This window comes from Marinicella meishanensis (assembly GCF_019931145.1).
Classification (GTDB): domain Bacteria; phylum Pseudomonadota; class Gammaproteobacteria; order Xanthomonadales; family Marinicellaceae; genus Marinicella; species Marinicella meishanensis.
Genome location: NZ_JAIOUV010000009.1, coordinates 115344 through 172772 on the forward strand (window position 1 = coordinate 115344; position 57429 = coordinate 172772).

60 protein-coding genes (1 of these 60 cut by a window edge) are annotated in these 57429 nt (G+C 50.7%); 28 read left to right on the forward strand and 32 right to left on the reverse strand.

Annotation, left to right across the window (positions count from 1 at the left end; all coding sequences use genetic code 11):
• Positions 1-206: 206 nt before the first annotated feature.
• The 5 genes from K7G70_RS15055 to K7G70_RS15075 form a co-directional block, all read right to left on the reverse strand.
• Complete coding sequence (locus K7G70_RS15055) at positions 207-1001, reverse strand: helix-turn-helix domain-containing protein (protein WP_223789474.1); 795 nt, start codon at positions 999-1001, stop codon at positions 207-209.
• A gap of 147 nt (positions 1002-1148) precedes the next feature.
• Positions 1149-1844, reverse strand: a complete 696-nt coding sequence (locus K7G70_RS15060) for a hypothetical protein (protein ID WP_223789475.1) — start codon at positions 1842-1844, stop codon at positions 1149-1151.
• 275 nt (positions 1845-2119) lie between these two features.
• A complete protein-coding gene (locus K7G70_RS15065) occupies positions 2120-3466 on the reverse strand; it encodes a hypothetical protein (RefSeq protein ID WP_223789476.1) in 1347 nt (448 codons plus the stop codon).
• Positions 3463-4215, reverse strand: coding sequence for an outer membrane lipoprotein-sorting protein (locus K7G70_RS15070; protein ID WP_223789477.1), 753 nt, complete (start codon positions 4213-4215; stop codon positions 3463-3465). Before K7G70_RS15070 ends, K7G70_RS15065 begins: the two co-directional genes overlap by 4 nt.
• A gap of 29 nt (positions 4216-4244) precedes the next feature.
• Positions 4245-6761: an efflux RND transporter permease subunit gene (locus K7G70_RS15075; protein ID WP_223789478.1), complete on the reverse strand. Its 2517-nt coding sequence runs from the start codon at positions 6759-6761 to the stop codon at positions 4245-4247.
• A gap of 140 nt (positions 6762-6901) precedes the next feature.
• On the opposite strand from K7G70_RS15075, the gene K7G70_RS15080 reads away from it, so the two are divergent.
• Together K7G70_RS15080 and K7G70_RS15085 are read left to right on the forward strand one after the other, a co-directional pair.
• Positions 6902-7225 carry an ArsR/SmtB family transcription factor gene (locus tag K7G70_RS15080; protein WP_223789479.1) on the forward strand — a complete coding sequence of 108 codons (324 nt, stop codon included), beginning with the start codon at positions 6902-6904 and terminating at the stop codon, positions 7223-7225.
• Between the two features lie 389 nt (positions 7226-7614).
• Entirely contained in the window at positions 7615-9819 is a 2205-nt protein-coding gene (locus K7G70_RS15085; RefSeq protein ID WP_223789480.1) for a carbohydrate binding family 9 domain-containing protein, read from the forward strand.
• 226 nt (positions 9820-10045) lie between these two features.
• On the opposite strand, the gene K7G70_RS15090 is transcribed toward K7G70_RS15085, so the two are convergent.
• The 4 genes from K7G70_RS15090 to K7G70_RS15105 all read right to left on the reverse strand — a co-directional run bounded on the left by K7G70_RS15090 (position 10046) and on the right by K7G70_RS15105 (position 12729).
• The gene (locus K7G70_RS15090; protein ID WP_223789481.1) at positions 10046-10516 is read right to left on the reverse strand and encodes a T6SS immunity protein Tdi1 domain-containing protein; all 471 of its coding nucleotides are present in this window, start codon (positions 10514-10516) and stop codon (positions 10046-10048) included.
• Between the two features lie 85 nt (positions 10517-10601).
• Positions 10602-11009, reverse strand: coding sequence for an NUDIX hydrolase (locus tag K7G70_RS15095; RefSeq protein WP_223789482.1), 408 nt, complete (start codon positions 11007-11009; stop codon positions 10602-10604).
• 126 nt (positions 11010-11135) lie between these two features.
• Positions 11136-12503 carry a DNA repair protein RadA gene (gene radA, locus K7G70_RS15100; protein ID WP_223789483.1) on the reverse strand — a complete coding sequence of 456 codons (1368 nt, stop codon included), beginning with the start codon at positions 12501-12503 and terminating at the stop codon, positions 11136-11138.
• On the reverse strand, positions 12496-12729 hold the full coding sequence (locus K7G70_RS15105) for a glutaredoxin family protein (protein WP_223789484.1): 234 nt from the start codon (positions 12727-12729) through the stop codon (positions 12496-12498). The genes radA and K7G70_RS15105 overlap by 8 nt, the downstream gene beginning before the upstream one ends.
• Before the next feature lie 14 nt (positions 12730-12743).
• Between K7G70_RS15105 and K7G70_RS15110 the strand changes: the two genes are divergently transcribed.
• Entirely contained in the window at positions 12744-14123 is a 1380-nt protein-coding gene (locus tag K7G70_RS15110; protein ID WP_223789485.1) for an L-serine ammonia-lyase, read from the forward strand.
• 82 nt (positions 14124-14205) lie between these two features.
• On the opposite strand, the gene K7G70_RS15115 is transcribed toward K7G70_RS15110, so the two are convergent.
• From K7G70_RS15115 to K7G70_RS15150, 8 genes are all read right to left on the reverse strand, one after another.
• On the reverse strand, positions 14206-14910 hold the full coding sequence (locus tag K7G70_RS15115) for an SIMPL domain-containing protein (RefSeq protein ID WP_223789486.1): 705 nt from the start codon (positions 14908-14910) through the stop codon (positions 14206-14208).
• Between the two features lie 176 nt (positions 14911-15086).
• A complete protein-coding gene (locus K7G70_RS15120; RefSeq protein ID WP_223789487.1) occupies positions 15087-16394 on the reverse strand; it encodes an ATP-binding protein in 1308 nt (435 codons plus the stop codon).
• Complete coding sequence (locus K7G70_RS15125; protein ID WP_223789488.1) at positions 16394-17098, reverse strand: response regulator; 705 nt, start codon at positions 17096-17098, stop codon at positions 16394-16396. The genes K7G70_RS15120 and K7G70_RS15125 overlap by 1 nt, the downstream gene beginning before the upstream one ends.
• Positions 17095-17544: a DUF3019 domain-containing protein gene (locus K7G70_RS15130; protein ID WP_223789489.1), complete on the reverse strand. Its 450-nt coding sequence runs from the start codon at positions 17542-17544 to the stop codon at positions 17095-17097. The genes K7G70_RS15125 and K7G70_RS15130 overlap by 4 nt, the downstream gene beginning before the upstream one ends.
• Before the next feature lie 7 nt (positions 17545-17551).
• Complete coding sequence (locus K7G70_RS15135) at positions 17552-18445, reverse strand: MipA/OmpV family protein (RefSeq protein WP_223789490.1); 894 nt, start codon at positions 18443-18445, stop codon at positions 17552-17554.
• A gap of 65 nt (positions 18446-18510) precedes the next feature.
• A complete protein-coding gene (locus K7G70_RS15140) occupies positions 18511-19446 on the reverse strand; it encodes a hypothetical protein (RefSeq protein ID WP_223789491.1) in 936 nt (311 codons plus the stop codon).
• Positions 19443-19775, reverse strand: coding sequence for a hypothetical protein (locus K7G70_RS15145; RefSeq protein ID WP_223789492.1), 333 nt, complete (start codon positions 19773-19775; stop codon positions 19443-19445). The genes K7G70_RS15140 and K7G70_RS15145 overlap by 4 nt, the downstream gene beginning before the upstream one ends.
• A 74-nt stretch (positions 19776-19849) precedes the next feature.
• Positions 19850-20113: a TfoX/Sxy family DNA transformation protein gene (locus tag K7G70_RS15150; protein WP_223789493.1), complete on the reverse strand. Its 264-nt coding sequence runs from the start codon at positions 20111-20113 to the stop codon at positions 19850-19852.
• 137 nt (positions 20114-20250) lie between these two features.
• Between K7G70_RS15150 and K7G70_RS15155 the strand changes: the two genes are divergently transcribed.
• The 6 genes from K7G70_RS15155 to K7G70_RS15180 all read left to right on the forward strand — a co-directional run bounded on the left by K7G70_RS15155 (position 20251) and on the right by K7G70_RS15180 (position 26758).
• Positions 20251-21465: an alginate export family protein gene (locus tag K7G70_RS15155; protein WP_223789494.1), complete on the forward strand. Its 1215-nt coding sequence runs from the start codon at positions 20251-20253 to the stop codon at positions 21463-21465.
• A gap of 245 nt (positions 21466-21710) precedes the next feature.
• Entirely contained in the window at positions 21711-22145 is a 435-nt protein-coding gene (locus tag K7G70_RS15160) for a c-type cytochrome (protein WP_223789495.1), read from the forward strand.
• 12 nt (positions 22146-22157) lie between these two features.
• Positions 22158-23591 carry a cbb3-type cytochrome c oxidase subunit I gene (locus tag K7G70_RS15165; RefSeq protein ID WP_223789496.1) on the forward strand — a complete coding sequence of 478 codons (1434 nt, stop codon included), beginning with the start codon at positions 22158-22160 and terminating at the stop codon, positions 23589-23591.
• 61 nt (positions 23592-23652) lie between these two features.
• Positions 23653-24471: a CbbQ/NirQ/NorQ/GpvN family protein gene (locus tag K7G70_RS15170; RefSeq protein ID WP_305067300.1), complete on the forward strand. Its 819-nt coding sequence runs from the start codon at positions 23653-23655 to the stop codon at positions 24469-24471.
• Positions 24472-24474: 3 nt separating this feature from the next.
• Positions 24475-24912 (forward strand): hypothetical protein, encoded by a 438-nt coding sequence (locus tag K7G70_RS15175; protein WP_223789497.1) that lies wholly within the window; start codon positions 24475-24477, stop codon positions 24910-24912.
• A gap of 4 nt (positions 24913-24916) precedes the next feature.
• The gene (locus K7G70_RS15180) at positions 24917-26758 is read left to right on the forward strand and encodes a nitric oxide reductase activation protein NorD (RefSeq protein ID WP_223789498.1); all 1842 of its coding nucleotides are present in this window, start codon (positions 24917-24919) and stop codon (positions 26756-26758) included.
• 28 nt (positions 26759-26786) lie between these two features.
• Here K7G70_RS15180 and K7G70_RS15185 read toward each other — a convergent pair whose 3' ends face one another.
• Positions 26787-27527 (reverse strand): tetratricopeptide repeat protein, encoded by a 741-nt coding sequence (locus K7G70_RS15185; RefSeq protein WP_223789499.1) that lies wholly within the window; start codon positions 27525-27527, stop codon positions 26787-26789.
• A 191-nt stretch (positions 27528-27718) separates the two neighbouring features.
• Here K7G70_RS15185 and K7G70_RS15190 point away from each other — a divergent pair, with 191 nt between their 5' ends.
• Positions 27719-29899: a TonB-dependent hemoglobin/transferrin/lactoferrin family receptor gene (locus K7G70_RS15190; protein ID WP_223789500.1), complete on the forward strand. Its 2181-nt coding sequence runs from the start codon at positions 27719-27721 to the stop codon at positions 29897-29899.
• Positions 29900-30057: 158 nt separating this feature from the next.
• Positions 30058-32187, forward strand: coding sequence for a cytochrome D1 domain-containing protein (locus K7G70_RS15195; RefSeq protein WP_305067301.1), 2130 nt, complete (start codon positions 30058-30060; stop codon positions 32185-32187).
• Between the two features lie 127 nt (positions 32188-32314).
• Here K7G70_RS15195 and K7G70_RS15200 read toward each other — a convergent pair whose 3' ends face one another.
• Entirely contained in the window at positions 32315-33046 is a 732-nt protein-coding gene (locus K7G70_RS15200) for a Crp/Fnr family transcriptional regulator (RefSeq protein ID WP_223789501.1), read from the reverse strand.
• A 50-nt stretch (positions 33047-33096) separates the two neighbouring features.
• Entirely contained in the window at positions 33097-33417 is a 321-nt protein-coding gene (locus K7G70_RS15205; protein ID WP_223789502.1) for a hypothetical protein, read from the reverse strand.
• Between the two features lie 142 nt (positions 33418-33559).
• Here K7G70_RS15205 and K7G70_RS15210 point away from each other — a divergent pair, with 142 nt between their 5' ends.
• A complete protein-coding gene (locus K7G70_RS15210; protein WP_223789503.1) occupies positions 33560-33877 on the forward strand; it encodes a hypothetical protein in 318 nt (105 codons plus the stop codon).
• A 57-nt stretch (positions 33878-33934) separates the two neighbouring features.
• On the opposite strand, the gene K7G70_RS15215 is transcribed toward K7G70_RS15210, so the two are convergent.
• From K7G70_RS15215 to K7G70_RS15245, 7 genes are all read right to left on the reverse strand, one after another.
• The gene (locus K7G70_RS15215) at positions 33935-37141 is read right to left on the reverse strand and encodes a CHAT domain-containing protein (RefSeq protein WP_223789504.1); all 3207 of its coding nucleotides are present in this window, start codon (positions 37139-37141) and stop codon (positions 33935-33937) included.
• Positions 37142-37145: 4 nt separating this feature from the next.
• Positions 37146-37703 (reverse strand): hypothetical protein, encoded by a 558-nt coding sequence (locus K7G70_RS15220; protein WP_223789505.1) that lies wholly within the window; start codon positions 37701-37703, stop codon positions 37146-37148.
• A gap of 17 nt (positions 37704-37720) precedes the next feature.
• Positions 37721-39109: a peroxidase family protein gene (locus K7G70_RS15225; RefSeq protein ID WP_223789506.1), complete on the reverse strand. Its 1389-nt coding sequence runs from the start codon at positions 39107-39109 to the stop codon at positions 37721-37723.
• 106 nt (positions 39110-39215) lie between these two features.
• Positions 39216-39809 carry a hypothetical protein gene (locus tag K7G70_RS15230; RefSeq protein ID WP_223789507.1) on the reverse strand — a complete coding sequence of 198 codons (594 nt, stop codon included), beginning with the start codon at positions 39807-39809 and terminating at the stop codon, positions 39216-39218.
• Positions 39806-40534, reverse strand: a complete 729-nt coding sequence (locus K7G70_RS15235; RefSeq protein ID WP_223789508.1) for an RNA polymerase sigma factor — start codon at positions 40532-40534, stop codon at positions 39806-39808. Before K7G70_RS15235 ends, K7G70_RS15230 begins: the two co-directional genes overlap by 4 nt.
• A 206-nt stretch (positions 40535-40740) precedes the next feature.
• On the reverse strand, positions 40741-41436 hold the full coding sequence (gene cobB, locus K7G70_RS15240; protein ID WP_223789509.1) for a Sir2 family NAD+-dependent deacetylase: 696 nt from the start codon (positions 41434-41436) through the stop codon (positions 40741-40743).
• Positions 41437-41572: 136 nt separating this feature from the next.
• Positions 41573-41779 carry a hypothetical protein gene (locus K7G70_RS15245; protein WP_223789510.1) on the reverse strand — a complete coding sequence of 69 codons (207 nt, stop codon included), beginning with the start codon at positions 41777-41779 and terminating at the stop codon, positions 41573-41575.
• 420 nt (positions 41780-42199) lie between these two features.
• Here K7G70_RS15245 and ccmA point away from each other — a divergent pair, with 420 nt between their 5' ends.
• The 11 genes from ccmA to K7G70_RS15300 all read left to right on the forward strand — a co-directional run bounded on the left by ccmA (position 42200) and on the right by K7G70_RS15300 (position 50501).
• Entirely contained in the window at positions 42200-42823 is a 624-nt protein-coding gene (gene ccmA / locus K7G70_RS15250; RefSeq protein WP_223789511.1) for a heme ABC exporter ATP-binding protein CcmA, read from the forward strand.
• Between the two features lie 13 nt (positions 42824-42836).
• Entirely contained in the window at positions 42837-43499 is a 663-nt protein-coding gene (gene ccmB, locus K7G70_RS15255) for a heme exporter protein CcmB (protein WP_223789512.1), read from the forward strand.
• A 9-nt stretch (positions 43500-43508) separates the two neighbouring features.
• A complete protein-coding gene (gene ccmC / locus K7G70_RS15260) occupies positions 43509-44285 on the forward strand; it encodes a heme ABC transporter permease CcmC (protein WP_223789513.1) in 777 nt (258 codons plus the stop codon).
• Entirely contained in the window at positions 44282-44488 is a 207-nt protein-coding gene (ccmD, locus tag K7G70_RS15265; RefSeq protein WP_223789514.1) for a heme exporter protein CcmD, read from the forward strand. Before ccmC ends, ccmD begins: the two co-directional genes overlap by 4 nt.
• Complete coding sequence (gene ccmE, locus K7G70_RS15270) at positions 44485-44931, forward strand: cytochrome c maturation protein CcmE (protein ID WP_223789515.1); 447 nt, start codon at positions 44485-44487, stop codon at positions 44929-44931. Before ccmD ends, ccmE begins: the two co-directional genes overlap by 4 nt.
• Before the next feature lie 2 nt (positions 44932-44933).
• A complete protein-coding gene (locus K7G70_RS15275) occupies positions 44934-46877 on the forward strand; it encodes a heme lyase CcmF/NrfE family subunit (protein WP_223789516.1) in 1944 nt (647 codons plus the stop codon).
• Entirely contained in the window at positions 46874-47404 is a 531-nt protein-coding gene (locus tag K7G70_RS15280) for a DsbE family thiol:disulfide interchange protein (protein WP_223789517.1), read from the forward strand. The genes K7G70_RS15275 and K7G70_RS15280 overlap by 4 nt, the downstream gene beginning before the upstream one ends.
• Positions 47401-47841, forward strand: a complete 441-nt coding sequence (locus tag K7G70_RS15285; RefSeq protein WP_223789518.1) for a cytochrome c-type biogenesis protein — start codon at positions 47401-47403, stop codon at positions 47839-47841. Before K7G70_RS15280 ends, K7G70_RS15285 begins: the two co-directional genes overlap by 4 nt.
• A complete protein-coding gene (locus K7G70_RS15290; protein ID WP_223789519.1) occupies positions 47834-48952 on the forward strand; it encodes a tetratricopeptide repeat protein in 1119 nt (372 codons plus the stop codon). The genes K7G70_RS15285 and K7G70_RS15290 overlap by 8 nt, the downstream gene beginning before the upstream one ends.
• 24 nt (positions 48953-48976) lie before the next feature.
• Positions 48977-49933 carry an isopenicillin N synthase family dioxygenase gene (locus tag K7G70_RS15295; protein WP_223789520.1) on the forward strand — a complete coding sequence of 319 codons (957 nt, stop codon included), beginning with the start codon at positions 48977-48979 and terminating at the stop codon, positions 49931-49933.
• A 205-nt stretch (positions 49934-50138) separates the two neighbouring features.
• Positions 50139-50501, forward strand: coding sequence for a response regulator (locus tag K7G70_RS15300; protein ID WP_223789521.1), 363 nt, complete (start codon positions 50139-50141; stop codon positions 50499-50501).
• 22 nt (positions 50502-50523) lie between these two features.
• Here K7G70_RS15300 and orn read toward each other — a convergent pair whose 3' ends face one another.
• On the reverse strand, positions 50524-51105 hold the full coding sequence (gene orn, locus K7G70_RS15305; RefSeq protein ID WP_223789522.1) for an oligoribonuclease: 582 nt from the start codon (positions 51103-51105) through the stop codon (positions 50524-50526).
• Positions 51106-51213: 108 nt separating this feature from the next.
• Here orn and rsgA point away from each other — a divergent pair, with 108 nt between their 5' ends.
• From rsgA to K7G70_RS15330, 5 genes are read left to right on the forward strand one after another with little or no spacing between them, the layout of a single operon-like run.
• Positions 51214-52092 carry a ribosome small subunit-dependent GTPase A gene (gene rsgA / locus K7G70_RS15310; protein WP_223789523.1) on the forward strand — a complete coding sequence of 293 codons (879 nt, stop codon included), beginning with the start codon at positions 51214-51216 and terminating at the stop codon, positions 52090-52092.
• Between the two features lie 42 nt (positions 52093-52134).
• The gene (locus tag K7G70_RS15315) at positions 52135-52710 is read left to right on the forward strand and encodes an NUDIX hydrolase (RefSeq protein ID WP_223789524.1); all 576 of its coding nucleotides are present in this window, start codon (positions 52135-52137) and stop codon (positions 52708-52710) included.
• A complete protein-coding gene (locus K7G70_RS15320; protein ID WP_223789525.1) occupies positions 52707-53570 on the forward strand; it encodes an MBL fold metallo-hydrolase in 864 nt (287 codons plus the stop codon). The genes K7G70_RS15315 and K7G70_RS15320 overlap by 4 nt, the downstream gene beginning before the upstream one ends.
• A gap of 25 nt (positions 53571-53595) precedes the next feature.
• Complete coding sequence (locus tag K7G70_RS15325) at positions 53596-53811, forward strand: RNA-binding S4 domain-containing protein (RefSeq protein ID WP_223789526.1); 216 nt, start codon at positions 53596-53598, stop codon at positions 53809-53811.
• A 14-nt stretch (positions 53812-53825) separates the two neighbouring features.
• Positions 53826-54734 (forward strand): histone deacetylase family protein, encoded by a 909-nt coding sequence (locus tag K7G70_RS15330; RefSeq protein WP_223789527.1) that lies wholly within the window; start codon positions 53826-53828, stop codon positions 54732-54734.
• A gap of 27 nt (positions 54735-54761) precedes the next feature.
• Here the strand turns inward: K7G70_RS15330 and K7G70_RS15335 are convergent, their stop codons facing one another.
• From K7G70_RS15335 to prpF, 4 genes are all read right to left on the reverse strand, one after another.
• Positions 54762-55955: a zinc metalloprotease gene (locus K7G70_RS15335; protein ID WP_223789528.1), complete on the reverse strand. Its 1194-nt coding sequence runs from the start codon at positions 55953-55955 to the stop codon at positions 54762-54764.
• 71 nt (positions 55956-56026) lie between these two features.
• A complete protein-coding gene (locus K7G70_RS15340; protein ID WP_223789529.1) occupies positions 56027-56800 on the reverse strand; it encodes a sulfite exporter TauE/SafE family protein in 774 nt (257 codons plus the stop codon).
• 33 nt (positions 56801-56833) lie between these two features.
• Positions 56834-57094, reverse strand: a complete 261-nt coding sequence (locus K7G70_RS15345; protein ID WP_223789530.1) for a hypothetical protein — start codon at positions 57092-57094, stop codon at positions 56834-56836.
• A 3-nt stretch (positions 57095-57097) separates the two neighbouring features.
• A protein-coding gene (gene prpF, locus K7G70_RS15350) for a 2-methylaconitate cis-trans isomerase PrpF (RefSeq protein ID WP_223789531.1) crosses the window boundary here: on the reverse strand, positions 57098-57429 show its 3' portion. It continues 853 nt past the right edge of the window; the window shows 332 of its 1185 coding nt (coding positions 854-1185); its start codon lies beyond the right edge, outside the window — the gene reads right to left on this strand; the stop codon is at positions 57098-57100.

Sequence of the window (57429 nt, forward strand, 5' to 3'; positions counted from 1 at the left end):
AGTCGCTAGTCGCCATTAAATAACAATGAATGGGCCCTTGATAGTAAATTTCGATTATCCATTTGAGCGCATCGACAAACCAGATAATGATCCATAAATCACTGATTTAGATGGTTTTTAATTCAACCCAATGAGTTAAAAAATGGCCCCGGTTAGGTCCACTTAGGGGCATGCGGATTGAAGCCGAAGGATGGGCCCTTAGGTGCTCAGGCCGAGAGGTATTTGGATGGGGTTTTGCCAACCACCGATTTAAAATCTTTGATGAAATGGGATTGGTCAAAGTAGCCAAAATCATACACAATATCAGTCAGTTTCTGATGTCCTTGGGCGCGTTCCATGGCCGACAAGATGGCGTTAACTTTGATCACTTTGGCATACTTTTTCGGTGACAAACCCACCTCTTCGCGAAAGCGTTTTCTGAATTGGGCGGTGCTCAAGGCCGACTGCCGTTCCAATGACACCATGTCCACCATGCCCTGACAGGACAATATGGCTTGCACCGATTGATCGATGACTGAGTGTTGTCGGACATGCACTTTGGGTTCCAAAAAATCGGCAATGGTGTGCAACTTGCTGAGCGGATCGGCGCATTGTTTCAGTTTGTTTTGTAAACGCACACCGGCCCGTGACCACAACTCACTGATCGGCACTTTTTGATTCATGAAGTCATTCAAACGGCCGGAAAACACATATTTGAAGGCACCGTGCTTGAACCGCACCGACATGATCTCGGTGTCAGGTGGCAGTTTCAGCTGGTAACCTTGCTGGTGTAAGCCACCAAGGAAAGCTTCGTCCCGCCGTCGCCACACGCCATCACAACGGTCTTTTTGCCACACCGAATTGTCACTTTGAAAGATCAACTCGAACACCCCTTCTGGACAGCCCTCAAACAGCAAGGACTGACTGTCCTGGTGGTGTTCATTGCGGTAAAAGCTGACCGAATCCACGTATTGCCTGAGTGCAGGCAATTGGTAAGATTGGGTGGCACAGAGTTTTTTCATGGTGAATCAGGGTGTTGCATCTACGAAATTTATTGTACACCAATTGTTGGTGATGTCTTGTAAAAAACGATTATCCCCATTCGACTGGTCCCTGTCATGGACCAGTGGTCATTCAAACAATGGCATTGTTGGCCAAGATTTGAACCATCAGTTTTGTTTTGGTGACAACAGCTGTCCCCAACGCACTTTCAATTCGTGTTCCAGCATGGGTAAAAATTCTTGATACAACCCCAGCAATTGATCATATGCGAGGATCCGTTCTTTGGTAATTAAACTGATTGCCGATACCGATCTAACCACCAATTGGTCCTGACACATTTCATTGATGTCGAAGATGATCGCTGCACTGGCACTGGATACATTGCTTAAAGATTGACTCAAATCATATTCGATGTACCTATCCACCAAGAGTCGATGTTGCTCCACTGCGCGCATGACCGAATCAGTTACTCCATGCCTGAATTCAACTTCAGCAATCATGTGGGTCAGGTGGCTTCTGATTTCGATGTTTTTCAACACATCGTATCCACCCGTTGCCGTAATTTCATTGATGGTTCTGCGTAAAAACCTGGGTGGATTGATGTAGCCCAATTGGTTGATGCCACGTTGAAACAACATGAAATCATTTTCTGCCACTTCACAGTGATGTAATGACTTGATTATGACGGCTTGATCAGACAGTTGTTGTTGGTGAAAGCTGTTGTCATCAGACAAGCCTTTGACATTGGCCAAAAAGTCTTGGTGCAACCTGATCAGCAGTGACTTTTCTCGCTCTTTCTCCTTGCGACTTTCATTCCAATTGGCCACTTGGATACCGATAAAAACACCCACGACCACAATCATGAAATCAATGAAAACAGCGGTCCAGTTTTGTTTTTCAATGTGTTTTGCAATGCGCCGAAATAACACGATTCTCATCTATAAATTGGGGCGTCAAAGACGCAGGATCTGTGGAGTCATTCATTTTCTCAGTATAAGACAATGTGAATCACAGTTCGAGAAATGGGTTTGATCAATCAATAGTTAATTGCCATCTGCTTGTGCCATCAATGGGAATTGGCGCCATTAATCATGATGACATCAGCAAAAAACCAAACCGATGCTTTCATCTGCCAGACTCAGTATTGAAACCGCAAGCGGGCAAACCAATTGCTGGCGTCTTCAAATTGACCAAAGAAGGTGTGCTCATCAGCACCTGTGAAGAGGTTGCCACCGACACTGAACAACCACCGGTCACTGTGGCGGTATTGCACCGTTGGGCGCCAATAACTGTCTTCATCTGTGGGTGAGTAATACATGAACAAGGACCAGGTCAACTTGTCTTGCATGGCCCGATAAGTCAGGCGGTTGGTGATCACATGGCGGTTTTTCTCAGGCTCGAACTCTGGGGACAGGGAATTGGCCAGCAAGCGTTCATGATCCTGGGTGTGTTCCAGGTAGTATTGCACCCCCCAATTCAGCTGGCTAATCAACTCCCGCTCATAACCGAGCAAAACCCGCCATTGCGAATTGGGCACCCAAGGGTTGTTGCCCTGGCGGTCCTCCAGGGCTTGGTGCTGACCCACTTCGGCATGGTACAAACCTTTACCCACGATACCTTGGACACTGGCACCCCAGACATTTTTCGCCGGAAAATAGGGACGTTGCTGGTCATTCACTCCCAGCGGTGATTTGCTTATGCCGTGGTAGCCATACAAGGCCCATTGCAGCCCTTGGTGGTTGCCAAACACCCGCATGGCATACTCTGGATCGCTGGGATCTTGGGGGTTGATCACTTCAAAACCACCCAGCCGGCCTGCGGCAGACGGCACAAACAAAGCAAAGCGCTCGCCATTGATGAAGCGATCGGGGGCTGCCGTTGGGGTGATCACCCAATCCACATTGAAGGGTTTGAAATAGCGTGTGATTCGAATGGCGTCGGCTGGGGCTTTGAGGTAATTGTCATCGCGGCCGCTGAAGAATGACAGCCAATCTTTGGGAAACTGGTCGTTGATGAACAGCAGGTCACCGGTGCCCCAGGTGGTGATTTGGCGCCCCAGCACCACATCGGTTTGTTGGCCCACCGGAAATTGAAAATTCAGTTCACGCAAGTCAAACAACAAACCACCCTCGTCGCTGTTGGGCACCGCATCAAACCACACATCATGGCTCCAATTGAACACCCAGCGCTCGTGGCTGTAGTCAAACTGTTGGTGCCAACGCAGTTCACTGAGGGTGGTTGTATTGGCCAACAAGGGATCGCGATCGAGGCGCTCGCCATGTCCCCATTCCAGAAATCCCGCATGAGTCACGGGACTGTCCTGTTCGCTCCAATCGTCGCCCCATTCATCACTCCATTCATTGGCCTTGGCATCACCTGGCGCGGCAGACTGGCCATCGGTGATGTCTTTTTGCGGCTCATCGGCTTGGGCCAACACCACCGCCGTGGTGAGCAACAGCAGCAGGCCTGTGAGCCAGGTTTTCATTGTGCTTTGAGCCAGGTGCGTGGTGGGTTGCGCAAAGAACGGGTGGTGAACACCGACTCTTCCATACCCAAGTCATAGCGGGGACCCCTGAATTGCAACAAGGTGTGGCCACCGGTTTGGAGGTTGCTCACTTTTGATTGCATGACGGTGGGGTGGCCTTGCACGGCATCAACCGCCAACACCTCAACCCGTCGATAGATGCGGTCATGGGCATCATGGTACTCAATCAACATGGGCAGAAAAGTCTGCCGGTCAATTTTCATGGTGTAGCGCGCAAACTCCACCAGCGTCGGATCTTTGGGCACGCTTGCCAGGTGGTAATGGGTTTCATCTTGTCCCACCAACTGATGTTGATCGGCCGCCGGGTTGCGACCTGAGACGTCTTCATAAAAAAAATCTGAACCAACAAAACTGGTGCGGTTGTCTGATGCCGCAATGCGTTTTTCCAGATCCAGTGCGGGCAAATAAAGCCAACGGTCATCATCTGCAGCCACTTTTTTGTGCACCAAGAACACCGTGTCTTTGACGTCTGAGGGCCTGGAAAAGACCACCAAAAATTGTTGCTCACCGCCTTCTGACAAGTCATTGCGCAAGATCACAAACTGCCGCATTTGCTTGTTGCCTTTGGCATCTTCAATCAACATGCGGGCTTCGGCCCGGCCGTCATCGCCGGCATAAAAAGACGCCAAATTGGCCCGCTGAACGATCTCATCAACCGCCAAGTCATTGGCCGACACGACCAGGCTCATGAGCAGGCCAAAACACCAGAGAATCATTTTCATCGCTGTACTCCAAAGGCCCAACGGACCAAAATTTTCAACAAAGCCGGTAACATCATCAAAGTCACCAAGGCCGACACCGCCATGATGGTGGCCAGGAAAAAGCCCACCGTGATGTACGGCACCAAGGGGGCCAATAACAAGGGGGTGAAGCCAATGGCAATCACCACCGCATTTTTGCTGATGGCCGCTGCCGGCTCTTCAAACATCAACTGCATGGTTTGCTTGAAATCATTGGTTTCTTGATACAAATCCCGTGCCCGCTGTAAAAAGTGAATGGCAAAATCCACCGACAAGCCCAAGGTCAATGCCGACAGCACCGCAATGGGCATGTCATAATCCTTGCCCACCCAACCAATCAAGCCATAAATGAAAGCAATGGTCAGGGTCAACGGCAACATGGCCAACACCCCAAACAACAAACTTCTGAACAACACCACCATCATCACGAACACCACCACAAAGGCACTGACCAAGCTCATGCCCATGCCCATCACCATTTCTTCTTGCCACACCTTGTTCAAAAAGGTTTTGCCCGCCCAAGCCACCGACACACCGGCCGGTGGTGGGTTGTCGGCCAGGAACTGGTCCATGTGGTTAACCACTAGGCTCATGTCCTGGTTGTCACCACTGGTCAATTGCACCCAAATCAAGCTGCTGCTGTGGTCTTGGCTGACAAAATGCCACAGGTCATGCGGTCGGTGTGATGACTGGTATTGCAACAAGGCTTGGGCCACACCGGCGGCGGTGGGTGGCAAACGAAAATCGCTGGCCGCCCCTCCCATCAATTCGCGGTACACGGTCTTGACCACATCGGCCAGGGAATTGGATTTGCCGACCAGCCCGCTGTCTTGTAAGGCTTGTTGCAGACGTTCGACATAAGCCAGATTGGCCGGTTGTTTGAACGCCGCGATGTCGGCCAGGGTTTGCTCAGCAGCCACCATCAATGGCTCCAATTCGGCCACACCGGCGTCATCCGCGGCAAACAACTGGTCTTCGGCCCAAAACAGCCATGCCGTCAAAGCCGCTGTGAAATCGGGGTTTCGTTGCAGCAGCTGGGTCATTTCTTGCTCGGCCGCTGACCCATCAGCCAGTTGGCTCATGAACTGCTGTTGGTGACTTTGGCGGTCTGACTCCAGCACCAAATAGGCATCATAGGTGCCAGCAAAGTGTTCATTCAACACCCGATCAGCGACCCGAATGGGATGCTCGGCCTTGAACCAACGCACCGGGTTGTCATTGATCTGAATGCGCAGCACCCCCAGCACGCTGATTGCCAACAGCACCAGAAACAACAGCACCATTGCTTTGCTGTGGGTCAGGCTGAATTGGCCCAGGCGCTTGACCCCTTTGAGCAAGCCAGAGCGGCTGTGGTGAATGTCCCGCAAAGACTGCAAAGCGGCCGGTTTGAGCACCGCCAAGTAAGCCGGCACAAAAACAAGGGTTAACACAAATGCCAGCAAAATGCCCATCCCAACAAAAGCACCAAAAATTTGTACCGGAGGGATGGGGGTCAACAACAAAGAAAAGAACCCAACTGAAGAGGTCAGACTGGTGAACAGCATGGGCTTGAACAGGTTGTTCAACACCTGCCCGATCACCGTTTCCCGGTCCTCGTCCGCCTCATAGTTCTCAACAAATTCGGACAAAATGTGGATTGAATCGACCACCGCAATGGGCATCAAAAAGATGGCGATCATGGAGCTCATGATGTGCACGGTGTAACCCATGCCAATCATGGTGCCCATGATGATGATCACTGTGGCCATGGCCACCACCATTGGCGCGGCAATGAATTTCAAATTACGGAAAAAAACCCACATCAAGACAAAAATCATCAGCCCAGCCAGCGGCGCTGAAATGCCCATTTGGATGAACATTTGGTAACCAAAAGTGTCTTCGGCCACTGGTAAGCCGGTGATGTGGTACTCGTCAGTGGATCCAACACCAGCAATGATGGTTTGGATCTCAGTGGCGATGCGATGGGATTCGTTTTTATCGGCAATCGGCACATAGATGCTGGCCGCTTTGAGGTCTTCTGATACCATGGTGTTTTGCAACAACGGCAAGCGCGCCACCTGCTCGGCTATGGCCACTGCCGCCGGTTGGTCCACCGGTGCTTGTTTCATCAACCACTCAAAACGTATGGTACCAGGCCCTTGTTGAGTTATGTTGTCAACATGAGACAAGGCCATCAAGTCATGGGCAATGACCCCTTCGATGGCCTCAATTTGATTGGCCACAGTCAATAAGGCTTGCAATGACTGGGGATTGAAAATGCCCTGCTCTGAGCGGTTAACAGCCCCCACCACGATCAAATCAGAGAGGTTGAAGCGCGCTTTGACTTGGTTGTGAAACACCCGTTGGGCTTGATTTTCCGGCAGCATGTTCTCGGGGTCGGTGTCCACCTGTATCAATGGCATCATGGCCGCGGTTAACACCGTCAACAACACCAGGCCTATGAAGATTTTTTTCGGGTGGTGCAGCACCAAATGGGTCAGTCGTTCTGGGTTCATTCGCTCTCAGTTCTCCGCAAAAGTTAAGCACATATTATATATTAGTTTTTTCTAATTTACAAACAGTTGTTTCCCGCCGCATTATCATGCAAAATACTGGCTGTTTAAAAGGCTGAGGGTGATTATAAATGAGACAATCCATGGAAAACATGTTGATCCATTCCGGATCGGCATCGGCTTTGTTGAAACTCATTTCCAACCAACAGCGACTGTTGATTCTGTGCCTGCTCCATGAAAAGGAAATGTCCGTTTCGGAGCTGAATGAAACCCTGTCTCAATTGAGCCAATCGGCATTATCACAACACCTGGCCCAGCTTCGCAAAGCCAAATTGGTGAAGATCAGACGCCATGCCCAAACCATCTATTATTCCTTGACCGACAGCAAAGCGGTCAGCATCATCCACCTGCTGCATGAGTTGTACTGTGCCGATGATTGCCCGGCAGAAAACACCAACCCCAACTGATTGACCCAGCACCTGGCTTTGAGATTTAATGAGCAGTCATGATGAGGCTGCGACCAGCTCAGCCAGCTAGGGAAAGAAAAAGCAAGTAGGATGAGCTTGGCCCATCATCAGTCCCAAATAAAGATCACCGCGTTGTGCTGAGCCAGTCGAAGTGAGCCTGTCGAGGTGTGGTGACATGGCAGCAACCCCAGCCATCACCAACAGGCATCGGCAAGTGTCCTATTGAGCCTAAAAGAATGAACCTGTCAGGTGCTATTACAATCCCAATCACACATCCATGCGCTTAAAGAATGCATAATTTTCAAAAAAATATGTTACCTTTGGGGGGTTGAGGCCGTTCATACCCCTAACTAGAATCTAACACATCAAGGCTTTTTCGTAGGGGACCCATGAAACATTGCATCTGGCTCATTTTGTGCTGCTTGTCAGCCACCGCCCAAGTCATCGACACCAAACAAGTGCCCCTGATCGAGGGCGATTTCAAAATCGACGGGGTGCTGGATGAACCCGAATGGCAGCAAGCCTTGATGATTCCCTTGGAGTGGGAAACCAGCCCCGCCGAAAACGCACCGGCCATGGTTAAGACTGAAGCGTACCTGATCGACACCGGCAGCACCCTGGTGGTGGGATTCCATGCGGAAGACCCAGATCCTGACAGCATCCGGGCCTTTCTGCGCGACCGCGATGCCTCCTACAGCGATGATTTTGTCGGCGTCATCCTCGACACCTACAACGACGAACGCCGGGCCTTGGAATTTTTCACCAACCCATTGGGCGTACAAATGGATTTGATCCTGACCAGCAATTCTGAAGACGATTCCTGGGACGCCATCTGGGATTCGGCTGGAAAAATCACCGAATTTGGTTACGTGGTGGAGATGGAAATCCCCTACAACGAATTACAAATGCCAGATTCCGATGGTGAAAAAACCTGGGGTCTGTATGTCCAGCGCACCCACCCACGGGATGACCGCCGCCAGTACCGCAACGTGAAAATTTCCCGCGACAACGATTGCTTCTTGTGCCAAACCGAAAAAGTGACTGGTTTTCCCAATGCCGATCGCGGCATGGATTTGGAGATTACCCCCACCCTGACCGCCCTGGCCTCACGCAGTCGCGACCCCGAAGATGCCGACTACGGCCCTTCTGACACCGATGTGGAAGCCGGCCTGGATGTCAATTGGGGCATCAATTCCAACCTCACCTTGAATGCCACCATCAACCCGGATTTCTCACAAGTGGAAGCCGATTCGGCGCAGCTGAATGTGAACCAAAACTTCGCCTTGTTTTTTCCGGAACGGCGCTCGTTTTTCCTGGAGAACTCCGATTATTTCGATTCCAACATGAACCTGGTATACACACGCAACATCGCCGACCCCGATTATGGGCTGCGCGCTGTGGGTAAATACGACGCCAATGCCTATGGTGTTTATTTTGCCAAAGACACCCTGACCAACTTGGTTCTGCCCGGCACCTTGGGCTCCGATTTCACCACCTTGGAAACCGAATCCAACAACCTGGTCGGCCGCTACCGCCGCGATTTTGGTCAATACGCCTCCACCTTCGGCGGCACCATCACCAGCCGCGAAGGCGGTGATTACCGCAACACCGTGGTTTCAGCAGATATGAACTACCGCCTGACCCCCAAAGACCTGTTCCGGGTGCAATTCGCCAACTCCGAAACCGAGTACCCCGATGAGTTGAGTGAAGAATTCGACCAACCCTTGGGCTCTTTTTCTGGACAGTACTACTTGGCCCGCTACAACCACAATGGCCGCAATTGGCGCTTCAATGCCTACCACGAAAGCAAAGACGGCGGCTTCCGCGCCGACAGTGGCTTCATTTCACAAGTCGGCACCAAAAAATCCATCATCGGTGGTGGTTATGTGTGGATCGGCGAGGAAGACAACTGGTGGAACCGCATGGACATCTACTCTGACTGGGACATCACCCACGATCAAGACGGCACCGTGTTGGAAAAGGAGTTTGAAGGCAGCTTTGGCATCAACGGTCCCCTGCAATCCTTCTATCGGGTGGGCCTTGGGGTGCGTGACCGCTTCTGGGACGACCGACTGTTCCGCGAAAATTACCGCTTCTTTGACTTTGACATCAAGCCCTTATCCGGTTTATCCCTGGGCTTTTACGTCGATTTCGGCCACAACGTCGACTTCCGCAATGACCGATTGGCTGACTCCCGGCGCTTGGGCGGCTATGTACGGGCCAACATCGGTAAACACTTCAGTGTCAATGTCGACCACAACTACCGCAACCTGTCGATCACCGACGGCAACATCTTCACCGCCAACCAAACCGACATCCGTTTGTCCTACCAGTTCAACATCCGCCAACGCCTGCGTCTGGCCATCATCAACACCGACGTCAACCGCGACTTGAGCTTGTACAACAACCCCGAAGACTTCAACAAAAACAGCGAGAACCTGGCCACCCAGTTGATCTATTCCTACAAAGTCAATCCCCGCACCCTGCTGTTCGTCGGCTACTCCGATGCCGGCACCCAATTCGATGACATCGAAAGCTTCGTTAAAACCGACCAAAGCGTGTTTATGAAGTTCAGTTATGCCTGGAAACGGTGATTGAATTCGATTAACAGCCTAATTCTCATTTAAGGCCTAAGGTCACCGAGCCTGTCGAGGTGTGTTGAATGATATGAATGACCCGTCAAACGTGATGCGGCTTCGACAGGCTCAGCCAGCTTGTGATTGATTGAGTCTGCAGGATGGGCCCCGCCCATCATCATGACCACCAGTACTTGACGATCTCTGCGTCAGGCTGAGACTCAATCTCGACTCAAAGTGTGCTTCATTCAATCCCTCGATTTTGACCGAGTATGTCGCTGTGAATGAAGACGTTTCCTTTGGTGAAGCCATCCAAATTCAAGGATCCACCGATGGCTGGGTCCAACGCCGGGTGGTATATTTCATCAGCTGCTAGTGGGCCGAGTATTTTCACCAAAGCCTTCACATCTTTTTCAGTGATCGGATACAAGCCATATTGAGGAAAAGACGGCTCTTTAAGTATGCGCTCCTCAAATTCTGCAATGTCGGGAAACTCACCATAATTTTTGCAATTATTTCCGGGCATGCTGGGATAAAAAATCAAGTATTCTTTGCTGTCTGGTGCGAACAACAAAATGGAACCTGTCACTGAATAACCTACAACCTGGGTAAATGATCCGAGGTGTTTTTGCCACACCCCCAGCTTATCTGATGACACCGGCTCTTTGTACAGTTGATAAATTTTGATACCCGACTTTTTTTTCCAAAACATCATAATGACTTCCTGTTGGCTTGATTGTGGTTATGGACTTCTGGGATGGGCTTGGCCCATCTGGGTCCTGATCCCCTTGATTTAATCATTATCGGAGTTTTTGCTTGGCTTCGTCATTCAGTTTGACGGCATAACCCATTAAACTGAGAACCTGATAAACAAATTTTAAGTCCATAATCATCCCAGTTTCCAACAGTTTTTCGGGCTCTACCCAGACATATGAGTCACATTCAGAAAGGTTTGGAGTGACTGCCTGACCTTTGTGTTTCATTTCACATCTGAAATAATGATTGCCTTCAATCTCAATCACAAGCTCATTGATTAAGACATCCAAATCTGTTTCTTCTTTGGCTTCTCTAACACAGGCTTCCTCAGGTTTTTCATTGAACTTGATTCCTCCACCAGGAAAGCACCATTGCCCAGGCCTAGAGGTCGAAGAACTTCTTTCAATCAACAGAATCTTTTCTTGGTTTTCGATTACAGCCCAAGCCGCCATATTGTTTTACCAAATGAAAATTTACAGAATATCAAGGATCTCAATCAATTGCATGTCCTGCTTGATCTCAATGCTGGGCGTGGCCCATCCAATGATTCAATAAACATGACGACCAGGCTTTGTCTCTCACACCAAATCCACCACCTCACTCACCTGCTCCACGGTGATGATTTTGATGGGCAGGCCTTGGACCCATTTGCCGGCGTTGCCTTTGGGGATGATGGCGGTTTTGAAGCCGTGGTTGGCGGCTTCTTTGAGGCGGTCTTCACCGTTGTGAACCGGGCGCACTTCGCCGGTCAGGCCGACTTCGCCGAAGACGATGGTACCAGCCGGTAAGTAGCGGTTTTTGAAGCTGGACAAGATGGCCATGATGATGGCCAGGTCGGCGGCGGTTTCGGTGATTTTCATGCCGCCCACCGCATTCAAAAACACGTCATGGTCGTGAATCGCCAGATGACACATGCGGTGCAACACCGCCAACAACATGGCCAGGCGGTTGTGTTCCAAGCCCACCGACAGGCGGCGTGGGTTACCCAGTGGGCTTTGGTCGACCAAGGCTTGAATTTCCACCAACAAGGGTCGGGTGCCTTCGCGGGTGCACATCACCACCGAACCGGCTTTGTCGGCCTGGCGTTCACTCAAGAAGATGGCCGAGGGGTTTTCCACTTCTTTGACCCCGGTTTCGGTCATCGCAAAAACACCGATTTCATTGACTGCGCCAAAGCGGTTTTTCAGGGCCCGCAGCACCCGATAGCGGCTGTTGCCATCGGATTCAAAATACAACACGGTGTCGACCATGTGTTCCAGAATTCGGGGACCGGCAATCGTACCATCCTTGGTCACGTGGCCCACCAATATCACCGTGATTTTGCTCTGTTTGGCCATGCGCACCAATTGGGCAGCGGCTTCTTTGACTTGTGACACCGAGCCGGGAATGGCGGTCAGTTGTTCACTGAACAGGGTTTGGATCGAATCGATCACCACCAGATCCGGTTTTTTCTGCAAAGTGGTGGCGATGATCGCCTCCACCGAAGTTTCGGCCATGCAATCCAGCTCATCGGCTTGCAAGCCCAAACGCGAGGCCCGCATGGCGATTTGTGACAAGGACTCCTCTCCAGTCACATACAAGGGTGTGATGACCTGGGCGATTTGGGCCGAGACCTGCAACAACAAAGTGGACTTGCCGATGCCCGGATCGCCACCCAGCAAGATCACCGAGCCCGGCACGATGCCACCACCGAGTACGCGGTCCAATTCCTTGATCGCTGAGGAGGTGCGTTGCTGTTGTTCTGTGCTGATTTGACCCAGTTTTTTGATCGAAGCATCACCGGAATAATTGGCGTAGCGGTTGACCTTGGTGCCGCTGGCTGCGGTGGGCTGAATTTTGATCTCGTCGATGCAGTTCCACGCTTTGCAGGCCACACACTGACCGGCCCATTTGGTGGTGCTGTGACCGCATTGGTTACAGACGAATTGGGTCTTGGCTTTAGCCATGGGGCAACTCCTCGCTTAAGGCTTGGGCCTGCTCAGCAGTGAATGGCCAATTCAGCTCTTCCAATTCGCTGGCCAGCACCGGCACCCGCACGTGGTAACGTTGGATCAATTCAGGGGATTCATCGATGTCGACAAATTCAAATTCGATACCGGCAGCGGTCAATAACTCTTCGGCATACTCACACAACGGACATTCCATTCTGCTGTATAATTTCAATTTTTTCATGCGCGTAGTTTATCATGGCAGTCAGTGTATTTGACCTCTTTAAAATCGGCATCGGACCGTCCAGTTCGCACACCGTAGGGCCCATGCGTGCGGCCAACATGTTCATCTCGCAAGTGCTGTCACACCAGCTGGCCGAACGCACCGATCACATCATCACTGAACTGTATGGCTCACTGAGCCACACCGGTCGTGGCCATGGCACCGACAAAGCAATCATTTTGGGCCTGTTGGGTGAAGAACCTGACCAGGTCGATCCCGATGCCATTGAAGGCCTGCTACAAGCAGTGGAAGACAGCCAAACCATCCAGGCACATGCCGATCTGACCTTGAATTTCAAAATCAAAAAACACCTGGTTTGGCACAAACGCAAAAAACTGCCCCTGCACTCCAATGGCATGCAGTTCACTGCCTGTGATGCCGAGGGCAATGAGTTACTGCGCAAGGCCTATTACTCGGTCGGTGGTGGCTTCATCCTGGCCCACACCCACATGGCCAAACAGCACATCATGGAAGACGACTCCAAGCTGCCCTACCATTTCACTTCCGGGGATGAGTTGATCGACTTGTGCACTGCACACAACATGACCATTGCCGAAATCATGTATGCCAATGAAGCCACTTGGCGCCCCCGAGATGAGGTGGATGCACAACTGGATCAGATTTGGCAAGCCATGGCCGCCTGCGTGCAACGGGGCCAAAAAACCGAGGGCGTGTTGCCCGGCGGTTTGAAACTGGCCCGCCGCGCTCCTAAAATGTTCCAGGATTTGGACAAACGTTCGGCCAAAGACCTGGCCGATCCCTTGACCATCCTGGACTGGGTCAACATGTTTGCCCTGGCCGTCAGCGAAGAAAACGCCGCCGGTGGCCGGGTGGTGACCGCCCCCACCAATGGCGCCGCCGGCATCATCCCAGCGGTGTTGCATTACTACACCAATTTCATCCCGGACAACAACCCACAAGGCATTCGTGATTTCTTGCTGACCGCAGCCGCGGTGGGCATTTTGTACAAAACCAAAGCGTCGATCTCCGGTGCCGAAGTTGGCTGTCAAGGTGAAGTGGGGGTGGCTTCCTCCATGGCCGCGGCGGGTCTGGCAGCGGCCTTGAAACTGAGCCCCGATGAAATCGAAAACGCTGCTGAAATCGCCATGGAACACAACCTCGGACTGACCTGTGATCCGATAGGTGGCTTGGTACAAATTCCATGCATTGAGCGCAATGCCATGGGCGCCATCAAATCCATCAATGCCGTGCGCATGGCCGATCGCAATGACGGCAGCCACACGGTGTCATTGGATAAAGTGATCAAGACCATGAAAGCCACTGGCGATGACATGAAAGAACACTACAAAGAGACCTCTCGCGGTGGCCTGGCCGTGAACATCATTGAGTGCTGAAGCCCCGCAACTGACACCCCAAAAAAAAGGCCATGCTGTGTTGCATGGCCTGAGAAGAGGAAGGGTGACGTTTTTCTTGGAGTTATTGGTTGATGCGATAAGTCACTTGGACCACCGCGGTGTGGGTGTTGCTGCCGGCTTCAATGGGCACTGGCGGTCTGGGTGAAACCGCACCGCTGACGGTTTCATCGTTCAACACCGATGTTTGTGACAATAAGTCAATGCCGATGACTGGCCCCAGGCTGACCCCGGTTGAATTGGCCAGGATGGTGGCTTTGGCCAAGGCGTCATCGGTGGCTTTTTCCAACGCTACGCGGTGCACGTCGGCCAGGACGGACGAGCCAAAATTGATCGAATTGATGCGGGTGGCCCCGGCATCGACCAACAGATTCAACACCGAACCGATGGCCGAAACTTCTTTGACTTTGATCTGCAAGCCATTGGTGACTTCATACCCTTCGAACACGTAAGTGCTGTCGTTCCAACGGTATTTGGGTCTGAAATTGAACATGCTGGTGGAGATGTCGTCGCCATCAATGCCCACCCCACTCAATTCCATGAGGATGTTGCTGACTGCTGCGTTGTTGGTGGTCAAAGCAACATCGGCATCCATGCTGAGGGTGGTCACTGAAGCGTTGATGGAGCCTTCGGTGTTGAGCATTTTGACTTGCCCCACGCCCATCACTTGAATGGTGTTGGTGGCAGTAGCATCGGAGGTTTGTGCTTGGGCCAAACCAACACAGCCCAAGGCAAACACGACCAACAATTTATAAGGTGATTTGTTCATGACTGATGACTCCATGGTATGTACGTTTGGGTATCAGTTTAGGGCATGCCACCAACAAATGATGTAACGGCTTTGTTTGAAAATGTATCAATTTGTTTCAATATGGGGCTTGGCCGGTGAATCATTAAAAATTCATTAAGCAAGCAACGGCTGCTCGGGGCCAGAGCCTGGGTGCTTCAAGCCAACGGCAAGGTGAAGCGAAAACAGGCACCTGGCAGTTGGCCGGTGGCCACCTGCAAATGACCCTGGTGTTTTTGGGTGATGGTGTGGGCAATGGACAAGCCCAAACCATAACCCGATTTTCGTTGGGCTTGAGAAACCCGAAAAAAAGGTTCAAACAAACGCTCGGTGTTCACCTCACCCAAACCCGGTCCATCGTCATTGATCTCGATCACCAAGGCCCCTGAAGCCAAGTGGGCACTGACCACACATTGTTGCTGGGCAAAACTGAGGGCATTGCGCAACACATTGGACAAAGCCCGAATGACCGACAGCTCATGACACATCAGCTCATGGTCTTCGTCGATGTCATCGGCCATGTGCAATTGCAAATCAATCCCCGGTTGGTGGTGACTGGCCACCAAATCTTCCAACAAGCCCTGAATGCCCACGGCTTTCATGGCAAAGGCCTTGATCTGATTGACTTCGGCATAGCGCAACATTTCATCGATCAGTTGTTCCAACTCTTTGACGTCATCACGCATGGCCGCCACGCTTTGCTTGACTTGCTCGGCATCTGGGTTCATCGACAACTCTTCAAAGCTGAATTTCATGCGGGCCAGGGGCGTGCGCAGTTCATGCGATACGGCGTTGACCAAGTCACGCTGGGTTTGCATCAAGCGTTTGATTTTCAAGGTCATGGCGTTGAAAGCATCGGCAATCGGGGCCAAGGTGGTGCTGGCGGGCACTTCAACCCGGGCGGTGAAGTCCCCTGAACCCAAATCCAAAGCCGCTTGTTTGAGTTGGATCAACTGTCTGGCAAAGGGTCGGATCAAGACGAACAGCACCAAGGCCAACAAGGCATAAAACACCGGCAACACCCAGCTGCGTTGGTCGATCACCTCAGGCAGGTTGGCTGGCAAGCCCAACACCCGATCGCTGTCACCCAAGCGGCGATACAAAGTCAGGTTATCGCTGGCATCGAACAAGGCCAACACCTGACCACTTTGTAAGGTGGTCAAGGTGCTTTGATCGGCAGCAAAATCGGCCAAGGACACCAACAACAGGGGTTGTTGAAATTGTGGCTGCAAGGCCATTACAGACTGGTCCCAGACGTTCGCCTCTTGGTCCGCCAACAGCTGGCCAACCAAACTGAAAATGGGTTGGTGACTTTGGATGGTCTGGTCCAGTGCATCGGCTTCATCCATGCGATTGAGGACGTATTCAATGCCCGAACTGATGATGATCAATGTGGCCACCAGCACCACATAAAACCGGGTGAACAAACGGTTAGAAAATTGGGCAGCCTGAACCGGACGCGCCATCAAACCGACCAGGCAGAAGGCACGAACAAATAGCCTTTACCCCAAATGGTTTTGATGCGTTGGGGTTCGGTGGCATCGTCGCCGAGTTTTTTGCGCAAGCGGGAAATTTTGATGTCCACGGCCCGGTCACTGCCGTCATAATCCAAGCCGCGCAAATGGTGGTAAATGTCATCCCGGGTCAGCACCGAGCCGGCGTTTTTGGCCAACAAATGCAACAAATCAAATTCATGGGTGGTCAATTTAATGATTTCCTGATTGAGGGTCACCGATTTGGTCAAGTTATTGATCGACATGGAACCAAACACCAATTCATCCTGATCTCGTTGTTTGTCGATGGCGCGCCGTTTCAGCAAGGAATTGACCCGCGCCAACAAAACCCGTGGTTCAACCGGCTTATTCACATAATCATCCGCCCCGGTTTCAAAACCCATGACCTGATCGATGTCACTGCCCGAAGCGGTCATCATCAGCACTTTGCCTGGATACTGTTGGCGAATCTGCCGCAACACCGCAATGCCATCCATGTCTGGCAACATCAAATCCAACAACACCAAATCAGGCGGCTGCCGATGGCAGGACTCAATCGCCGCGGCCCCTTGACTCACCACCTTGGTGTGGAAGCCAGCCCGCTCAAAATAGGACTGAATCAACTGCGCCAAGCGCTCATCATCTTCAACAATCAATAACTTGGGGGCATCACTCATAGGGATTGAATACTCCAGGGTAGTTGACTGCGGCGTCGTTTGTGTTTTCGATGGGGCCGCAAAGCCGCGTATTTGACGGTGGATTTGATCACAATCTGCGCGGTGCCCAAGGCCGTCAGCCAATAATCCAAATCTTTCAGAATGGTGATCCGGTGGACGAATTCTCCGGACCGACTTTGTTGCCAACAATTCAAGGGTTCATCGGCCATGCCGGCGTGCAAACAGACGTCGGTCAAACGATCACTTTGCCAAGAAACCTCAATGCGGCTGATGCAGCTGGATTCGCCCCGGGGGGCAATGCAAATGTGGGGTTTGATGGTCAAGATGATGTTGGCTGCTGGTTCGCTGGGGCCCGATTGCTCGGTCGTGACTGCTTGCCCTTGGGCCAGTCCAACCGCCATCAGCATCCACAGGCCCCACCACGCTGTTTTTTTCAATTCATCCATTGAACACCTAAAACCGATAGTACAAACCAGAAAAGAATGACCGGGTGTGGTCGGTGTCAATCAATGGGCTTTGATGAATTTCCTGATCCAACTGGGTGTAACTGAATTGATTGACGTAACTGAGCTTGTTGCTGATGCGGTAACTGAGCAAAAACCCCATGTTGATGTTGATCGCATCGGCCCCTTCATAGCGCAAGCGAAAGAGGCTGGATTGGTTGTCCAAACCATAATAATAATCGACCAATTGTGCCGATTTCCAACTCACCCCCACCCGCGGTTGAAAGGCCCATTTGCCTTTGGCCCAGGTGTGGCTGAAGCCCACATCCATTTGCGTGCCCTGATGGGTGTTCGACACATCTTGCAACACTTGCCATTGCACCTGTCCATTGGGCATGTCCCACACGGCTTCCAAACCCAAGTTAACCGCAAAGCTTCGGTCCGGTAGATTCAACAGTGAAAACACCCCAGGCGGGGCTGGGTCGGTGCCGCCTTCACCCACCACATCAACCGGTAAGACTTCCAGGGAATCCAGCGGACCGCCTTGAACGCTGCTGGTGCGCACCAAAGCCAGGTCATTGAAATATGAGTAATAAACGCGGTCGCTGCTGTAGGTGGTCAATACATTCAAGCCAAAACCGGGTTGATCGATCCAAGTGAACCCCAGTTCACCATTGTCGAAGAAAAAGCGCTCTCCATAAATGGCCAGATCCAAAGTCACATAGGTCGACACGTCATCGGCCCCGACGAATGGATTGCTTTGATCACCAAAGCCGATGCCCACGCCCAAATCCCAGATCCGGTCAACCATCTCTGGCTCTTCTGTCCCTGCCTCTTGAGCCAGTCCGGCGGTGGGCAACCCCAGGCAGAACACAGCAAGCAGCTGCAGTCTTGTGTTTCGCATTTCAGTTCTGTTGATTGGCTGAGCGCTCAGTATAACGGCAGCCTTTGGCATTTACCAATATGTAACTAAATGTTTCTGTCAGCCCCCGCTGCACAGTCATTGTCGACATCGACGGGAACACTGCCAGCCCCCAGAAATTCTGCAGAGACTGGCCATACTGCCAGCTGCCGCAATGAGTCATCGGCTTGGTGTTGTCGCCATCGACCACCCAGTATCTGGGTGATGCGCCCATCGGCCCCAAATTGAATTTTCAGGTCAAACACATTTCCCGGGTGTTGTAGATCGTCTTCAGTCAGCCCAGCCGCCTCCACCATGTCACGGAAACTGGGCGGCAAAGGCAAGCACTCATCTTGGCTGTGGGTGCTGTCACAGACCTGATAAGCGTCGCCATGTGGGTGCACCCCAACCCAATTGAGGGTGACAATGCGCCCATCGAACAAAAACCCATGGGCCCCATCACCAAATACGGATTGACCCAAAAAGCCCAGAGCCTCAATGTCATGCGCATCATCCAGGCCAGTCAACACCCAGTTTTCCTGCCAATTGACCGCAAAAAAATCATGGTCAAAGTAGGTGATCAGAATGACTTCATCCAAAGTCATGCCCGACGTGTTGTGCAGCACCCGCTTGATGTAACCATTGTCACCCAAGAAAATGTACAGCAAATAGATTTCGACACCCTGATGTTGCCAACCCCAAACAAAACCCAGGTCACCATGGATGGTGAAACTGCGCAGGTAGCGCACGGCATCGGCATCCGGTGGCTGTGCGTGATGAGTGGCTGAAGCAAGCGCCGTGCTGTGTAAATCGGGCAACAACCAATCCCACCGCGGATCCGCGTTGGGAACTTGCAAGCCTTGGCCAATGAACTTCGCTTCGTTATCAACCAATGGATAAAAGTTGCGCTCACCGTCTGCGGTGACGGCAGGCTGACAGCCGGCCAAAAGAATTAATACCAGCAAAGCAACCAGCCCCAGCCGTTGGGCTGAATTGATTTTCACTGTTTGACCAGCTGATATTCAAAGCCAGCCATGTCGGCCCGCATGGTTTTGCCATCAAATGCCAACACCGTGATATGGTAACCATCCAGATCCACCACCTCACCCTTGACGGTGTACTTGTCTGGGGCAATGCGGCGGCCACCCAGGTTCTGATAAAACAAGCCTTTTTCAAACTCCCACAAATCACCTTCTTCATCGACTTCACCACCCATGTGGGTGATCAACCAGGCCCCTTCCAAAGCTTCAGACGTCAGCTCTGCTTGAAAATCGGCCGACCACAACTGGGTGCTTAACAACAATCCAAGCAACCCACTCAAAAAAAATTTCATGTGCTTAATCCCGCAAAAAAAGTGATCATCTTAACCACGTTGATGGCATTTGTCATGCCCGAATTCATGGCCCCTTATTTGGGTGCCAAACCCAGGTCATCCAAGCGCATCAATACGGTTTCCTTTTGGGTTTGTGCCACGGTCAACCAGTCGATGCCCTGTTGCGCACCCAAGAACGCATACAAGCCATTCAAACCCACCGGGGTGCCGGCCTGCATCAATTCGGCATAAACCACATAGGGATCACGGGCCATGAATTCAGCCGCCGTGTGGATGCCGATTTGCGCCAGCATGGCTTCGGTTTTGGGCCCCAAGTTGGGCAATTGGGATGGGTTCATGACTGGCACTGGCATGACTGGCTTTGGCACAACTGGCTTTGACATGGCTCCATTTTTTCCCAGCAATTGATGTAAGTCAATGCGTCAGTGGTCGAGATTCATACACTTATCAGCCAAGTGTTACCTGGAGAATTCGCATGAAAAAGAACCACTTATGGCTGTTAACTGCCCTGGCAACCAGCACCTTCACTGGACCGGTCAACGCGGCAGATTCTTGGGGCGATGCGGTGAGCAACGGTCAAGCCAATTTGTCCTTTCGATACCGGTTTGAAATGGTTGATCAAGACAGCTTCGACCGCGATGCCAATGCCTCTACCCTGCGCACCCGCTTGAACTACCGGACCGAAAGGCACCGCGGTTGGCAGTTTTTCATCGAAGCCGACAACGTGATGGAAGTGTTTGGTGACAATTACAATGCCGGTGGCGGCAACACCCCAAACAACGGCCAATACCCAGTGGTGGCCGACCCCACTGGCACCGAAATCAACCAGGCTTGGTTCAGTTACGCCTTCACCGATGCCAATCAGCTGACGATCGGCCGTCAGCGCATCCTGTTGGACAACCAACGGTTCGTCGGCGGGGTCGGCTGGCGTCAAAATGAACAAACCTATGATGCGGTGTCATTCAAAGCCGATGTCGCTGGCAGTGACCTGTTTGTGGCCTACATTGAAAACGTCAACCGCATATTTGGCGAGGATGTGGCCGCCGGTGATCACGACCACCAAAGCGTTTTGGCCAATTGGTCCAACAGCTGGGAAGACCGGCATCACCTGACGGCTTATTATTACAACCTGGACAACGAAGACGCTGCGGGTTTTTCCACCGCAACTTTGGGTGCCGCGTTCAAGACCCACTGGCCGGTGGGCGACAACCAACTGACTTTGGGAGTAGAGTTCGCCAGCCAAGCCGATGCCCACAACAACCCCGTGAATTACGATGCCGAATACGGTCGATTGGACCTGGGACTGGCATTGGATCCAGTGACGTTCTTCATCGGTTATGAGGTTTTGAGTGGCGATGCCGACAACGCAGGAGCGGCGTTCCGCACCCCCTTGGCCACCTTGCATGCTTTCAATGGCTGGGCTGACCAGTTTTTGGCCACACCCAATGCCGGATTGGCAGACGTGTTTGTCGGTGCCAAAGGTGACATCGAAGGGTTTAAATGGCAAGTGGTTTACCATGACTTTGCCGCCGAAGATGGGCCTGGTGATTTCGGTCAGGAACTGGATTTCTCAGTGGCCAAGAAGCTCAACAAGAACTTCTCTGCCTTGCTCAAAGCCGCCCAGTATGAGGCGGGTGACATCAAAGCCGACACCAACAAATACTGGGTCATGCTCAGCGCCCAGTTCTGAACCCAAAAATAGCCGAGGCAAACACCGGTGTCCTGGCAGCCTTGTCCACCTTGTGGTCGCGGCTTTGCTGATGGAAAAACAACCTCAGCAGACTGCATTCGTGGGCTGCAATCACCTTTGGGTGCTGGCGATTGACCTACATCAAGGCACCCCAATTCCAAGCCGCATAACATGGGCTCTGCACAGCGGTTTGGACCCAAGTAACAACCGCTGTTGCATTCAACCATTTCCATCAAGAGGTCACCATGAAAGAAGCTTTCACCAAGAGCATGGCCAGAAACATTTATTACGGAGGATCCTTGTTCTTCGTCTTGTTGTTTTTGGGCCTGACGCTGGACACCCACCGCAAACTACCCAAAACCGATAACAGCCAAGCCATCACCGAACAGGTGGCCCATGGCAAGCGCTTGTGGGAAGAAAACAACTGCATTGGCTGCCACACCTTATTGGGTGAAGGGGCCTATTTTGCGCCTGAATTGGGCAATGTCTACGATCGTTTCGGACAAAGCACCGAAGCCATCAAGGCCTACATCAAAAGTCGGCCACCACAAGGCATTCCAGGACGTCGCAGCATGCCGCAGTTCAACTTCACTGAAGCAGAGTTGGACGCCATTGCTGACTTTCTCAAATACACCAATGGCATCGACACCCAAAACTGGCCACCCAACATCCAAGGTTAAAGGAGAGATCGCATGACTTATCAATCACAATCTGTCGCCAAACTTTATTTCATCGCCGCCATTGGCCTGTTCGTTGCCCAAATCCTGTTTGGCTTGATCTTGGGTCTGCAATACGTCATCGGCGATTTCATGTTCCCTGCCATCCCATTTAATGTGGCCCGCATGGTTCACACCAATCTACTGATTGTGTGGCTGTTGTTCGGCTTCATGGGGGCGGCCTACTACATGGTGCCAGAAGAATCCCAGCGTGAACTGCATTCGGTGAAACTGGCCAAAATACTGTTCTGGGTGTTCTTGACGGCCGGGGCGCTGATCGTGTTGGGTTACCTGTTGGTGCCCTATGCCCGCTTGGCTGAAATGACCGGCAATTCGATCTTACCGACCATGGGACGTGAATTTCTGGAACAACCGACCATCGGCAAAATTGGCATCGTGGTGGTCTGTTTGGGCTTTCTGTACAACATCGGTTTGACCATCCTGTCCGGTCGCAAAACGGTGATCAACATGGTCTTGCTCACCGGTTTGGTCGGCTTGGCGGTGATGTTCCTGTTTTCTTTTGTCAACCCAGAAAACTTGGTGTTGGATAAATATTATTGGTGGTGGGTCGTGCACCTGTGGGTCGAAGGGGTGTGGGAATTGATCCTCGGCTCCCTGCTGGCCTTCGTGCTGATCAAGACCACTGGTGTGGACCGTGAAGTGATCGAAAAATGGTTGTACCTGATCATTGCCATGGCCTTGATCACAGGCATCATCGGCACCGGTCACCATTATTTTTGGATCGGCACACCGCACTATTGGTTGTGGTTTGGCTCGGTGTTTTCAGCATTGGAGCCCATACCGTTCTTCATGATGACTTTGTTTGCCTTCAACATGGTCAACAAACGGCGTCGCGACCACCCCAATAAAGCAGCCACTTTGTGGGCATTGGGCACCGGTGTGATGGCGTTCCTGGGTGCAGGGGTCTGGGGTTTTCTTCATACTTTAGCCCCGGTCAACTATTACACACACGGCACCCAGATCACCGCTGCTCATGGCCACATGGCTTTTTATGGTGCTTACGTGATGGTGGTGCTGTGCATCATCTCTTATGCCATGCCCAAAATGCGAGGCCGCGTGGCCAATTCCAACCGGGCCCAAGTGGTGGAAATGTGGTCCTTCTGGTTGATGACCGTGTCCATGGTGTTCATCACCCTGTTCCTCACCGCCGCTGGCATCTTGCAGGTTTACTTACAGCGCATGAGCGAAGACCCATTGCCCTTCATGGTGGTGCAAGAAAAAATGGCCTTCTTCTATTGGATGCGTGAAGTGGCCGGGGTGGTGTTCATGATCGGATTGATCGTGTATTTGATCAGCTTTTTCATCAAAGGTGACGTGGAGCCCACGGCCCCGATCAAAACCAATGATGGTGAAGCCACAGATCATGCCCAAGCCGCACTCAGCTCTTAATCTGCTGTGAATGGGGTGTGGCCATCACGGCGGCACCCCCATGACTGAATCGAGGCCCCCCATGTCCAACATCGAACCCATTCAACAGACCCAAGCCATGTACTACCAAGCCCAAGGCGATGAAGTCGAAACTTTTTTGCATGCCCACCAACAGCAGTTGCCGCTGTTGCTGAAGGGCCCCACCGGATGCGGGAAAACCCGTTTTGTGCAACACATGGCCGAGCGCCTGGGCAAGCCGCTGTACACCGTGGCCTGCCACGATGACCTGAGTGCCGCAGACCTGATTGGCCGACATTTGATTGGTGACGGTCAAACTTACTGGCAAGACGGGCCATTGACCCGCGCCGTGCGAGAAGGGGCGATTTGCTATTTGGATGAAGTGGTCGAAGCCCGCAAAGACACCACCGTGGTGATTCACCCCTTAACCGACGACCGCCGCATATTACCCATCGACCGCACCGGTGAAATCATCCATGCACCCCCTGACTTCATGTTGGTGGTGTCCTATAACCCCGGTTACCAAAACCTGCTCAAAGGCATGAAACCCTCAACCCGACAGCGGTTCATCGCCTTGCGCTTTGATTACCCGGATGCCGCCACCGAAACCCAAGTGGTGGCCAGCGAAAGCGGCTGTGACTTGTGCCTGGCCACCAAGTTGGTGACCTTGGCCCAGCATCTGCGTGCCTTGCGCGATCATGACTTGGAAGAATCGGTCTCAACCCGCCTGCTGATTTACACCGCCCAATTGGTGCACCAAGGCATGCCACTGTTGACGGCCTGCCGCGCGGCTTTGATCGAACCTTTGACCGATGATGAGGACACCGTGGCCGCCTTGATGCGGGTGGTGGCGGCCAAATTCGATGACCCCGAATCTGCCTGAGGCATGCAGCCCATGCCGCCCAATGACAACGAGTCCAAAGCCAATGCGGCACAGGGACCCATCCATGGCAAAGCCATCATTGCGCATGGTTTGATGCTGTTGAACTTGCTGTTTCCGTTGGTGCTTTATGCGGTGCTGACGGTTTTTTGGTGGCAACACCGCCGCTCCAGTGACACCCTGCTGTTTGTGGCCGTGAATCAGGCATGGATCGCCGCCACGGTGTCATCACTGGCTTTTGTGGCAGCCAATGCCTTGATTTGGCTGTTGGCAACCTACAAAAGCACCTTTGCTTTGATCACCTTTGAAGTGTATTTCATCGTGGTGGTGCCGGTGTTTTTAATTCCGGGCTTGTTGGGCCTGGTGAAAAGCAACAGCAACAGCATGTATTTATATCCTTGGCTGGGTCGTCGCATCTTGGCCCGACAAGCGAAGCAGGATTGAAGCCATGGAAGAATGGGTTGGGCAAAAATGGCACCATTACATCACCCGCAAGAGTGGTCACCAATGCCCTGATGCGCGGGTGACATTGGCTGAGATCAGTGGCCAGCTGGTGGTGTTTTTTCGGGCCCTGGGTGGTGATGCGGGTTTGTCCATAGGCCATACCTCGGCCCGGCCGCATGACGGCCACCGCACCTGGCTGCAAAAAATCGCCGGCAGTGGCAAAAAGTCTGAATTGGCACATTTCAGTGGGGATCACTTTTATCTTCCACAACAACTGGACTGCTTTGCCCACCGCCGATTGAATGAATCGCTGTATTTCTGGTTGGCCGCCATGGGCAGTTTCAACCGCGCACCCCGGGTGGGTCAGGTATTGGCCCACAACCAGGCCTTGACCCAACAGGTGCTGCACATCTGGCCAGGTTTGTGGCCCACCTACCGCGAGCTGGTGGCAGCCACCTTGCAACAGCGCCCAACCATCCAGCAGCTGCCCGCTGCCGTGCAAGTGGCCGAACAAGCCATTCGCCAGCTGTTGCAAGCACCCACCGAGCCCGGTCCTTGGCACAATGACCCGCCATCGATGCCGCAGCCGGTACCGTTGTGGTTGCGACCGGTCGATGCCTTGCACCTGCGGCCCCACCTGCGGCCATTGAAACGCCAGTCTGCAGAGGAGGATCAACCCGCTGAGCTCAGCAGCCAAGACAATCAACAACAGAAACGACACCAAGCCAAGGCGGCCGATGAGCCAGCAGAAGGTGATGGCTTCATGTCGTTTCGCCTGGAAAGCCTGTTTTCCTGGTCTGAATTCATCAACCTCGATCGCAGTGAAGACGATGATGCCGATGAGGACGCCCTGCGGGTGGCTGAAGACTTGGATCACTTGAGCATCAACTCAGGCCCAACCCGACACAAAATCCGCTTGGATCTGGATTTACCCGCCAGTGAGTACGACGATGAACTGCTGACTGATGGCATTTTGTTGCCCGAATGGGATTACCGCAAAAACCAATACGTGCCAGATCATTGTTCGCTGCAATTGATGGCCCTGAAAGTGACCGAGTCAGCACCGTGGCCTGCGGCTTTGAAACAACAGGCCAGCCGTTTGCGCCGACAATTTGAAACCCTGAAACCGGTGGCTGTTTGGCACCACCGCCAACCTGAAGGGGAAGAAATTGACCTCAATGCCTATCTGGCTCATCAAGCCGACCGCCAACGGCGGCATTTGTCAGCCGAACCTCTATTGTATCGACAGCGGGTCAAAAACAACCGGGATCTGTCTACCTTGATCCTCACCGACATGTCGTTGTCCACCGACGCCCACGTCAATGATGAGAAGAAAGTGATTGATGTGATCAAAGAAGCGGTGTACTTGTTGGCCACCAGTCTGGATGCCGCCCAAGAACGCTTTGCCATTGCTGCCTTCACCTCGAAAAAACGCAGCCACGTGCGGTACTATCCCATGAAGGATTTCAACGAATCCTTTGACCAAGCCTGTCAAGACCAAATCCAATCCCTCAAACCGGCTTATTACACCCGCATGGGTGCGGCCATACGCCAGGCATCTGCCCAGTTACAAAGCCAAGCCACGCAGCAAAAATTGTTGTTGCTGCTGACCGATGGTAAACCCAATGACCTGGACCTGTACGAAAGTCGCTACGGCCTGGAGGACACCCGCCAAGCCATTCGAGAAGCCAGACAAAAGGGCCTGACACCCTTTTGTGTGTCGATTGATTACCAGGCGTCCGATTACCTGCCCTACTTGTTTGGCCACCAAGGCTACATCCATTTGAACAACGCTTTGGACTTGCCGAAAAAACTGCCGAAGCTGTTTTTTCAGTTGGTGCAATGACGACTGAGAAAAACGACTGAGGAGCAGGTCATTCAGTGGGTGATGACTCGGCCTCGATGGCCGCTATTTGCACCAAAATGTCTTTGGCATTGTCACACGCTTCGGTATCCGGGTCTATGTCACAAGCTTTATGCAAAAACTGTTTGGCTTGGGTGAAGTCTTTTTCAATACCACGCCCCCTGGCCAGGTGGTGACCCAGCATCGTGCAGCCCCACACCTCATCCTGCCGACATGTTTTTTGGTATGTTCTCACAGCACAGCCATTGGACTCATCGGCATCAATCATCGAAATGCCAGCAGCCCGGTTGGTACATGCCAGCACTGAACCACCAGCACAAGCGTGCTGAAAGAGGGATTCACTGAATGCATCTTGGCCGGGATCTTCAAGTTTTTGCACTTCGATTCCCAAATTAAAGCAACGTGCTGCATCACCTTGGCGACAGGCAGTCAAACAATCGAACATGGCTGTGTCACATTGACCCTCGGTATATAAATTGTGCAATCCATCAGGGGTCAGCAGATCTGCTGGGCAAGTATCCATGTTTTGCACTAACCAATGCCGGTTATCAAGGTACAGCTGTTGCCAATTGTATTTACCGATACCCGGCGAACCACCCAAGTTGGCTTCAGCATGATGGCGACTGCTTTGGAACAGGTGCCAAAATGCCCACATCAGCAAGACGACCAAGATCGGTAACAGGATCAACATCACCATCAGCTTTGACGGCTTGGTTCGGTTGTTGGGTCTTTGGGGGTCGGGTTGTTGCATGGGGGCATTATACCCATGAGTCACACCATCGGTTCATTTTTGTCTGCAACTTGTGGCCAGCACCAAACCTTGACCTGGGTCATCAAATGCCTGTTTTTTCGGTGCTTGAAATACCGACTTGATGCAGGTCAATGACAACACTTTGTGCGGATTTTAAAGTATCCACATCCTTTGTAAAAAGAGCATAAAGTATGAAATCAATGGTCTGTATGGGTGCCATGCTGGCACTGTCTGCGAGCGCGCTGGCGCAAAATATTCCGACTCCTGACGAGCCAACCGCACTGGATGATCTGGTGGTGGTGGCTTACAAACAAGCCCGACCGGTGCAAGAGGTGGTGGGCGATGTCATTGTGATTGATGCCGAACAATTGTCCGAGACCATCAGTCAAGACATCCAGGACGCCATCCAATACCAAGCCAATGTCCACATCGAAGACGGCGGCACCCGCTTTGGCACCACCGGCCTCAACATCCGGGGCATCGGTGGCAATCGGGTGGTGGTGGAAATTGACGGCGTGCCCAATGCCAAAGCCTTTGACTTGGGCTCTTACTCATTTGCCAGCGCCAGCTTTCCTGAAATTGACTTGATTCAAAACATCGAGATCCTCAAAGGCCCGGCTTCCACGCTGTATGGCAGCGATGCCTTGGGTGGGATTGTGGCGATCAACACCTGGGACCCTGATGTGCTGTTGGCGCGGCACGATGATGACCAATGGACCCGGTTGCGCCTGGGCTTTGATGGTCGCCGACATGGTCGTTTCGCCACCCTCAGTGCCGCTTGGGACTTCGAACAACAGGGCCTTTTGTTGTCAGCCACCCAGCGCGATGGCAAAGGGGTGGTCAATGAGAATTCCAATCTGGGCAAAGACACCGCCGATTGGGATGCCCAATCGCTGTTTGCCAAGTGGCAAGTCGACACCAGCGGTGGCAACACATTGACCTTGGGCCTGCGCGCGGCGCAACGCGACCAATTCACCCAAATCAATTCGTTCATCGGTCAAGGCCGCTTTGTGCGCACCACCCAATTGAGTGGTCTGGATGACTCCCAAGACCAGCAATTCCATGTCACCCATGAATTCAACATCCATGGTGCTTGGGCCGATGCCGGCAGCGCCTTGGTTTACCACGCCAACACCGAGTTTGAACAAAACACCACTGAAAACCGCTTTTCCCGCAGCGGCACACCCTTGCTGCAAAACCGGCAGTTTAATTTTGACAGCAAAAGGCTGGGGCTGGAGTTGAATTTCACCAAAGCCTTCAGCACCGAGTACAGTGAGCATCAGTTGATCTATGGCCTGGAATGGGTGGAGACCGAGGTGGTTGAATCACGCAACGCCACCGAAACCAACCTCAACAGCAACACCACCACGAATATGGTGCTGGGTGAAAATTTTCCCTTGCGCGACTTTCCGGTCACCGATGTCAGCGAATTGGGCCTGTTCATTCATGATGAAATCCGCATCGGTGATTCGGCCTGGACCTGGGTGCCGGCAATGCGTTTTGACCATTACCGCCTGTCACCCAAGCGCGATGCCTTGTTTGACAATGGCTCCGCTGCGGCTGCCATCGTGTCCATTTCGGAGTCAGATTTTTCACCCAAATTGGGCCTGATGTATGACCTCAACGAACAAATCAATGTGTATGCCCAATACGTTCGCGGCTTCCGCGCCCCACCCTATGACGATGTCAACATCGGTTTTAACCTGGCCTTGTTCAATTACCGGGCCATCCCCAACCCCGATTTGCGCTCTGAAACCTCCCATGGTTTTGAATTGGGTTTTCGCTTCGACGGAGATGTACATCAACTACACGTCAATGTGTTTCACAATGATTATCAGGACTTGATCGTCAGCCGTGACCTGGTGGGCATGGATCCGGACACCGGCGCCCTGGTATTTCAATCCAGAAATGTCGAAGACGCGACCATTTATGGGGCCGAATTGGACTACCAATGGCAGTTTTCTGAACAATGGTCAACTGGCTGGCAACTGGCTTGGACCCGCGGCGAGAATGACCGCACCAAGCAACCACTGAATCACATTTCACCTCCCAAAGCCACGGGCCACTTGCGATGGCGCTCGGCCGATGACCGCTGGGATGCCACCTTGTACGGGACATTCAGCCAAGCCCAGGACCGGGTCGATGATCCGGATCAAGAACTGTTTCGCACACCGGGTTATGCCACCTTCGATTGGGTCACTGGGTATCAAATCAATGCGAAGCACCAAATCCGAGTCGGCATCCACAACCTGACCAACAAAAAATACTGGTTGTGGCAACAGGTGCGAAATTTCGATGCCTCAGACCCCATCATCGAAGCCATGACCCAGGCGTCAAGGCATGTCAAGGTCGCCTATACCGCACAATGGTGAAGCCTGGAAATTGTCCATGAAACCCGAATTGACTTACATCAATTACAAGCACCACCAGGCGCAGTAAATTAACCCAGAGAGTTCGCCAACCACCGGTTCGCTGTGCGCAGCAGCCACTGAATTTGGCTTCCTAACCAGCAAAGTATGAGGAGAAAAACATGAAAACCATGAAACGCACGCTGCTGATTGCCGGCTTGCTCACAGGCATCAGCGCCTGTGCCGCCGATGCCCCCAGTGGCAACGATGCCTTGGCTGAACACAAAGCCGAAATGAAAGCAGGCAGCACCGATTTGGCCAGTCAAATCCAGGCCGGTGAAAAACTGTATCAAACCTATTGCACAGCCTGTCACCAAGTCAATGGTCAAGGCCTGGCTGGTGCGTTTCCCCCATTGGCCGCCTCGGACTTCATGTTGGCCGACAAGAATCGGGCCATCAAAACCGTGATTGGTGGCTTGTCCGGTGAGATCGTGGTGAATGGCAAAAAATACAACGCCGTGATGCCGAACTTGAGTTATCTGGATGATGAACAAGTGGCCAATGTGGTGACCTATGTGATGCACAGTTGGGGCAACGAAGGCTACCAGGTATCGGCGGCCGAAGTGGCGGCATTGCGCAATGAAGCGGCGGCGGTGCCCAGCGGTGCGGCGGCAGACCATCCCATGAGCTCATCAGCGGAAGCCAGCTACAAAGGCACCAAGTCAGCCATTGACCCAGCAATGACGGTCCAAATGATCGATTCTGAAGGGCCAGAAATGACCAAAGATCAGTTTGCCTTTGCCACCAAAGTTTATTTCGAACGCTGTGCTGGCTGTCATGGGGTGTTGCGCAAAGGCGCCACCGGCAAACCGCTGACCACCGACATCACCCGTGAGAAAGGCACCGATTACCTGAAAACCTTGATCACCTACGGCTCACCAGCCGGCATGCCCAACTGGGGCACCTCAGGCGACTTCACCGAAGCCGAGATCGACACTTTGGCCCGTTTTTTGCAACACGAGCCGCCCACCCCACCCCAATGGGGCATGAAAGAGATGAAAGAAACTTGGCAGGTGTTGGTGGACCCCAAAGACCGTCCCAAGACACCACAACACAAACGCAATCATGAAAACTTCTTCTCAGTCACATTGCGTGACTCCGGTGAAGTGGCGATCATTGATGGTGACACCAAAGAAATCGTCAGCATCCTGAAAACCGGTTATGCCGTACACATTTCCAGAACATCGGCATCCAGCCGCTACATCTACACCATCGGTCGTGACGCCAAAGTGGACATGATTGATCTGTACATGAACCCACCCCAAATCGTGGCCACCATCAAAGTGGGCCTGGAAGCGCGGTCGGTGGAAACCTCCAAGTACAAAGGGTATGAGGACCAATATGCCATTGCCGGCTCGTATTGGCCACCCCAATACACCATCATGGATGGTGACACCCTGGAACCCAAACGCATCGTCTCCACCCGTGGCATGACCGTCGACACCCAAGAGTACCACCCCGAACCTCGGGTGGCAGCGATTGTGGCATCACACCAACACCCTGAATTCATCGTCAACATCAAAGAAACCGGGAAAATTCTGCTGGTCAATTATTCGGACATTGACAACTTGACCGTGACCACCATCAATGCGGCGCGTTTCTTGCATGATGGCGGCTGGGACCGCAGCAAGCGTTACTTCCTCACCGCGGCCAACCAATCGGACAAAATTGCGGTGATCGACTCCAAAGACCGCAAACTGGTGTCGCTGACCGATGTGGATAAGATCCCCCATCCCGGACGTGGGGCCAATGTGGATGACCCTGAGCATGGTCCAGTGTGGATCACCAGTGCCCTGGGTAACGACAAGATCACCTTCTTGAGCACCGATGCCAAAAGCAAAAATGCCTGGCAAGTGGTGCGCACCCTGCACGGCCAAGGCGGTGGTTCATTGTTCGTCAAATCCCACCCCAAATCCAACAACCTGTGGGTCGACACCCCGTTGAATCCAGACCCCGCCATTTCACAAAGCGTGGCGGTCTACAATGTCAAAGACCTGGATGCCGGGTTTGAAGTGCTGCCGATCGCCGAATGGGCTGACCTGGGCGAAGGGGCCAAACGCGTGGTGCAACCCGAGTACAACATGCAGGGCGACGAAGTGTGGTTCTCCGTGTGGAATGGCAAGGATCAGCAATCAGCCATCGTGGTGGTTGACGACAAAACCCGCAAACTGAAGCACGTCATCAAAGACGACCGATTGATCACCCCCACCGGTAAATTCAACGTGCACAACACCGTCGAAGATGTCTATTGATTGAGGGAACCTGAGGTGGCCAAGGATGGCCAGAAAAATTAACCATGGATGATGCACAGAACCCCATCGATGACATCGAAAGCGCAAGCGCTGACTTCCTCCGAGGGCGGCGCTTTTTTTAATGGGATCACAATTCTTCGGATTCCAACAAGTTGCGCAGTTCAGCGACGTTTTTCAGGATGATCTTTTTCTCATGCACCTCAATCAGCGATTTGTTTTCCAATGATTTCAGGGCCCTGGAAAAAGTTTCCGGCTTGATCGACAATCGCGAAGCGATGTCCCGCTTGGGCACCTTCAGTTTCAGCTGATAGGCCTCTTCGGTGACTGCGGTTACTTGCGACAGGAAGTAATCGATCACCCGAAAGGAGGCATTGTGCAAGGTTTGGTGATCCAACTCTTTGACCATCCAGTGCAACTTATGCGATAAATGGGCCAACATGTTGATGCACAAATCGGCCGAACCGCGCAACAATTGCAAGAACGGTTGAGCCTGGACGCTGACCACCACCGACGGTTTGATGGCGGTGGCGGTGACCGGATATTTCGGCGCCCCAGCAAACAACACCCCTTCGGCAAAGGTGCGCCCTGGCAACACCACTTCAATGATTTTTTCATCCCCCTTGATGGTGTTGCGCCCCAATTTCACTGCGCCATCATAGACAAAATAAAAATGGGTCAAATCCATCCCCTGCTGAAACAGCATTTGATCGGGATCTTTCTTCAACAAGGAAGCATGGCGCAACACCTGACTGAATTGGTCTTCATTCATACCAGAAAACAAGGCATTGTCTTGCAGTGCCGCACAAACGGCTTGATTCAACTCGGGATGTAGCATCGGTCCATACAATTTTTTGGCCATTGTACATCGCTTTTGACCGGTGATGAAACCCCATCCGAGTGGCGCCAAATTCAACTGACGGTGTCCACGTCCAACCGCACCAACAAATTGCCGGCTTCGTACACTTCCACTTGGGAATACAATGCCTCATCCGGACAATACACTTTGTCGTATCTGACATCGGCCCAAGACATGACTTGCGGCCAGATTCCAGGTTTTTGCACCAAATGCAAATCCAAGATCAAAATGGCCGGGTTGACACCCTGTGGTTCTCGATAAATCAAGACCGCTTCCACCCCGGGATTGGGCACCAAAACCGCACCGATGAGGTGAAAGGTATCGGGCTTGGGTGGCATCAAATTGTTCCAGGCATACCAGTTTTTGTTTTTCATGAAATTTCTCCTATTTCAATGGTGTGTCTCACCCAGTGAACTGAAGCCAGCCATCCTCCCACTTTTGATGTTTTTTTATCCCAGGTGAGAGATGGTCACGACCCAACACACCCCTTAATGACTTATTAACCGGAGAATACTCATGTCAAAATATTTTGGTTTAATTGATCCCGCTGGACAAATCTTGGCTCAAAAAGGCCGATTCAAAGTGATCACCACCTTCCTACCCAAGTACTTCATCATTGAATTCAACCGGGACATGCGCAACGCCGTGGTGTTGGCCACCGCCCGTTTCTTCAAAGAAAAATACCGATTTGATCATGAATGCTCGCCCGTGGTGGTCTCCAACGCGCCCGACGGCAACCCCAACACCCTCGGCTTCTCCGTCTGCAACAACAACATCGGAGATCTGGGCTTCAGCTTCAACATCTACCACCCCAAGAAAACCAGCGAAGACTGATTTAAATCCAGGCCCAGTCAATGGGCTGGGCATGATTTTTCTGTTTGATTGAATTAATTAATGGAAAAGCTTTTCTGTTGCTAACTTATTAGATGAAATTAATACAAATGATGCCCAATAAAAAGGATGCCTGAATTGATTACCATTCAAACCACTGGCAAAACTTCGTTTGGCTTCAGACAGTGCAAAAGAAACATTACCATCATGCGCCATTAATTGTTGATAAAATTCATTCATGAAGCGTGGTGTTGCTTTGTCTGATATAGACCAAATTGTACCGATGACAGCTTGTGTACCTTTTGATATTGCTCCCATTGCCAGTCCAAACAATCCTTCACCTTTGATTTTCAAACCATTGATTGTTTCACATCCGCTGATCACCATTAAATTCACTTTGAATGGAACGCTTAGAAATTCTGACAAAGTCATTAGCCCTTGAGCTGTATGATTTTCTTGGTCATTCACAGCTGTGGCCAGACCAGAAATTCCCAAATCCTCTGAAAAAATTATCCCATGAGTTGCTATGTGCAATATATCAACATAGCGCATTTCATCAGAAAGCAATGACTGGTTGGTTGCATCGATTCCTGAAGAAATGAATGTGTTTTCTTTTCCAAAAATTGATTCGATGATATCTGCTTCAAACGATGTAAATGGCAAACTTTTAAAACCAGTGAAAATGTAATCACCTAATTTTTCAGAATTACCTTTGTTAATTTCTCTCACTTCTTTAAATGTTGGATCCGCAAAAACCGCTACTTTATTAATGTTTCCATAGTCATACAAAGAAGTCTGGGGAGCAAAATAATCACTTACAGAATGAGTTCTAACAATTTCGAATAATGAAATAAAAGGTACATAATCTCCTCTATGATCACTCAAGTTTAAAGCAGCAAAAGGCAATGCATGTAAATCACCATCAGTCACAACAATAATTTTGTTAATGCTGTTTTGAAACATTAAATCGAGGGGTAAAAGACTCGCCATTCGTCTAAAAACCCCATTCAAATTCAATAGCTTTGGTGTTTTCACCTGGTCTAACAAATCCATCAAGTCCTTCCTAAATTCAGTGTATTTAGAGTGGTCTCGGATTGATGAGGAGTTATGCATAATAACTATAGACAGCAACAAATCTTTTTGCATGTGAAATCTAACAATCAACTCATCGCTTGACATGTAACTTTGTACTTCAGAAATAGATTTCGATTTAATTCGTTCAATTCTATTTTTGGATTGACCAGAATTAACTGCTTCGAGATAAGCTTGTCTGCTTGCATCAACTTTTAAATAATCGATATTTTGTCCTAATCCATTTTCATTGATTAAATACTTGTTCAATAATCGCATGTACGAATCCCACTTATCTTTGACTTCTACCTCCACTCCTTTTGAATCATCGCTTTTAAATAAGCTGATATTTCTACTACTTCTCGAATGAACTGCTTGATAATTTTCAAGAACATTAAAAATTTCATCTGCAATCAAAGTAGATTGGCCGTCAAATTTTTTATTCAATTCTTTAACATATTCTTCCACAAAGTAGTTACTTTGATTTTGCCAGTAAAGAATTTCAGTGTTTTCTGTCAATTGAACTCTGATGTTTTGAAGAATTGACTGAACCTCACTGAATGTCTCTTTCAAGCCATCTAAGTCACTTTTAATTGTCAATAATTTGAAATTTAATTTATACCGATCTAGAAGTAAATTGATTGGCAATTCAGATTGAGCAAAACCATTGTTTAATTTCGCAAGAATTAGTGAAAACTCTTGAGTGTTATCTTCTTCATAAGCAATCCATGCTTTCAAACTCAACAATGAGTATTTGTTACCAATGAGTGTTTTTTCAGTGATTAAGTCATCTGCATTTTTAAGGAATTCTTTGCTTTTCTCAATCTGGCCACTGGTCAAATAATCTCTTCCAAGCTCAATTAATGTAACTACCACATCATCTTCTGATATTTTTTCAAAAACTTGTAAACTTTGATGATGTAAAGACAATGCCTTCTTAATATTACCCTGGTTTCTTTCAACATTTCCCAACCCCCTCAATGCAACCGCCATTCCCATTTTTATGTTATGCTCTTGGTAAGTCAAAAGTGCTTTCTGATAATATTGTTTGGCCTGCTGGTTATCACCCAACTGGAGATACACTTTTCCCATGTTGTTGTAAATTGCTGCACTTCTTATGAATTCTTTTGAATCGAGCAACTTCACTAATGCTTTTCTGTATATCTTTAACGACTGTCCAGGTTTTCCAGTTTTTCCGTAGATAAACGCCAAATTATTGTGAAGGCTTTGAAGTCCTACCTCTGTCTCAGAATCAGATAAGACATCTATCGCCAACTTCAAATTTACTTCCGCCATTAAAAAGTCATTTTGAAAAGTGTAATCAGCAGCTAAAATGCTGAGACTGTGGGCAAGCAGGACGGGATCGCCAATTTCATGAGCCAATGCTTGCGCTTGCTCAATTTTCTCCCTAGCTTTTGAGTTTGAATTTCCCTGAAACTTTCCATTCAAAGAAAGCACCAAACCATAATTCATCTTGGCTTCAGCAAGCCTGAGTTGCCAGAGTGCTTCATCTGAAACTGGTATTATTTGATTGAGCAGGTAAAGATAATTTTCAGCATTTTGATAGTCTCTGGTTTTTAAATATACTAGTGCCTGCAGATTTACTCCGTTGTAATGATGAAGAAATTTATTAATCTGAGCACTTAATTGATTCGCAATCTTTAAAACACATTTATATTTTTCCATTTTAAAGCAAACCCATGCATGTACATTCATCAAGGACAACTGTTGCTCTTCTGAAAATTGCAATTGAGAAAGCTGCTCTTTGATATGAGAATTGGTAATGCCTTTATTGCCGTTCAGGGTTTCGTGGTACCAAAGCTGAGAAATGGTTTGTTGCAACTGAAAGTAAGAAATTTCATGAAGATTGTCTGAATAAAAATGCAATTCCTTCAACTCGAATTGACGTTTGATATTGTATTTTGGCTTGATCCAGATCGTGTAAACACTCATATCCTGATCACCCCTTAGTACGAGGTATTCTTCACCACCTCTTTCTTGCGGGCCATTCTGTACCTGATCAATTACACCATTCTTTTCTACTTTGATGTCATAGTCCAAGGCGTTATTCGATAGTTTTACCAACAAAATTTTGTGCTTTTCGACTTCAAAATCTTTGTAGTGTTGCCAAATTACTTGGCTGTTTACAGCACACGAAAAAAATAACATCGCAGTAAATGCTGAAAAATAGCCCATTTAACTAATCTACCGGGTTATCTATCCACTCCCAAGTGGTTCTGGCTCTTCTGGCTTGGACTATTTTGGCTAATTCTAACAACTCAGAATCTGATTCTGGGTTACTTATTCGATCCCCCTTCTCAATTGCCTCATTAATCAGAATGATGTTATCAACGGCTTTCTGATCGGTTTTTTTCCAAAACAATTCATCCACAAAAATCATGATCTGATTACCCTCTTTATCCAATTGTGGGACGCCATCGACGATGTGTTCTTCAATAGTTATATTCCAATCTGTTAGCTTCCATGCATTAAAGAAAAACTTTTCAGGTGATGCTTCCAATCTATCCTCACTTGAGTTGTATCTAAACTTAACCTTTTCTACCTTCTCTTTGATGTATTCTGACCATGCATCATTAACATACATCTTGATATACTTATTTCCATTATCGTCAACCTGAAGGACATTCTGCGCTCCATAAGTACCATCAGGCTTAGGGTGATAAGAAATCAATTCACCTTCATTGCAAGTGTAACTAACACATACTCCGTACTCTGATTCAAACTTCTCTATCGTCATGATTCCTCCTGTAATAATTAATCTTTATAGTTTTCATAAAATGTAATCACATCCATCATTGTGAATCGCTTATATTTCAATAATAGTTCTTTAAATGGATTATGAGAATTTAGTAAATCTAATTTGATTTTATTTGAACTACTCAAATCGCCCACCTGATCTTTTTTAATCCTTCTCATTGTGTTCAATTGAGCTTCTAAAGGTATGATCAAATTTTGATTTTGCGTTTTAGCTTTTAGCACTGATATTGGCGCAAATTTAATTCCTTGGTATATAACTTCAGCAACGACAATACTGCCCAATTTTCCTAATTTATGGCCTTTATTGTGTTCTTTTGCCTCTAATAATATATACAGCCACAAAGGCAAATCTTTGACACATGGAATGGCCTTTTCAAATGGATTAGATTTAGGTGCTAAGTAATATTTATCATTCAAGCTTTTCAAACTTTTAAACGGTTCAATGTTTTCTTTAATGTGTTGAATCAAACTCCAGCCACTTGGTAACTGAGCTATTTCTGCTGCCATTAAATTCAGTTCAATGATCGATTTAACTTGCGAACTGCCATCATCAAATATACCTCTTAATGACTTCATGACATCCACAATTTCTAAGTCAATCTTAAAAGCAGGTTGATCCTTGGCATTTATTCCAAAAAAAAAGTTCCAGTCGATTTCATGTTTTTTTGTAATGTGATTACCATGGTCATTTGATTGAGTTAATAGATCTACTAAGTTAAATGTATTTGTCTTATTTAACTTATATTCACCTCTGATTAAGCTGTGCCCGAAACGAAAAACGGCATGAGAAAATTCTTTAGGAATAAAAGTATCATCAAGAGAATTTAATATATAAGGTCCAGTTTTGAATTCGTGGTGATTGGTACCAAATGAATAAAGTTGGAAAATTTCATCATCCAATACTTCATACAAAAAGTCATCTAGTACCACTTGTTGAAATATTTTGATGACGATGGATTTAGTTAATTCAAAAATCGTTTCCTCTTCAACTCGTCTATATGGTGGGAAAATACTGAAATATTTTTTAAAAATTGTGTTATGCAGCTTCTGCCAAAACAGATGAAATTGAGAGATAATAATGTTTTCTGCATTTCTGATTTCTGGAATAATTACCCGACCATTTTTTCTAAACAAGTCGAACCTATCATTCTGAGCTACACACTCTGGACCCAAAATAAATAAGCCACCGGCAAAAATTTTCTCACCTTGAGCGGTTGAGTCCATTCCATCATCACCATATACACTGTTTAACATCAAGAGCGGACTTATATTTTCTCTAGAATGACTGGAAGAAGTAGTATTTGGGACAATGTCATGAGATATAAATTGTCCTAGATAAGTGAACCCAGGGAGTATACTTGAGGCAGCTGCAGGTTCATTAGACATGGCCTCTGTGATGAGTCTAATTTGGCTCACACTTAACCCGTTGTATTGATACTTGAACTCAGGAAACATTGATCTCAAATCCATAAATACCTCTGCTAATTATTCTCTATTCACTTCTTATTTCTAATTCATAAATAATCTGCCTTGTATTTGTGTTGCCAGTAACCGAAACCTCCCACAGGCCTGTCTCTACTTGATTCGAAGATAATTTAACTATGATGTCTAATCTTTCGTTGGGCCTGAGATTAAAAAATTGAAAACTTTTGTTTTTTTCTGGGTTATTGACTGTCATCTGGTAGATATCATCAGTCAAAACTCCAAATCTTAAGATCAGATCTTGATCAGGATTAATTTGATATGACATGATGTTTTCGGCTCCCCTCATGTTGTCGAGATCAATGAAAGTAAGGGAATCATTCACAAAGTACTTACCAAATATTAACTGCGACATGAAAATTGCTGCCAACACATAAGCAATGCCATTCAAAAACTTCGACATAATGTTGACTTGGGGCTCAACATTGAATTCATGATTTTCAGAAGTTCCCACCCCTACCTGCATCAACAAGTCCAGCTCGAGATCTGCCAAAGCCTCCGGGTGGTCGGCGAGCCACAGTTCGAGTTGGGTTTCGTCGTCGGGGGACAGTTTGTTTTGGAGGTAGTGGCGCAGCATGGTCTTGTCTGGTTGGAATTCGCTCATACAGCCAGGACCTCTCGTTGTGGGTGGCACCAGGCAATCAAGGCGTGGATCCATTTGGAGACCAGTTTGGGGCCTTTGTTGCTGGTTTTCACCGTGCTGAATGGTTTGGATTGCTGGGGGCGCTTGCCCACGTCGTCATGATCTTGGTGTTTTTGCATCAGTTCCTTGAGCCGTTGTTTGGCCCGGTACAGCACGCGATCGAAATGGGCGCTGGACAGGTCCAGGGTTTCGCAGATGTCGGGTTTGTCGCGGTCTTCGAAGTAGAATTGGGTGAGGATCTGGCGGTCCCGTTCGGTGGGTAGTTCAGTCATGACTTGTTTGACCAGCTTGATGCCCTCATCCCATTCGAGGCTGGACAGCACATCGCTGCGGGCATCGGCAAACACTTCAAGGCTGTCCTGATCCACGGCAGAGGCGTATTTTTTGTCTTTGCGCAGGTATTCGTAGCCGATGTTGATGGCGGTGGTGCGCAGGAAAGCGCGGATGGTGTCGGGGTTGCTGACTTGCCCTTGTTGCAGCTTGGTGATCACCACCAGAAAAGAATCCTGGACGATGTCTTCATGGCCGGAAACCCGGGCAAACTTTTTCCGCACGATGAACAACAACCAGCGGTAATGTAAATTGACAAATTGGCTGCTGGATTGTTGATCTCCAGCCATGATTCCACGGGCCAACTCGCCGGCTTTTTTGGATAAATTTTCTGCTTCAGTGTTTTGATCGGTCAAGGCACACCCCTTTCTCGGCTTTTATTATTGTCAAAACATTCATACTTTTCGATCACATATATTTGTCATTTAAGGTGAATATTTTTATACATAATATATCATGATCAAGCATTTGTCTGCTTGAAACGTGACATGGCTAAGTCAGAGAAGTGTCACCAGTCTCGCTGATCTCTCAGCAAAACAACAAAAAAATGAATGGCGCCGGGTCAGGTGATTTGCTTGAAGAAATCTGGCACCAATTCGCTGGCCGGTCCTTGCCTGGACTCTTTGAATTGGGAATGTTGGTCGCTGGGTTCGAGGTTGAGTTCCACCGTATGGGCACCGGCCTGATTGGCCATTTCAACGAAGCCAGCAGCAGGATACACCGTGCCCGAGGTACCGATGGAGACAAACAAATCGCAACGCAATAAGGCCCGCATGATGTCATCCATGTGCAGGGGCATTTCACCAAACCACACGATGTGGGGGCGCACTGTACCTGTTCGCTGGCAATGCTGACACACCGAATCGGTGTGCAGATCCTGGTCATGAATCGACACTTGGTGACATTGCACACAGCGAATTTTCAACAACTCACCATGCATGTGCAGCAACTGTTCGCTGCCCGCCCGTTCATGCAGGTCATCGACGTTTTGGGTGATCAGCATGAATGAGGCGAATTGAGACTCCGCTTGGGCCAATGCTTGGTGGGCTGCATTGGGTTGAACGGTGGACAAAGCAGCTCGGCGCATGTTGTAAAAGCGGTGGACCAAAGTCGGATCACGGTCAAAGGCTTCAGGCGTGGCCACGTCTTCCACCCGGTGGCTGTCCCACAGGCCGTTGTTGTCCCGAAAAGTCGACAGTCCTGATTCGGCCGAAATGCCAGCACCGGTCAAAACCACCACATGTTGAAATGATTTCATGCTTGGTCGTTGGGTAGTTGAAAGTCTAGATTATCCCATATCCTTGGGGAAAAGAGGCCAGAACACCGAACCGCAGGGGGAAAGCAGTCCGGCTTCTGCGGCCAACATGGATCTGTTGACCGTGGGTTGACGAGGCTTAAGCGGCCCCGTTCAAGGCTTTGAGCTTGGCCCGTTGGCGATTGATTTCATCCAACAATGCAGCATAGGCACCGGGTGCACTGGATTGTTTGAATGACGCCCTGATCAATTCCCGTTGCAGGGTTTTGATTTCAGTCATGATCTGTTTCTTTTCTTGTTCTTTGGTCAGGTGATCATTGACTGGGTCTAACAAAGTGTTTTTCATATTGCCCTCAAGTTGTGGTAAATAATTTACATTCCCAATTCTTGGCAAATACTATAAGGGAAAAAGCCTGAATTTTTGAGCGAAGACCGTTCGTCATTTGGGCTTTCTGACGAACGGTAACAATTGCAAGATGAATGGTAAAAACACCCCATTATTTGCAAGTTTCTTTGCAAAATCATTCACTTGCACCAGTATTTGTGTGTTTTGTTGTACATAATCCACTGGATTGGATACTGCCGCCAATCAATTTGCCCGATAACAACCCGGGCGAATGGCAAAATTTAACCGCAACCTAATCCGATTAACCAAATGATTGAATGAAAGATTGATCTGCCACCCAAGCAAAGCCTTGAATGGCTTTACTTTTCACCCCCTGGAAACTAAAATACAGCCTCGAAAAAAATCCCTGAATCAACCCTTTTGACCACACCGCATTTACAAGTAAATCATGCCCAATGCCAACGTGCCGGGGAAGTTTTGTTTGCACCGGTGTCGTTGGCTCTGAAGCCGGGTGAACTGGCGGTCATAGCCGGTCCCAATGGCTCGGGCAAAACCACCTTGTTGGAGGCCCTGGCTGGATTAAGTCGCTTGACTGTGGGGGAACGGCAGTATGGCGCCGCTGAGCACCCCGATGACTGGTTGGCCAACAGCCATTACTTGGGTCATAAATTGGGCAACAAGGCCAATTTAACCTGTGCTGAAAATCTGGCTTTTGTGGCGCAGATGAATCAAGTGACCTGTCCCCAGCAAGACATCGAAGCGGCTTTGGAACAAGCCGGACTGGCTGGACATGAATACCAGCATGCCAGTGACTTGTCGGCCGGGCAGAAAAAACGTTTGGCCTTAAGTCGCTTGTTGTTGTTGGGCAAAACCTATTGGCTGTTGGATGAGCCGTTTGTCAATTTGGATCATGCCGGTTGTGATTGGTTGTACGCCATCATCGAATGCCATGTACAACAAGGTGGCGCGGTGTTGCTCAGTGCCCACGACCAACAGCGCATCCATGACCTGGCCGATCACCACATCACCTTGCAACCCATTTGATGCTGAGGAGATGATGCAGTTTTGGTCTTTGATGAAACGGGATGTGTTGGTGGCTTGGCGCAAGAAATCCAATTTGTATCAGCCCTTGGTGTTTCAGTTGTTGATCGTCACCATGTTCCCGCTGGGCCTGGGAGCCGGCGCCCAAACCCTGTCCAAAATCGCCCCTGCGGTGGTCTGGATTTTGGCCTTGCTCAGCACCCTGATCACCTTGGAAAATATTTTCAAGGACGATTACGAAGACGGCAGTCTGGATGTGTATGTGCTGTCTGGCATGAGTTTGTCGCTGGCGGCTTTGAGCAAAGCCACGGCCCATTGGATCACCACTGGCATTCCGGTGGTCCTGTTCGCCCCGGTGATCGGCATGTTGCTGCATTTACCGGGCCATGCTTATGGCATTTTGATGTTGTCTTTGTTGTTGGCAACCCCCATATTCTCCTTGTTGGGAACCGTGGGATCGGCGCTGATCATGAACATCAAAAATGGTGGCATGTTACTCAGCGTGTTGGTCATGCCGTTGTTGGCACCGGTGCTGATCTTTGGCGCGGGTGCGGTGTTGGAAACCACTTTGGGCAACACCGCCATGAATCATTTGCTGTTGTTGTTGGGTTGTACCGTTTTGAGTGTGACCTTGGCACCGTTGGCCGCCGCTGCGGCGGTGAGAATCAACCTGGAGTGATGGATTGATATGAACCGAATCATCAAGTTTTACCATGAATGTGGCTCACCTCCGAGCTTTTATCGCATCACCGGACATTGGCTGCGACCGATGTTTTGGTTGGCCTTGACCCTGTCCATTTATGGTTTGATCGATGGTTTGTTTTTGGCCCCAGAAGATTACCAACAAGGCGATTCATATCGAATTATTTTTGTCCATGTGCCAGCGGCCTGGATGAGCCTGTTCATTTACGCCATCATCGGCATCGCCGGCATCATGACTTTTGTGTGGCGCATGAAAGTGGCCGAAGCGGTGATGATGGCCAGTGTGCCCATCGGTGCTTTGTTCACCGCGGTGACTTTGTTGACCGGCATGTTGTGGGGCAAACCCATGTGGGGCACTTATTGGGACTGGGATGCCCGCATGACCTCTGAGTTGATATTGCTGTTTTTATACATCGGCGTGTTTGGCATTTATGCCGCCTATGATGAAGATCCGCGCAAAGCGGCCCGTCTGGCCTCCCTGGTTGCCATCATTGGGCTGGTCAATTTACCGATCATCCGCTACTCGGTCGAATGGTGGACCAGCATCCACCAAGGCTCCTCCATTTCTTTGATGGAAGGTTCCACCGGCATCCGCGACTGGGACATGCTCAGACCGCTGTTGGTGATGGCCCTGGCCACCAAGTTTTATTTCATTTATTCAATGCTCAGTCGGGCCCGCATTTACCTGTTGAGAACCGAAAAACAGAAACAATGGGTGCAAAAAGCGGTGCTGGGCGCCCAGCCATCAGGAGGTGCGTCATGATGGAACTGTTTGACATGGGCAAGTATGATTTCTTTGTTTGGACCTCGATTGCTGTGTTCATTGTGGCTTTGTTGCTGGATGCCTTGAACATCAAAGCCCAGCGCACCCAGTTGCACCGGGCCATCCGGTCTGCAGCCCTCAAAAAGCGTGCCCGCCAAGCCCAAGCTGACAACCCACCCACCCAACGGAGTGATGACTCATGACCCCCACCCGCAAAAAACGCTTGATCATGGTGTTGCTGGTGGCCCTGGGCGTGTCCCTGGCCACTGCCATCTTCCTCACCGCCTTCAAAGACAACATCATGTTTTTCAAGAGCCCCACCGAAGTGGCGGCCCAAGATTTCCCGGTCAACCGCAATTTCCGTCTGGGTGGCATGGTCAAGGACGGCAGCATGCAACGCATCCCTGACAGCCTCAAAGTGCAATTCATTGTCACCGATTTCGCCGCCGATGTGACCGTAGAATACGAAGGCATCCTGCCCGACCTGTTCCGTGAAGGCCAAGGCGTGGTCACCATTGGCCAAATGTCCGAAGACGACTTGTTCATCGCCGAAGAGGTGCTGGCCAAACACGATGAAAACTACATGCCGCCAGAAGTCGCAGACGCTTTGGAAGCCGCCAAACCCCAATCCAAGGAGTATGAATAACCATGTTGGCATCGGTCGGACAATTCCTGTTGATTCTGTCGTTGGTCACCTCTGCAGCCTTGATGCTGTTGCCGATGGTGGGCTATTTCAAAAACAACCAAGCGTTGATGCAAACCGGGCGGCCATTGTCTTACCTGCTGTTTGTGTTGGTGCTGACCACCTTCCTGATCTTGGTCAGCCTGTTCATGTTGCAGGACTTTTCGGTCACCTATGTGTGGCAAAATTCGTCCCTGGCCCTGCCCTTGCGCTACCGCATCACAGCCACCTGGGGGGCGCATGAAGGTTCGGTGTTGATGTGGGTGGCGGTGCAGGCCCTGTGGATTGCTGCCGTGTCCCGGTACAGCCGGTCATTGACCCTCAGTCAAATCTCCCGGGTGCTGTCGGTGTTGGGCATCATTGCCACCGGTTTTTTGGCTTTTGTGTTGTTCGCCTCCAACCCCTTTGAAATCACCAATCCGGCGCCATTGGATGGCCGTGATTTGAATCCCCTGTTGCAAGATTTTGGCATGATCATTCACCCGCCCTTGCTGTATTTTGGTTACGTCGGCTTGTCGGTGGCCTTTGCCCTGGCGGTGGCGGCTTTGATCGGCGGGCAAATCGATGAAAAATGGATTCGCTGGTCCCGCCGCTGGACCAACCTGGCCTGGGCCTTCTTGACCGTTGGCATCATCCTTGGCAGCTGGTGGGCTTATTACGAACTGGGCTGGGGCGGCTGGTGGTTCTGGGATCCGGTGGAAAACGCCTCCTTCTTGCCCTGGTTGGCCGGTACCGCTTTGATCCATGTGCAAGCAGTCAGTGAGCGCAAAAATGCCTTTCGGGGCTGGACTGTGATGTTGGCCATCATCGCCTTCAGCCTGTGTGTGCTGGGCACGTTTTTGGTGCGTTCTGGCAGCATCACTTCGGTGCATTCATTCGCGGCCGATCCCTTCAGGGGTCTGTTCATTTTGGTGCTGCTGGCGATATATACCGGTGGTGCCCTGACCTTGTATGCCCTGCGGGTCAATCAACTGCGATCACGCGATGCCATCAACTTGGAATCCAGAGAAACCCTGATGCTGGCCAACTCAGTGATATTCATCACCGCCACCTTCACCATCTTGTTGGGCACCCTGTTTCCAATGATCTTCGACTACTTCAACATGAAAATCTCAGTCGGTGAACCTTATTTCGGCCTGATGTTTTTCTTGTTGATGATTCCCATGGCGGTGCTGCTGCCACTGGGCGCCCAACTCAAATGGCACCGCGACCAGATGCACACGGCGATCAAAGCCCTGCTGCCCCATTTCCTCGTGGCCAGCGTTCTGACCATCGCCTGTTATGTGGGTTTTGGCGGTCTGAACCTGCGGGCCACCGCCGGGGTGTTTGGTGGGTTTTGGATCGCTTCTGCCACCTTGTGGCAGCTCAAACAAACACCGGGCCAGCTCAATGCCGGCTTGGTTGGCATGACCACCGCACACATGGGGGTGGCGGTGTTCTTGTTCGCCATGTCCATGACCGAACACAAAGACATTGAAAAAGACGTGTTACTGAAGCCTGGTCAAACCACCCAAGTGGCGGGTTATGATTTCCTGTTCAATGGCGTTCAACGGGTCGCCATCGAAAATTACCAGGCCCAACAAGGCACCATTGTGGTCAGCAAAAATGGCGAGGAAATCGTGACCCTGCACCCGCAAAAACGCTTTTACCCAAAACAACAAATGCCCATGACCGAAGCCGACATCCGGGCCGGTGTGCTGAAAGACATCTACGTGTCTTTGGGCGAACAAATCAATGACCAAGGGGCCTGGTCAGTCCGGATCTACCTCAAACCCTTCATCCGTTGGATGTGGTTTGGCGGGCTGATGATGATGGCCGGCGCTGTCATCGCCCTGTTCAGCCGCCGCAGTCGCCGCATGGAACGGCAACAAGCGGATCAAGTGATGCAAGACCGGTTGGGGCTGACATGAAGAAAGTGTTGTTGGCATTGATTCCTTTGGGGGTATTCATTGGTTTGATTGTGCTGTTGACCATCAACATGGAGACCCACACCGAAGTGCTGCCTTCGCCGTTGATTGGCAAACCGGTGCCGGCCTTTGAACACCCGACTTTGTACAGCAATCAGCGCCTGACCCAAGACGATTTCAAAGGCCAACCGTATTTGTTGAACGTGTTTGGCAGCTGGTGTCCCAGTTGTCAGGTGGAGCACCCATTGGTCGAGGCTTTGGCCGAATCTGGTCGCATCAAAGTGGTGGGTTTGAACTGGAAGGACGAACCGGCCGATGCCCATGCCTGGCTGCAAAAATGGGGCAATCCTTACCATGAAATTCTGGTGGATTACCATGGTGACACCGCCATCAACCTCGGCGTGTACGGTGCCCCCGAAACCTTTCTGATCGATGCCGATGGCATCATCGTGTATAAACTCGCAGGGGTCTTGACCGATGAGATCATCCGTGAAGACCTCCTGCCCATGATCGACCAAATCAGCTTATGAACCGATTCCTTACCTTGTGTTGTTTGTTGTTGGCTGCCCCCTTGGCGGCCATCGAAGTCTATGAATTTGACACCCCGGAACAAGAAGCCTTGTACCAAAAAATAACCAAGGAACTGCGCTGTGTGATGTGCCAAAATCAAAACCTGGCGGACTCACCTGCCGGCCTGGCCACCGATTTGAAAAAACAGATTGCTGAATTTGTGCGCGCTGGTCAAGACGAAGCCACCATCAAGCAATACATGATTGACCGCTATGGTGATTTCATTAATTACAATCCGCCACTGAATGCCAGAACGGTGTTTCTTTGGTTTTCACCACTGGTGGTGTTCTTGATCGGCGGCCTGGTGTTGTATGTCAACATCAAGAAATCACGACGCTCCGAGGATTCCAATGGGGAATCCAATGTGGCATCCAATGAGGAACCCAGTCATGAATGAATGGCTCATCTACTTGGGCTTGTCCCTGTTTGCTTTGGCTTTGTTTCATTTTTGGTACCGCCGCCAAGGTCGGGCGGCTGAACAACGGTGGCTGACCCAACAATTGGCCACGGCCGATGAGTCCCAGCAAGCCGCCCTGGTGCAAGCCCTGAATCAGCTCAAACAACAACCCAAGCAGGGAGTCATCACCCTTTGGGTGGGCTTGTTGATCATTCCGGCCAGTTTTTTGATTGATTACATCTGGTTCCAAGACATCCCCCTGGAACAACGGGTCAGCGCCAGTCAAGCCAGCAACCAAGCACCCGACTTGGCCACCGCGATCAAACAGTTGGAAGCCAAACTGGCGGCCAACCCTGATGACCTGGAGGGCCAGTTGTTGTACGCCAGGGCCATGAGCTCAACCCGGCAGTTCGAAGCCGCCGTGGCGGCCTACCAAAAAGCCAACCAACTGGACCCCAACAATGCATTCATTTTGGTTGATCTGGCTGAAGCCATCGCTTTTCGCAACAACACCGGCAGTTTTTTGGGTGAACCTGAGCCCTATTTGGCCCAAGCCTTGGCCCTGAATCCCAGGCACCAGAAAGGCATGTGGTTGCAAGGCATTGTGCATTTTGAAAAACGTGAATACCCCCAGGCCGAAAGCCTGTGGACCGAATTGTTGCCCCTGGTCCAAAGCCCCAATGTGCAGGCCACCATCACCCAACAAATCAACCAAGCCCGGGCCGCCCAGAATCTGCCACCCATCGCCGAGGCCACCCCGCAACCGATCATTGCCAGCAGCTATTTTGTGGTGATTGATGCCGCAGACTCGGTCAAAGGCATGACCTTCAATGAACCCGCCCGCTTGTTTGTCTATGCCCGGGCGGTGGATGGCCCGCCCATGCCGGTGGCTGCAGTGCCCATTGAAGCCCCGTTTTCTTGGCCTGTTTCGGTGACCATCGGTGACCAACACAGCCTCAACGGCAATCGCAAGCTCAGTGACTTCAGCGAACTGGTCTTCACCGCCAAACTGAGCCAAACCGGCAGCGCCACACCCAGTGATGATGACATCAACAGTGAGGCCAGAACCGTGCCTGCCGGCACCCCCAGCATTCAATTGACACTGCAATAAACCCAATCAACAGGAAACCACACCATGGCAACAGCGCAAGAACCCGCCCCACGCAAAGTCCCCGAATTGAACCTGCGGGATTACCTGATCGGCACCGAACTGGAACAACAACGCTTTGTGGATGAATTTTATGGCGGCTTGGTCGACTATGGTTTCATCGTCCTCAACCCCCATGAATTTGATTTTCAGCTGGTGGATGATTGTTACCAGATTTTTAAGTCTTTCTTTAAATTGCCGCTGGCCACCAAACAACAATACAACATCCATGACGGTGGCAAACGTGGCTATGTGCCCCGACTGCAGGAGCATGCCAAAGACAGCAGCAACCCCGACTTGAAAGAATTTTGGCACGTCGGTCGCGAGGTGCCACCAGGACATCACTTGGCGCAAGAGTACCCGAAGAACCTGTGGCCGGCCGAAATTCCTGAATTTCAGCAAAAAACCTATGCCTTGTATGAGCAGTTGGACCGCACGGCCCTGACCATGTTTCGCTCTTTGGCCACGGCCTTGGACGTGCCCAAAGATTACTTTGAAAAAATGACCCTGGACGGCAACTCCATCCTGCGGGCCATTCATTACCCACCGATGACTGAGTTTGAACTGCCCGGTTCGGTGCGGGCTGCGGCGCATGAAGACATCAACCTGATCACTTTGTTGGTCGGCGCCACCGACAGCGGGCTGGAATTGTTGGACCGCGATGGCCAATGGCTGGCGGTGGAAAGCACCCCAGGGCAGATTGTGGTCGATTCCGGCGACATGCTCTCGCGCATTGCCAATGAGGTCATCCCAGCCACCACCCACCGCGTGGTCAATCCCAGCGACGACACCTCTGACCGCTACTCCATGCCCTTCTTCTGCCACCCGCATCCCGATGCCGTGCTCAGTTGCATCCCTTCATGCCTGAGTGACGGGGCCAAATACCCCAACATCACCGCCAGGGACTTTTTGAACCAACGGCTGCGTGAAATTGGCCTGAGTTGAGCTGGCTAGGCAGCCAATCGTCGGGTGGTTTGTGGCTGAATGTATAAATCATCACCGGTGATTGGCTGACAATTTTTGCTGCTGATTGGGCGGTTAGGATTCAATCAGCGTTTTCAGTGGTTTATGGCCACACAATTATCACATTTTTTTGCAATTACCCGGATAATTCATTATGATGATCCTAGGTTAAAAACAAAGACACATTATGGCAAGAATACTGATCATTGATGATTCACCTTCACAATTGTATGGCATGCAGAAGATTGTGGAAAAACTGGGTCATGAAACCATTTTGACTGAAGATGGTAAGGAGGGGATACAAATCGCACGTGAGCAATTACCTGATTTGATCTTGATGGATGTGGTGATGCCAGACTTGAATGGATTCCAAGCCACCCGTAAAATCAGTAAGGATGAGCGCACAGCGCACATCCCCATCATCATTGTCACCACCAAGAAATTAGAAACTGATCGGGTGTGGGGACTGCGTCAAGGCGCCAAAGAATATCTGGTCAAGCCAGTGACGGAAAAAGCTTTGAAAGACGTGCTGAGCAACCACTTGCCCTGAAACCCTGACCCATCAATGAATTTTATAGACCACCGGTGAAACCCGGTGGTTTTTTTTGCCCACCCACTTCACCCAAATACTGACGGTAGTATTGCAACTCCTTGATCGATTCTCGGATGTCAGCCAAGGCCAGGTGTTCTCCTGATTTGGAAAAACCATTCAACAGCTGCGGATTCCAGCGGCGAATCAACTCCTTGATGGAACTGACATCAATTTGTCGGTAGTGAAAGTAGTTTTCCAATTGTGGCATCCATTTGGCCAGAAACCGGCGGTCTTGACAAATGCTGTTGCCACACATCGGCGACGCATGGATGTCGACATGCTCTTGTAAAAACTCAATGGTCAACTGTTCGGCTTCGCGGGCCGAGACATCGGATTCAATCACCCGGTCCCACAATCCCGAAATGCTGTGGTGCTCGGTGTTCCAATCATCCATGGCTTGCAACACTTTTTCCTCTTGGTGGATGGCGATGCAGGGCCCTTCGGCGATGGTCTCCAATTCCTGATTGGTGACTATCGTGGCGATTTCGATGATGCGGTCCTTGAACGGGTCCAGCCCAGTCATTTCCAAATCAATCCAGATTAAATTGGTCTTCTTGCTCATCTTGATTTCCTGCTGTTCCGTGTGTGGGGCGACTGTTCAGAGCTGATATTTTACCGCATGAGCCATCGCTTTGTTGGAATAATCAGGCAATTCAGTTACCATGTCGCCATGTCAGACAGTTACCGCGTCACCGCCACCCAGAAGACCACAGCCAGCTTGATCAAGCTGGAGGACCACTCGACTGTCAGTGCCTTTTTTCCCCGCAAGTTCAAACCCATCTGTGGTGATCGGGTGACCATTGAACAGGCCAAAGGCGAACACAAAATCAAGTCCATCGACAAACGATGCAACAGCTTTTGTCGGGCCGATAACCGCGGTCGCAAACAACACATCGCCGCCAATGTCGATCAAATCATGATTGTGATGGCGGTCAAACCCGCCCCCACCCGCGACATCTTAAACCGCTATCTGGTCACCGCTGAATTGGAAGGTATTGAGCCCATCTTGGTGTTCAATAAATCGGACATGGATGACCAGGTGTTCATTAACTTGATCAATCAATATGAACAATTGGGCTATCAAGTATTCAAGACCTCCAAAAAAGAGGCTGCATCGATCACCGCGATCAAGCCCTTGTTGGCTGACAAAACCACCGTGATTGTGGGCCAATCCGGCGTTGGCAAATCCTCCATCACCCGGGTGATGATGCCAACGGTGGAACTGAAAACCGGTAAGCTTTCGGCCAAAACCGGTAAAGGGGCCCACACCACCAGCGTCACCCAAATGTATCACTATGAACCATTGAATGCCTTCATCATCGATTCCCCAGGCGTCTGGGAATATGGCTTGTGGTTGATGACGCCGCATGAAATTGCGCATGGCTTCAGGGAATTCCAAACACTGCTGGGTCAATGCAAATTCAGCAATTGCACCCACATCCATGAACCCCAATGTGCCATCATGGCCGCAGTCAAAGCCGGCCGCATCCGCGACAGCCGTTATCAGTCTTATTTGCGCATCGTCGATTCGATGAAATATTGGGGCTGAAGGGACACCAACAATTCACCGCCAGTGGGTTAAAATAGCCCCATGAGTATTCAATTCTGTAACCAATGCGGTCACGAAGTGGTGCACCGGATTCCAGAGGGGGACGACAAACCACGGGCCATCTGTACCCAGTGTTTTCACATTCAGTACGAAAACCCCAAAATCGTCAATGCCTGCATCATTGAACACCAGGGCAAAATCCTGTTGGGCAAGCGCACCATCCAACCCCGAGCCGGGTTTTGGAACGTACCAGCTGGTTTCATGGAAAACGGTGAAGCCACCCGTTCAGGGGCCATTCGTGAAGTCAAAGAAGAGCTGCTGGCCGACTTGAAAAACGTCACCTTATTCGGCGTCTACAACATCATTCAACGCAACCAAGTGCATGTCTATTTTCGCGGGGAATTGGCCCACGATCATTTCGGCCCTGGCGCCGAAACTTCGGATGTGCGCCTGTTTACCCCAGCCGACATTCCCTGGGACGAATTGGCTTTTCCGGTCGGCATCACCGCCTTGCAGCGCTACGTCAAAGAAATGAAAACCGGTGATTTTTCCATCAAGGAAGAAGACATCATCATCGATTATGACCTCTTGAAACAAATCAACCAGGACATGCAGTGATTCAGGTTGCCAGTTTTTTTGACCCCAACACCAACACCTTCAGTTATGTGGTGACAGACCCCCAAACCCGGCATTGTGCGGTGATTGATCCGGTGTTGGATTTCGATGTGGCCTCTGGCCAAGTCAGCACCGAAAGTGCCGATCAGTTGGTGGCATACATCCGGGATCAGGCCTTACACACCGAATGGTTGTTGGAAACCCACATCCATGCCGACCACCTCACCGCCACCCATTACCTGCAAAGCCAACTGGGTGGGCAGACCGCCATTGGCAGCGGCTTCACCGCCGTGCCACCCCACTGGGTGCCCTTGTTTGACACCGGTGCCGACACCCCGATTGATGGTTCACAGTTTGACCATTTGTTGGCTGATGGCACCACCATCAAGGTGGGAGAACAGACCCTGCAAGTGATGCACACCCCCGGTCACACCCCTGCGTGCAGCAGTTACCTGATCGGTGATTGTGTGTTTGTGGGTGACACCTTGTTTCACCCCCAATTGGGCACCGCTCGGGTTGACTTCCCCGGTGGCAGTGCCAGCGATTTGTATCAATCCATCCAACGCTTGTACCAACTGCCCGATGACACCCGGGTTTACCTGTGTCATGACTACCCCGAAACCCGTGATCCCACTTGTTGTGTCACCATCGGCCAACAAAAGCTACACAATGTGATGGTCAATGCCCAAACGCCGTTTGACGAGTTCAAGGCCAAGCGTGAAGCCCGCGATCAACAATTGACAGTGCCCGAACTGATCTTGCCAGCGATTCAATGCAACATGCGTTTGGGATCGTTGGGCACCCCGCATGACAATGGCGTGCAATACGTGCGCATTCCCATCAATCAAGTGTCAAAAATTTAACCCAACCACCTCAGGAACCAACACCATGCCAACCATTCACATCAACAGAGAACCCGTCGAGCTGTATAAAATTTTGAAATTTGAAGGGCTGGTGGGCACCGGCGGCGAAGCCAAAGTGGTGATCGACCAAGGCATGGTCAAAGTCAATGGTGAACCGGAACTGCAACGGCGCAAAAAAATTCGACATGGCGATGTCATCGAGTTCATGGAATGTGCGTACCAAATTGTTTATGAGCCCTGACCCAGCCCACTGACATGTCCATCCCCCTGGTCTATTCACCGTTCTACTCCTACCCATTCCCGGCCACCCACCGCTTTCCGATGGACAAATTCAAACAGCTGCATCGCTGTTTGACAGCAGCGGGACTGCTGCAAGCGCACAACGTGTTTCGACCCGGTCGGGTCAAACCAGCGGTGCTGGAGCTGGCGCACCACCGTGACTACATCCAGCGTTTTCAACACAACCAATTGAGTCAACAAGAGTTGCGCAAAATGGGCTTGCCCTGGAGCGAACCCTTGGTCAAACGTTCCATGATTTCACCCAACGGCACCCTGATGACCGGCGCCATTGCTTTGCGCCATGGTGTGGCCTGTCACTTGGCCGGCGGCACCCACCATGCCTACCACGATCACGGTCGTGGCTATTGTGTGTTCAATGATTTGGCGGTGGCTGCCAAAGCCCTGATCGCACAGGGCAAAGCCAACAAAATCCTGATCTTTGACTGCGATGTGCACCAGGGTGATGGCACCGCCTCAATCTTGGCCGATGACCCACAGGTTTTCACCTGTTCAATTCATTGTGAAAAAAACTTTCCCCACCACAAACAAACCAGTGATCTGGATGTCGGTTTACCCAAAGGCATGGACGATGAAGAATATCTGGCCGTGGTCCACGAAACCTTGCTCGAAGCCTTGCGATTGAGCCAACCGGATTTGGTGTTTTATGATGCCGGGGTGGATGTTTACGCCGAAGACGGTCTGGGGTATTTGAACATTTCCACCGCAGGCATCGCCGCGCGTGAACGCTTGGTGTTGCACACCATTCAACAACACAACCTGCCGGTGGCCACCGTCATTGGCGGCGGTTACGACCGCGACCAAAAAGCCTTGGCCCAAAGGCATGCTTTGGTGTTCCATGCCGCCGCTGAGGTGTTCAGCAACTGAACGGCCACCTCAGGACATCAGGGGGCATCACAGTGGTGCCGGGTTGTGACAGCTGATCACCGGCAAATCGGGCCGATCAGAATCCAGGATGCCAGCAAAGTTGATGGCCGCCCAATCATCGTGGTCGGATAAGGTGGTCAGCACCCCACCACAACTGCTGTTGCCACCATCGCTGTTGATGTCAACGCTGACCGGCGCACCATCTATCACCGCATTGTCATTCCAGTCAATCGCTTGGCTGTTACAGATGCCATCGGCCTCGATCAGTTGGTTTTCATTCAACGGCGCATTCAATCCCCGCGAGTAGTCCAACACCCCATCACCAGCCCCATCACAATCATCATCGGCACCGGGAAACTGAAATTGGTAATTCATCACCGAGTTGTAATTGGGTTTGTAGTTACATGAGGTGTTGCCGCCGTGGCGGTATGACAGGTTGTGGCCCAATTCATGCAAGATGGTGTGTGACACATTGCGATCGGAGCCAAAACAATACAATGACACGATCAAATCATCACCATTCAATTCGGCTTGGCCAGAACTGCCACTGTTGGTGTTGTAGCGATGGGGCAATATGGTGTAATGAAAGTAACCGTCGCGGTTGCTGGGGAAATGACTGGCTTTGTGGGCCAGGAATTCAGCCCCACTGACGCCGCCGGTCAAGACCCCATCGGCATCGTTGATCAAATTACCTTGATCGAACACCCCACCTTGGCCGTAATCCTGAATGATCACAATGCCGGTGCTGCCATCGGGGTTGCTGTTCGGCGCATTCAGGAAAGCCAAAGCCACCAGATTCATGGCGTTTTCTCGCGGTCGGTGTGAATGGGCAGCACAGGTACCCGCATCGAGGTTGTCATCGAACCAATCGTATTCGATGAGGATGTTTTGCACCAAGGGGTTCACCCCCATGGCCGGCAAATCCAAACCACCGGCGGTGCCCAAAACCTCGTCCCCGTCACTCAGGGCATCACCATCGGTGTCCGGATCGTTGGGATCGGTACCGGTGTCGGTGGGACTGACGTAGATCAGGGTGTTGGTTTCATGACAATTCAACAAGCCATCGTTGTCGTTGTCACCGGTGTCCTGACAAGCCAGCAAACTTTCAAAACCAGCACTGAAGATGAAGTCGCCCTCGAAACCATGGCGAAAAATCAGCTGAGCCACGGCACCACCCAACCACAGCAAACCAGCCAACAGCAGCAGAAATTTGTGATTCACCCTTCTCTCCGAGCGGACGCAAAACACCATCTTAACGCAGAACCACGCACCGTGCAGCTGGTATTCTGCAATCAGATCAGGCCACTGACCAGGCCCAAGGCCACCACCACCAACAGCAAGGACACAGCCACATGCACGGTTTTGATGGTGACTTTTTGCAGCACTTTCTTTCCGATGAAAGCACCGGCAAAAGCCGCCAATGAGGCACTGATCACCAGCACCCAATCGACTTGATCATGGTTGGCCACGAGGTCTTGACCATAGACCGTCAACCGCGCCACATCAACCATCACCGCCACCATCACCCCGGTGGCGACAAACTGTTCTTTGCTCAAGCCGGCTTTCAACAAGAACATGCTGCGAAAGGCACCTTGGTGGCCGGACAAACCACCAAAAAAGCCACTGATGGTGCCGCCCAATGGCAAGAATTGGGGTCCCAGCTTGATGTGCGCAAAAGTCTTTGAAAATTCCAGCAACACAAACACCAGGATCAAACCGCCAACGATGACGTTGAGCCAGGTGGTCTGCCCTTGGTAGCCCCACATTTCATAGCTCAATGGTTGGCTGCTTTGGGCCAACCAGCCCAACACCCAGGCGCCAACAAAGGCCGCCAACACCGCCGCCACGCCAAAACGCAGCAACACCGACCACACCGCATGTTTACCCAGCAAAGCCACTTTAAACAGGTTGTTGGCCAAATGCACCAAAGCGGTCATGCCGATCGCCACTTCCAAGGGAAAAAACAAAGCCACCACCGGCATCAACAAAGTGCCCAGGCCGAAGCCTGAAAACAGGGTCAGTAAGGAAGCCAGCAAGGCCACAGCACAAACAATGATCAACTCCATGAACTCACCTCATGTTGCCGCTGGTGGTATGTTTCAAGCCAGATGGGTTTGATAAAACCACCAAAGGATGGGTCCCCAGATCAACCAACCCACCAGCATTTTTTTGAAAAAACCGTCTTCAGAGCCGGCCACATGGGTGACCAAGCCAATTTCATCTTCATCCTCATGGGGTTTGAAGTGCCGATAGACCCTCACCACCAGCCAACCGGTGAGGAATGGCAAAACCCCCAGTCCTAAAAAGATGCCCAAGATGGCTTGGGCTTCCCAGGGCAAACTGAGGAACCGATTGATCATGGCTTAAGCGGTCAACACTTCGCTCAGTACATATACCTCACCCTTCATCAGCACCCGCGCACTGCGGCTCATGCTGACTTTTTGGGCTTGCCATTGGCCATTGACGGTACCGACTTCAGCACCCACTTTCAAGGTGCCCGAAGGGTGACCAAAGCGCACCGAATCACGCGGTCCACCGCCGGCCGCCAGATTGACCAAAGTGCCGGGAATGGCCGATGCCGTGGCGATCGCCACCGCCGCCGTGCCCATCATGGCGTGGTGCAACAAACCCATGGACAAGGCCCTGACATTCAAATCGATACCACTGGCGGCAATGGCTTTGCCGCTGGAAGCGG

Coding starts and splice junctions, on each gene's coding strand:
- K7G70_RS15055 (WP_223789474.1), bottom strand. CDS start 1,001: ATGAAAAAACTCTGTGCCACCCAATCTTACCAATTGCCTGCACTCAGG.
- K7G70_RS15160 (WP_223789495.1), top strand. CDS start 21,711: ATGAAAGAAGCTTTCACCAAGAGCATGGCCAGAAACATTTATTACGGA.
- K7G70_RS15135 (WP_223789490.1), bottom strand. CDS start 18,445: ATGCGAAACACAAGACTGCAGCTGCTTGCTGTGTTCTGCCTGGGGTTG.
- K7G70_RS15275 (WP_223789516.1), top strand. CDS start 44,934: ATGTTGGCATCGGTCGGACAATTCCTGTTGATTCTGTCGTTGGTCACC.
- K7G70_RS15225 (WP_223789506.1), bottom strand. CDS start 39,109: ATGTCTAATGAACCTGCAGCTGCCTCAAGTATACTCCCTGGGTTCACT.
- K7G70_RS15145 (WP_223789492.1), bottom strand. CDS start 19,775: ATGAAATTTTTTTTGAGTGGGTTGCTTGGATTGTTGTTAAGCACCCAG.
- K7G70_RS15090 (WP_223789481.1), bottom strand. CDS start 10,516: ATGATGTTTTGGAAAAAAAAGTCGGGTATCAAAATTTATCAACTGTAC.
- K7G70_RS15230 (WP_223789507.1), bottom strand. CDS start 39,809: ATGAGCGAATTCCAACCAGACAAGACCATGCTGCGCCACTACCTCCAA.
- K7G70_RS15075 (WP_223789478.1), bottom strand. CDS start 6,761: ATGAACCCAGAACGACTGACCCATTTGGTGCTGCACCACCCGAAAAAA.
- K7G70_RS15070 (WP_223789477.1), bottom strand. CDS start 4,215: ATGAGCCTGGTCGTGTCGGCCAATGACTTGGCGGTTGATGAGATCGTT.
- K7G70_RS15095 (WP_223789482.1), bottom strand. CDS start 11,009: ATGGCGGCTTGGGCTGTAATCGAAAACCAAGAAAAGATTCTGTTGATT.
- K7G70_RS15345 (WP_223789530.1), bottom strand. CDS start 57,094: ATGATCAATCGGTTCCTCAGTTTGCCCTGGGAAGCCCAAGCCATCTTG.
- K7G70_RS15295 (WP_223789520.1), top strand. CDS start 48,977: ATGGCAACAGCGCAAGAACCCGCCCCACGCAAAGTCCCCGAATTGAAC.
- K7G70_RS15280 (WP_223789517.1), top strand. CDS start 46,874: ATGAAGAAAGTGTTGTTGGCATTGATTCCTTTGGGGGTATTCATTGGT.
- ccmB (WP_223789512.1), top strand. CDS start 42,837: ATGCAGTTTTGGTCTTTGATGAAACGGGATGTGTTGGTGGCTTGGCGC.
- ccmC (WP_223789513.1), top strand. CDS start 43,509: ATGAACCGAATCATCAAGTTTTACCATGAATGTGGCTCACCTCCGAGC.
- K7G70_RS15085 (WP_223789480.1), top strand. CDS start 7,615: ATGAAACATTGCATCTGGCTCATTTTGTGCTGCTTGTCAGCCACCGCC.
- K7G70_RS15200 (WP_223789501.1), bottom strand. CDS start 33,046: ATGGCCAAAAAATTGTATGGACCGATGCTACATCCCGAGTTGAATCAA.
- K7G70_RS15120 (WP_223789487.1), bottom strand. CDS start 16,394: ATGGCGCGTCCGGTTCAGGCTGCCCAATTTTCTAACCGTTTGTTCACC.
- orn (WP_223789522.1), bottom strand. CDS start 51,105: ATGAGCAAGAAGACCAATTTAATCTGGATTGATTTGGAAATGACTGGG.
- radA (WP_223789483.1), bottom strand. CDS start 12,503: ATGGCTAAAGCCAAGACCCAATTCGTCTGTAACCAATGCGGTCACAGC.
- K7G70_RS15290 (WP_223789519.1), top strand. CDS start 47,834: ATGAATGAATGGCTCATCTACTTGGGCTTGTCCCTGTTTGCTTTGGCT.
- rsgA (WP_223789523.1), top strand. CDS start 51,214: ATGTCAGACAGTTACCGCGTCACCGCCACCCAGAAGACCACAGCCAGC.
- K7G70_RS15060 (WP_223789475.1), bottom strand. CDS start 1,844: ATGATTGTGGTCGTGGGTGTTTTTATCGGTATCCAAGTGGCCAATTGG.
- K7G70_RS15300 (WP_223789521.1), top strand. CDS start 50,139: ATGGCAAGAATACTGATCATTGATGATTCACCTTCACAATTGTATGGC.
- K7G70_RS15105 (WP_223789484.1), bottom strand. CDS start 12,729: ATGAAAAAATTGAAATTATACAGCAGAATGGAATGTCCGTTGTGTGAG.
- K7G70_RS15170 (WP_305067300.1), top strand. CDS start 23,653: ATGTCCAACATCGAACCCATTCAACAGACCCAAGCCATGTACTACCAA.
- K7G70_RS15215 (WP_223789504.1), bottom strand. CDS start 37,141: ATGGGCTATTTTTCAGCATTTACTGCGATGTTATTTTTTTCGTGTGCT.
- K7G70_RS15130 (WP_223789489.1), bottom strand. CDS start 17,544: ATGGATGAATTGAAAAAAACAGCGTGGTGGGGCCTGTGGATGCTGATG.
- K7G70_RS15190 (WP_223789500.1), top strand. CDS start 27,719: ATGAAATCAATGGTCTGTATGGGTGCCATGCTGGCACTGTCTGCGAGC.
- K7G70_RS15325 (WP_223789526.1), top strand. CDS start 53,596: ATGCCAACCATTCACATCAACAGAGAACCCGTCGAGCTGTATAAAATT.
- K7G70_RS15340 (WP_223789529.1), bottom strand. CDS start 56,800: ATGGAGTTGATCATTGTTTGTGCTGTGGCCTTGCTGGCTTCCTTACTG.
- K7G70_RS15185 (WP_223789499.1), bottom strand. CDS start 27,527: ATGCAACAACCCGACCCCCAAAGACCCAACAACCGAACCAAGCCGTCA.
- K7G70_RS15150 (WP_223789493.1), bottom strand. CDS start 20,113: ATGAACCCATCCCAATTGCCCAACTTGGGGCCCAAAACCGAAGCCATG.
- K7G70_RS15080 (WP_223789479.1), top strand. CDS start 6,902: ATGGAAAACATGTTGATCCATTCCGGATCGGCATCGGCTTTGTTGAAA.
- K7G70_RS15285 (WP_223789518.1), top strand. CDS start 47,401: ATGAACCGATTCCTTACCTTGTGTTGTTTGTTGTTGGCTGCCCCCTTG.
- cobB (WP_223789509.1), bottom strand. CDS start 41,436: ATGAAATCATTTCAACATGTGGTGGTTTTGACCGGTGCTGGCATTTCG.
- K7G70_RS15175 (WP_223789497.1), top strand. CDS start 24,475: ATGCAGCCCATGCCGCCCAATGACAACGAGTCCAAAGCCAATGCGGCA.
- K7G70_RS15195 (WP_305067301.1), top strand. CDS start 30,058: ATGAAAACCATGAAACGCACGCTGCTGATTGCCGGCTTGCTCACAGGC.
- K7G70_RS15115 (WP_223789486.1), bottom strand. CDS start 14,910: ATGAACAAATCACCTTATAAATTGTTGGTCGTGTTTGCCTTGGGCTGT.
- K7G70_RS15065 (WP_223789476.1), bottom strand. CDS start 3,466: ATGAAAACCTGGCTCACAGGCCTGCTGCTGTTGCTCACCACGGCGGTG.
- K7G70_RS15315 (WP_223789524.1), top strand. CDS start 52,135: ATGAGTATTCAATTCTGTAACCAATGCGGTCACGAAGTGGTGCACCGG.
- K7G70_RS15110 (WP_223789485.1), top strand. CDS start 12,744: ATGGCAGTCAGTGTATTTGACCTCTTTAAAATCGGCATCGGACCGTCC.
- ccmE (WP_223789515.1), top strand. CDS start 44,485: ATGACCCCCACCCGCAAAAAACGCTTGATCATGGTGTTGCTGGTGGCC.
- K7G70_RS15330 (WP_223789527.1), top strand. CDS start 53,826: ATGTCCATCCCCCTGGTCTATTCACCGTTCTACTCCTACCCATTCCCG.
- K7G70_RS15210 (WP_223789503.1), top strand. CDS start 33,560: ATGTCAAAATATTTTGGTTTAATTGATCCCGCTGGACAAATCTTGGCT.
- K7G70_RS15165 (WP_223789496.1), top strand. CDS start 22,158: ATGACTTATCAATCACAATCTGTCGCCAAACTTTATTTCATCGCCGCC.
- K7G70_RS15180 (WP_223789498.1), top strand. CDS start 24,917: ATGGAAGAATGGGTTGGGCAAAAATGGCACCATTACATCACCCGCAAG.
- K7G70_RS15220 (WP_223789505.1), bottom strand. CDS start 37,703: ATGACGATAGAGAAGTTTGAATCAGAGTACGGAGTATGTGTTAGTTAC.
- ccmD (WP_223789514.1), top strand. CDS start 44,282: ATGATGGAACTGTTTGACATGGGCAAGTATGATTTCTTTGTTTGGACC.
- K7G70_RS15205 (WP_223789502.1), bottom strand. CDS start 33,417: ATGAAAAACAAAAACTGGTATGCCTGGAACAATTTGATGCCACCCAAG.
- K7G70_RS15245 (WP_223789510.1), bottom strand. CDS start 41,779: ATGAAAAACACTTTGTTAGACCCAGTCAATGATCACCTGACCAAAGAA.
- K7G70_RS15155 (WP_223789494.1), top strand. CDS start 20,251: ATGAAAAAGAACCACTTATGGCTGTTAACTGCCCTGGCAACCAGCACC.
- K7G70_RS15125 (WP_223789488.1), bottom strand. CDS start 17,098: ATGAGTGATGCCCCCAAGTTATTGATTGTTGAAGATGATGAGCGCTTG.